48 protein-coding genes, 6 pseudogenes and 1 riboswitch (1 of these 55 running past the window's edge) are annotated in these 57,671 nt (G+C 45.5%); of the genes and pseudogenes, 25 read left to right on the plus strand and 29 right to left on the minus strand.

The features are described from left to right. Positions 1–417, plus strand: a pseudogene (locus ACQEXR_RS00005) (hypothetical protein); the annotation flags it as partial. Further along, complete coding sequence (locus ACQEXR_RS00010) at positions 414–797, plus strand: hypothetical protein (RefSeq protein ID WP_171052139.1); 384 nt, start codon at positions 414–416, stop codon at positions 795–797. The pseudogene ACQEXR_RS00005 and the gene ACQEXR_RS00010, both read left to right, overlap by 4 nt. Before the next feature lie 147 nt (positions 798–944). On the opposite strand, the pseudogene ACQEXR_RS00015 reads toward ACQEXR_RS00010, so the two are convergent. After that, a pseudogene (locus tag ACQEXR_RS00015) lies at positions 945–1,228 on the minus strand (IS5/IS1182 family transposase); the annotation flags it as partial. A gap of 57 nt (positions 1,229–1,285) precedes the next feature. Between ACQEXR_RS00015 and ACQEXR_RS00020 the strand changes: the two are divergent. Then, positions 1,286–1,642 (plus strand): AraC family transcriptional regulator, encoded by a 357-nt coding sequence (locus ACQEXR_RS00020; RefSeq protein WP_240800879.1) that lies wholly within the window; start codon positions 1,286–1,288, stop codon positions 1,640–1,642. Positions 1,643–1,715: 73 nt separating this feature from the next. Here the strand turns inward: ACQEXR_RS00020 and speB are convergent, their stop codons facing one another. Both speB and speA read right to left on the minus strand, forming a co-directional pair. Beyond that, complete coding sequence (gene speB, locus ACQEXR_RS00025) at positions 1,716–2,642, minus strand: agmatinase (RefSeq protein WP_426953193.1); 927 nt, start codon at positions 2,640–2,642, stop codon at positions 1,716–1,718. Next, entirely contained in the window at positions 2,643–4,610 is a 1,968-nt protein-coding gene (gene speA / locus ACQEXR_RS00030) for an arginine decarboxylase (RefSeq protein WP_331418257.1), read from the minus strand. Between the two features lie 229 nt (positions 4,611–4,839). Between speA and ACQEXR_RS00035 the strand changes: the two genes are divergently transcribed. Further along, positions 4,840–5,361, plus strand: coding sequence for a DUF2058 domain-containing protein (locus ACQEXR_RS00035; protein WP_138971152.1), 522 nt, complete (start codon positions 4,840–4,842; stop codon positions 5,359–5,361). Between the two features lie 84 nt (positions 5,362–5,445). Here the strand turns inward: ACQEXR_RS00035 and cspE are convergent, their stop codons facing one another. Further along, positions 5,446–5,658, minus strand: a complete 213-nt coding sequence (gene cspE, locus ACQEXR_RS00040) for a transcription antiterminator/RNA stability regulator CspE (protein WP_138971153.1) — start codon at positions 5,656–5,658, stop codon at positions 5,446–5,448. Between the two features lie 323 nt (positions 5,659–5,981). After that, positions 5,982–6,491, minus strand: a pseudogene (locus ACQEXR_RS00045) (beta-ketoacyl-ACP synthase); the annotation flags it as partial. Here ACQEXR_RS00045 and ACQEXR_RS00050 point away from each other — a divergent pair. After that, positions 6,489–7,385: pseudogene (locus ACQEXR_RS00050) on the plus strand (NAD(P)/FAD-dependent oxidoreductase); the annotation flags it as partial. The pseudogenes ACQEXR_RS00045 and ACQEXR_RS00050 sit on opposite strands and share 3 nt — an antisense overlap. 82 nt (positions 7,386–7,467) lie before the next feature. Continuing rightward, on the plus strand, positions 7,468–7,719 hold the full coding sequence (locus ACQEXR_RS00055) for a DUF3081 domain-containing protein (RefSeq protein WP_138971154.1): 252 nt from the start codon (positions 7,468–7,470) through the stop codon (positions 7,717–7,719). A gap of 44 nt (positions 7,720–7,763) precedes the next feature. On the opposite strand, the gene ACQEXR_RS00060 is transcribed toward ACQEXR_RS00055, so the two are convergent. Next, positions 7,764–8,123: a DUF413 domain-containing protein gene (locus tag ACQEXR_RS00060; RefSeq protein WP_138971155.1), complete on the minus strand. Its 360-nt coding sequence runs from the start codon at positions 8,121–8,123 to the stop codon at positions 7,764–7,766. Between the two features lie 197 nt (positions 8,124–8,320). Between ACQEXR_RS00060 and ACQEXR_RS00065 the strand changes: the two genes are divergently transcribed. After that, positions 8,321–9,214: a LysR family transcriptional regulator gene (locus tag ACQEXR_RS00065; RefSeq protein WP_138971156.1), complete on the plus strand. Its 894-nt coding sequence runs from the start codon at positions 8,321–8,323 to the stop codon at positions 9,212–9,214. A 91-nt stretch (positions 9,215–9,305) separates the two neighbouring features. Here the strand turns inward: ACQEXR_RS00065 and ACQEXR_RS00070 are convergent, their stop codons facing one another. Beyond that, the gene (locus ACQEXR_RS00070) at positions 9,306–9,509 is read right to left on the minus strand and encodes a hypothetical protein (RefSeq protein WP_138971157.1); all 204 of its coding nucleotides are present in this window, start codon (positions 9,507–9,509) and stop codon (positions 9,306–9,308) included. 147 nt (positions 9,510–9,656) lie between these two features. Here ACQEXR_RS00070 and ACQEXR_RS00075 point away from each other — a divergent pair, with 147 nt between their 5' ends. From ACQEXR_RS00075 to ACQEXR_RS00085, 3 genes are read left to right on the plus strand one after another with little or no spacing between them, the layout of a single operon-like run. After that, entirely contained in the window at positions 9,657–11,024 is a 1,368-nt protein-coding gene (locus ACQEXR_RS00075; protein WP_427019602.1) for a DNA-3-methyladenine glycosylase 2 family protein, read from the plus strand. Further along, positions 11,021–11,497, plus strand: coding sequence for a methylated-DNA--[protein]-cysteine S-methyltransferase (locus tag ACQEXR_RS00080; protein ID WP_427019557.1), 477 nt, complete (start codon positions 11,021–11,023; stop codon positions 11,495–11,497). The genes ACQEXR_RS00075 and ACQEXR_RS00080 overlap by 4 nt, the downstream gene beginning before the upstream one ends. A 4-nt stretch (positions 11,498–11,501) precedes the next feature. Beyond that, a complete protein-coding gene (locus ACQEXR_RS00085) occupies positions 11,502–11,906 on the plus strand; it encodes a hypothetical protein (RefSeq protein ID WP_427019558.1) in 405 nt (134 codons plus the stop codon). Here the strand turns inward: ACQEXR_RS00085 and nhaD are convergent. The 3 genes from nhaD to ACQEXR_RS00100 all read right to left on the minus strand — a co-directional run bounded on the left by nhaD (position 11,899) and on the right by ACQEXR_RS00100 (position 16,711). Then, positions 11,899–13,335 (minus strand): sodium:proton antiporter NhaD, encoded by a 1,437-nt coding sequence (gene nhaD, locus ACQEXR_RS00090; protein WP_331427393.1) that lies wholly within the window; start codon positions 13,333–13,335, stop codon positions 11,899–11,901. The genes ACQEXR_RS00085 and nhaD overlap by 8 nt on opposite strands. A 239-nt stretch (positions 13,336–13,574) precedes the next feature. Further along, positions 13,575–15,365: a leukocidin family pore-forming toxin gene (locus tag ACQEXR_RS00095; protein WP_427019559.1), complete on the minus strand. Its 1,791-nt coding sequence runs from the start codon at positions 15,363–15,365 to the stop codon at positions 13,575–13,577. A 443-nt stretch (positions 15,366–15,808) separates the two neighbouring features. Continuing rightward, positions 15,809–16,711, minus strand: a complete 903-nt coding sequence (locus ACQEXR_RS00100; protein WP_138970841.1) for a LysR family transcriptional regulator — start codon at positions 16,709–16,711, stop codon at positions 15,809–15,811. Between the two features lie 121 nt (positions 16,712–16,832). On the opposite strand from ACQEXR_RS00100, the gene ACQEXR_RS00105 reads away from it, so the two are divergent. Further along, positions 16,833–18,851 (plus strand): alkyl/aryl-sulfatase, encoded by a 2,019-nt coding sequence (locus tag ACQEXR_RS00105; protein ID WP_427019560.1) that lies wholly within the window; start codon positions 16,833–16,835, stop codon positions 18,849–18,851. 73 nt (positions 18,852–18,924) lie between these two features. Here ACQEXR_RS00105 and ACQEXR_RS00110 read toward each other — a convergent pair whose 3' ends face one another. Further along, positions 18,925–20,229 carry a dicarboxylate/amino acid:cation symporter gene (locus ACQEXR_RS00110; protein ID WP_426953176.1) on the minus strand — a complete coding sequence of 435 codons (1,305 nt, stop codon included), beginning with the start codon at positions 20,227–20,229 and terminating at the stop codon, positions 18,925–18,927. A 447-nt stretch (positions 20,230–20,676) separates the two neighbouring features. On the opposite strand from ACQEXR_RS00110, the gene ACQEXR_RS00115 reads away from it, so the two are divergent. From ACQEXR_RS00115 to ACQEXR_RS00130, 4 genes are all read left to right on the plus strand, one after another. Further along, a complete protein-coding gene (locus ACQEXR_RS00115) occupies positions 20,677–21,297 on the plus strand; it encodes a LysE family translocator (protein ID WP_138970842.1) in 621 nt (206 codons plus the stop codon). 290 nt (positions 21,298–21,587) lie between these two features. Then, complete coding sequence (locus ACQEXR_RS00120; protein WP_331417223.1) at positions 21,588–22,046, plus strand: YaiI/YqxD family protein; 459 nt, start codon at positions 21,588–21,590, stop codon at positions 22,044–22,046. Positions 22,047–22,055: 9 nt separating this feature from the next. Next, positions 22,056–23,009, plus strand: coding sequence for a LysR family transcriptional regulator (locus ACQEXR_RS00125; RefSeq protein WP_426953175.1), 954 nt, complete (start codon positions 22,056–22,058; stop codon positions 23,007–23,009). 111 nt (positions 23,010–23,120) lie between these two features. Continuing rightward, positions 23,121–23,360 carry a YdcH family protein gene (locus tag ACQEXR_RS00130; RefSeq protein WP_138970845.1) on the plus strand — a complete coding sequence of 80 codons (240 nt, stop codon included), beginning with the start codon at positions 23,121–23,123 and terminating at the stop codon, positions 23,358–23,360. Between the two features lie 146 nt (positions 23,361–23,506). Here the strand turns inward: ACQEXR_RS00130 and ACQEXR_RS00135 are convergent, their stop codons facing one another. Continuing rightward, entirely contained in the window at positions 23,507–24,394 is an 888-nt protein-coding gene (locus tag ACQEXR_RS00135) for an AraC family transcriptional regulator (RefSeq protein ID WP_138970846.1), read from the minus strand. A gap of 177 nt (positions 24,395–24,571) precedes the next feature. On the opposite strand from ACQEXR_RS00135, the gene ACQEXR_RS00140 reads away from it, so the two are divergent. Continuing rightward, entirely contained in the window at positions 24,572–25,783 is a 1,212-nt protein-coding gene (locus ACQEXR_RS00140) for a sugar efflux transporter (RefSeq protein ID WP_427019561.1), read from the plus strand. Here ACQEXR_RS00140 and ACQEXR_RS00145 read toward each other — a convergent pair. From ACQEXR_RS00145 to ribB, 4 genes are all read right to left on the minus strand, one after another. After that, complete coding sequence (locus ACQEXR_RS00145; protein WP_426950795.1) at positions 25,773–25,916, minus strand: nucleotidyltransferase family protein; 144 nt, start codon at positions 25,914–25,916, stop codon at positions 25,773–25,775. The two genes, ACQEXR_RS00140 and ACQEXR_RS00145, sit on opposite strands and share 11 nt — an antisense overlap. A gap of 84 nt (positions 25,917–26,000) precedes the next feature. Further along, a complete protein-coding gene (locus tag ACQEXR_RS00150; protein ID WP_427019562.1) occupies positions 26,001–28,211 on the minus strand; it encodes an ATP-binding protein in 2,211 nt (736 codons plus the stop codon). Between the two features lie 11 nt (positions 28,212–28,222). After that, positions 28,223–30,439 carry a GGDEF/EAL domain-containing response regulator gene (locus tag ACQEXR_RS00155; RefSeq protein WP_427019563.1) on the minus strand — a complete coding sequence of 739 codons (2,217 nt, stop codon included), beginning with the start codon at positions 30,437–30,439 and terminating at the stop codon, positions 28,223–28,225. Positions 30,440–30,597: 158 nt separating this feature from the next. Continuing rightward, the gene (gene ribB / locus ACQEXR_RS00160; protein ID WP_427019564.1) at positions 30,598–31,254 is read right to left on the minus strand and encodes a 3,4-dihydroxy-2-butanone-4-phosphate synthase; all 657 of its coding nucleotides are present in this window, start codon (positions 31,252–31,254) and stop codon (positions 30,598–30,600) included. A 108-nt stretch (positions 31,255–31,362) separates the two neighbouring features. Then, a riboswitch (FMN riboswitch) is annotated at positions 31,363–31,518 on the minus strand. A gap of 295 nt (positions 31,519–31,813) precedes the next feature. Here ribB and ACQEXR_RS00165 point away from each other — a divergent pair. After that, positions 31,814–32,548 (plus strand): beta-ketoacyl-ACP reductase, encoded by a 735-nt coding sequence (locus tag ACQEXR_RS00165; protein WP_427019565.1) that lies wholly within the window; start codon positions 31,814–31,816, stop codon positions 32,546–32,548. A gap of 223 nt (positions 32,549–32,771) precedes the next feature. Here ACQEXR_RS00165 and fdhF read toward each other — a convergent pair whose 3' ends face one another. Beyond that, entirely contained in the window at positions 32,772–36,980 is a 4,209-nt protein-coding gene (gene fdhF / locus ACQEXR_RS00170) for a formate dehydrogenase subunit alpha (protein ID WP_427019566.1), read from the minus strand. 317 nt (positions 36,981–37,297) lie between these two features. Between fdhF and napG the strand changes: the two genes are divergently transcribed. The 3 genes and pseudogenes from napG to ACQEXR_RS00185 all read left to right on the plus strand — a co-directional run. Further along, complete coding sequence (gene napG / locus ACQEXR_RS00175; RefSeq protein WP_427019567.1) at positions 37,298–38,059, plus strand: ferredoxin-type protein NapG; 762 nt, start codon at positions 37,298–37,300, stop codon at positions 38,057–38,059. Then, positions 38,059–38,913 carry a quinol dehydrogenase ferredoxin subunit NapH gene (gene napH, locus ACQEXR_RS00180; protein ID WP_427019568.1) on the plus strand — a complete coding sequence of 285 codons (855 nt, stop codon included), beginning with the start codon at positions 38,059–38,061 and terminating at the stop codon, positions 38,911–38,913. Before napG ends, napH begins: the two co-directional genes overlap by 1 nt. A 23-nt stretch (positions 38,914–38,936) precedes the next feature. Continuing rightward, positions 38,937–39,137 (plus strand): annotated as a pseudogene (locus tag ACQEXR_RS00185) (AAA family ATPase); the annotation flags it as partial. Here the strand turns inward: ACQEXR_RS00185 and ACQEXR_RS00190 are convergent. Both ACQEXR_RS00190 and ACQEXR_RS00195 read right to left on the minus strand, forming a co-directional pair. Next, a complete protein-coding gene (locus ACQEXR_RS00190) occupies positions 39,134–40,084 on the minus strand; it encodes an endonuclease/exonuclease/phosphatase family protein (RefSeq protein WP_331427384.1) in 951 nt (316 codons plus the stop codon). The pseudogene ACQEXR_RS00185 and the gene ACQEXR_RS00190 sit on opposite strands and share 4 nt — an antisense overlap. A 4-nt stretch (positions 40,085–40,088) precedes the next feature. After that, complete coding sequence (locus ACQEXR_RS00195; protein WP_427019569.1) at positions 40,089–41,999, minus strand: tetratricopeptide repeat-containing diguanylate cyclase; 1,911 nt, start codon at positions 41,997–41,999, stop codon at positions 40,089–40,091. A gap of 291 nt (positions 42,000–42,290) precedes the next feature. On the opposite strand from ACQEXR_RS00195, the gene gloA2 reads away from it, so the two are divergent. Beyond that, positions 42,291–42,704 carry an SMU1112c/YaeR family gloxylase I-like metalloprotein gene (gloA2, locus tag ACQEXR_RS00200; protein ID WP_138970856.1) on the plus strand — a complete coding sequence of 138 codons (414 nt, stop codon included), beginning with the start codon at positions 42,291–42,293 and terminating at the stop codon, positions 42,702–42,704. Here the strand turns inward: gloA2 and ACQEXR_RS00205 are convergent. Further along, positions 42,679–43,479: a Cof-type HAD-IIB family hydrolase gene (locus ACQEXR_RS00205; protein WP_427019570.1), complete on the minus strand. Its 801-nt coding sequence runs from the start codon at positions 43,477–43,479 to the stop codon at positions 42,679–42,681. The two genes, gloA2 and ACQEXR_RS00205, sit on opposite strands and share 26 nt — an antisense overlap. 127 nt (positions 43,480–43,606) lie before the next feature. Continuing rightward, positions 43,607–45,358 (minus strand): SgrR family transcriptional regulator, encoded by a 1,752-nt coding sequence (locus ACQEXR_RS00210; RefSeq protein ID WP_331417191.1) that lies wholly within the window; start codon positions 45,356–45,358, stop codon positions 43,607–43,609. A 496-nt stretch (positions 45,359–45,854) separates the two neighbouring features. On the opposite strand from ACQEXR_RS00210, the gene ACQEXR_RS00215 reads away from it, so the two are divergent. Beyond that, on the plus strand, positions 45,855–47,291 hold the full coding sequence (locus tag ACQEXR_RS00215; RefSeq protein WP_427019571.1) for a coniferyl aldehyde dehydrogenase: 1,437 nt from the start codon (positions 45,855–45,857) through the stop codon (positions 47,289–47,291). A 185-nt stretch (positions 47,292–47,476) separates the two neighbouring features. On the opposite strand, the gene nagB is transcribed toward ACQEXR_RS00215, so the two are convergent. Next, positions 47,477–48,277 (minus strand): glucosamine-6-phosphate deaminase, encoded by an 801-nt coding sequence (gene nagB, locus ACQEXR_RS00220; RefSeq protein ID WP_269375152.1) that lies wholly within the window; start codon positions 48,275–48,277, stop codon positions 47,477–47,479. 385 nt (positions 48,278–48,662) lie between these two features. On the opposite strand from nagB, the gene ACQEXR_RS00225 reads away from it, so the two are divergent. Continuing rightward, positions 48,663–49,808 (plus strand): tetratricopeptide repeat protein, encoded by a 1,146-nt coding sequence (locus ACQEXR_RS00225; protein WP_427019572.1) that lies wholly within the window; start codon positions 48,663–48,665, stop codon positions 49,806–49,808. A 49-nt stretch (positions 49,809–49,857) separates the two neighbouring features. Here ACQEXR_RS00225 and sstT read toward each other — a convergent pair whose 3' ends face one another. The 6 genes from sstT to ACQEXR_RS00255 form a co-directional block, all read right to left on the minus strand. Beyond that, positions 49,858–51,078 (minus strand): serine/threonine transporter SstT, encoded by a 1,221-nt coding sequence (gene sstT, locus ACQEXR_RS00230; RefSeq protein WP_427019573.1) that lies wholly within the window; start codon positions 51,076–51,078, stop codon positions 49,858–49,860. Between the two features lie 212 nt (positions 51,079–51,290). Continuing rightward, complete coding sequence (gene rsgA, locus ACQEXR_RS00235) at positions 51,291–52,355, minus strand: ribosome small subunit-dependent GTPase A (protein ID WP_331427764.1); 1,065 nt, start codon at positions 52,353–52,355, stop codon at positions 51,291–51,293. Positions 52,356–52,594: 239 nt separating this feature from the next. After that, complete coding sequence (locus ACQEXR_RS00240; RefSeq protein ID WP_138970864.1) at positions 52,595–53,041, minus strand: copper chaperone PCu(A)C; 447 nt, start codon at positions 53,039–53,041, stop codon at positions 52,595–52,597. Between the two features lie 4 nt (positions 53,042–53,045). Beyond that, positions 53,046–53,639: an SCO family protein gene (locus tag ACQEXR_RS00245; RefSeq protein WP_331427765.1), complete on the minus strand. Its 594-nt coding sequence runs from the start codon at positions 53,637–53,639 to the stop codon at positions 53,046–53,048. Continuing rightward, a complete protein-coding gene (locus ACQEXR_RS00250; RefSeq protein WP_331427766.1) occupies positions 53,636–54,064 on the minus strand; it encodes a hypothetical protein in 429 nt (142 codons plus the stop codon). Before ACQEXR_RS00250 ends, ACQEXR_RS00245 begins: the two co-directional genes overlap by 4 nt. A 94-nt stretch (positions 54,065–54,158) precedes the next feature. Beyond that, positions 54,159–54,698, minus strand: a complete 540-nt coding sequence (locus tag ACQEXR_RS00255) for a GNAT family N-acetyltransferase (protein ID WP_331418180.1) — start codon at positions 54,696–54,698, stop codon at positions 54,159–54,161. A 62-nt stretch (positions 54,699–54,760) separates the two neighbouring features. Between ACQEXR_RS00255 and ACQEXR_RS00260 the strand changes: the two are divergent. Further along, positions 54,761–55,336 (plus strand): annotated as a pseudogene (locus ACQEXR_RS00260) (HD-GYP domain-containing protein); the annotation flags it as partial. A gap of 18 nt (positions 55,337–55,354) precedes the next feature. On the opposite strand, the gene ACQEXR_RS00265 reads toward ACQEXR_RS00260, so the two are convergent. Then, entirely contained in the window at positions 55,355–55,999 is a 645-nt protein-coding gene (locus ACQEXR_RS00265) for a DUF2057 family protein (RefSeq protein WP_331418179.1), read from the minus strand. Between the two features lie 424 nt (positions 56,000–56,423). Between ACQEXR_RS00265 and ACQEXR_RS00270 the strand changes: the two genes are divergently transcribed. Next, positions 56,424–57,671 carry the 5' portion of a tryptophanase gene (locus tag ACQEXR_RS00270; RefSeq protein WP_427019574.1) on the plus strand. The gene runs 150 nt beyond the window's last position, so the window shows 1,248 of its 1,398 coding nt (coding positions 1–1,248); it begins with the start codon at positions 56,424–56,426; the stop codon falls past the right edge of the window.

The following is a 57,671-nucleotide window of genomic DNA, read 5'->3' on the forward strand; positions in this document are numbered from 1 at the left end:
GGCTTTGTAAAAGAATTAGGGAAGCGGATTGGTAATATTGCTCTTGGAATTTCTGCCGCCAGAGGTGTGGGTTATGTTGGTTTACTTGTGGGGGCCGTTAGCGGTGTCGATAACATTTTCGAAGCGTGCAAGGTGGATGGTACTGGCGAGTGTGGCAAGACAACAACTCGTGAAGTCGTTGGGTTTATTGGTGGCTGGTATGGAGGCCTAAAGGGCGGAACAGTTGGTGTTAGTCTATTTGTGCTTGCTGTTGGTGTAACGGCCTCAACTCCGATACTTGCTCTTGCTGCCATCGGTGGAGCGGTTGTTGGTGGGGCCGTTGGCGGTGTCGTTGGAGCAACAACTGGCAAAGCGATTGGAGATATCATGTATGAAAAGACAATCGAACTTTATGAATGGGGTGAGGATTTTCTGTGATTGAGGTTCTTAAAGATCTTGAAACTATTGTTGTTGGTTTGCTTTCTGCTTATGCCATTGTTTGGTCTGTGCCAGCTGTCTTTATGAGTGCAGTTGTTAGCTTAGGTAGTTTAAAACATATAATTTTTATTGATCAGCAGTTAGCGAAAGATCTTGATAAGTATTATGACCACAATGGTTATATGCGTCCTAAATATCAATTGTCTTGGGAGATTGGTAGCCGTTGCTTTGATTATTGGGTTAAATACCCATTCATACGTAAGCGTTCAACAACCAAATCAACGAAATTTAAAGTGTTTATGTGGGTTAATGCTTTAGGTATGTGGAGCTATATAGGAATTATATTTTCAACTTTTATTGAAAAATTGCTTGGTATTTAACTTTGATACAAGCACTTGTCATGTTTTCGACTCGGTCTTCGAGCTATTGGATGTTCCGCTCTGAGGAATCCCCTGATGATTTAGATAAAAATCGGCTTTGTTTCCTAATTCGATTTCAGTTAAAAACACGCCTAACATGACTAAATGTTAGGCGATCACCATCGTTTCGGGCATACTAGTCCTGTGAGCTTGTTTAACGCTTTTATCATGGCGTAAGTTTCACCAACCTGAGCATTGTAGTTTGTCAGACTTAATCGCCCACCGAACAACTGCTTAACTCGATACATTGCTGTCTCTGATAGTGAGCGTTTATGATAGCCGTACTGCTTTTTCCACTTATTGTTGGAGCCGTAGAGCTTTTGGCAACCTACCGCTAAATTCCTAGGGTGGCCACTCTCCCAGAAGGCAGCCCCTTCTCTAGGAGGGATGAGTACTTCCTTAGCTCTATAGCCTTTCTGTTCTTGGGGCTAACGGGACGCGAGCTTAATGTGACAGCGATTCACCTCCCTTACGCTGCTCCTGAATATCACCGCCAGTATCAGCAGCGCTTTGCTTGTCAGGTGAAGTTCAATCAGGATGAGTTAGTACTGCGGTTTGATGCCGAGCGGCTTGCGGTTCAGTTCGGATGTTCTGAGAGAACGTTGAGACGGCACTTGGAACAGTGCTGCACGAGTTATCAGCAGCTTTTGAATGAAGTGCGTGCCGATCTGGCTAAAGAGTATCTGGTTGGGACGCGTTTAACGGTAGAAGAGATTGCGTTTCGCCTTGGCTACAGTGATAGCGCTAATTTTCGTCGAGCATTTAAACGCTGGACAGGAACAACTCCCCAACACTTCAGAGCATAAATCTAGCGGCACAGATAGAACAAATGCCAGCAAAAATGCTGGCATTTGGTCGATAAATGGATGAGCTTTAAGATTATTCGCTTTCGCGATTAGAAGCCCATACGTACATCAGTTCAAGAGCAATGGTTGCTCCTGCAAGCGCTGTAAGGTCACTCTGGTCATAAGGTGGAGAGACTTCCACTACGTCCATGCCAACAACGTTGATGCCAGCTAAACCACGTAGAATCTTCAACACTTTATCTGAGTTCAGACCGCCACAAACGGGTGTTCCTGTACCTGGAGCGAAGGCTGGATCGAGACAGTCGATATCAAACGTTACATACACTGGCTTATCACCAATGATGTCACGAACACGTGCTACGATGTCCTCTGTGCTCAGATCGTTCGCTTCCATCGCATTGATAACGTTGAAGCCGTGACCATCTTGTTTGTATTCAGTACGGATACCGATCTGAACCGAATGCTTCGGTGAAATCAGCCCTTCGTTTGGCGCATGATAGAACATGGTGCCGTGATCATAGCTGCTGCCGTTAGCATAAGTATCGGTATGTGCGTCAAAGTGGATCAGAGCCATCTCTCCGTGATGTTTCGCGTAAGCGCGTAAAATCGGCAAAGTGATGAAGTGATCGCCACCCAAAGCTAACATGGTCTTGCCGCTTTTTAGGATTTCACTGGTTGCCGCTTCTAAACGGTAAGTGAAGTCTTCAGCATCGCCACAATCAAACACTAAGTCGCCCGCATCGATAACTTTCGCACGGTCGAAGACGTTGAAGTTCCATGGGAACTTTTTGCCTTCCCAAGCCAGATTGACTGACGCGCGACGAATCGCATCCGGCCCCATACGTGCACCTGGTCTACCTGATGTCGCCATATCTAGCGGCACACCGAATACCACCAAATCGGCGTCGGCTGAAACAGGGTTGCGCAGGTACGGCTTGCGCATAAAACTCATCGAGTTTGAGTAGAGTGAATAATCAGTCTTAGTGAACAAATCATTCATTTAAAAATCCTCTAAATAGGTGTAACCCGCTAGGCCACCTTCTAATTCTTCTAGAACGGTTTTCTGCTCGCTCGCTTCTACGCGCTCGGCAACCAGTTCACGATAGTGGTGACGAATCTTATCGACGTCGATATGAACGTAACGCATCATGTCCTCAACGGTATCACCCACGTCTATACGCTCAATGACCGTGTTGCCCGTGTCGTCAACCGTGACAACCGCGCTGTGAGTATCACCAAATAGGTTGTGCATATCACCAAGGATCTCTTGGTACGCGCCAACGAGGAAAAAGCCCATTAAGTATGGTTTGTCTTTGTTCCAAGCGGGCACTGGCAAGGTAGTTTCGATGCCTTGACCTTCAACGTACTGTTCAATTGCACCATCTGAGTCACAGGTGATGTCCAACATGACCGCGCGACGGTCTTCCACATTTTCCAAACCTGATAGAGGCAGAATAGGGAAGACTTGATCGATACCCCAAGCATCCGGTAGAGACTGGAACAGCGAGAAGTTGACAAAGAACTTATCCGCTAGTCGTTCGTTCAGCTCGTCCAGAATTGGGCGATGGAAGCGGTTTTTATTGCTCATTTGGCGGCTTAGTTCGAAGTAAATTCGAAGCGAAAGCTGCTCTGCCCATGCACGTTGCTGAAGATTCAGTACACCAGTCGCAAACTGAGAATGCACTTCTGCTAAGTCACTTTGAGTATCGTTATAGATCTCGATCAGAGCTCGTGCATCGCTGCCATCTTGGAGGTTTTCCCAGCTACGCCACATATTTTGTAGCAAAGTTGGGTCTTCTGCATCGGGTGCAACCACATGCTCTGGATGATACGCTTCCGTACCAATAACGTTCGTGATCAATACCGCATGATGAGCAGTTAAAGAACGACCTGACTCTGAAATAATAACAGGAACTGGCTGTTCATACTGCTGACATACGTCGCCCACAGTGCTCACGATGTTGCGAGCATACTCGATCAGACCGTAGTTCATCGAGTTTGACGATTGGCTGCGAGTGCCATCGTAATCAATCGCTAGACCACCACCAATGTCGAAGTATTTGATGCTAGCCCCCATAGCACGCAGTTCGCAGTAAAAGCGAGCAGACTCATTAACGCCATTGCGGATATCGCGAATGTTAGCCATTTGCGAGCCAAGGTGGAAGTGTACCAGTTGCATTGCATCTAGCTGATCTTCCTGTTTTAGGCGTTCGATAACGGTCAATACTTGAGAAGCGGCTAAGCCGAACTTCGATTTTTCGCCACCGCTTGATTGCCATTTGCCCGCTCCTTGTGAAGCGAGTCGGATGCGGAGACCTAGGCGCGGTTTAACGCCTAAACTTTCAGCTTCTTTTAGTACCAAATCAAGCTCAGAAAGCTTCTCTAGTACGATAAATACTTTGTGACCCAGTTTCTCGCCGATCAGGGCAAGGCGGATGTACTCTCTGTCTTTGTAACCGTTACATACGATCACTGAGCTGGCTTTTTGCGCCAGTGCGAGTACAGCGAGCAATTCAGGCTTACTGCCAGCTTCAAGACCAAGTTGTTTTGTTTCCAACTGAGCCTGACTTTCCAGGATTTCGTCAACAACTTCTTTTTGCTGGTTAACCTTAATTGGATAAACCAACAAATAGTTATTTTGGTATTGGTTTTCTTCAATCGCTTGGTTAAACGCTTGGCAAATACCATGCACGCGTTGGTGCAAAATCTGTGGGAATCGAACTAGTACTGGCAGGTTGAGTTGCTTTTGCTCTAGCTGCGAAACGATGTTACTCAATGGAATTTGGTGCGCGTTATCGCTGCGAGGTGATACATACACCTCACCCTGATTGTCGATACCATAGAAGCCTTGGCTCCAGTAGTGAACATTGTAATCAGCGCGAACACGGTCAAGTTTGGAAATGTTTTCCACATCAAATCTCACAAAGACAGAGATAAAAAAACATGATTCAGAATGGCCTGAAATCATACCTGATACGGGGCTGGATAGGGTTAAAAGCCGTCGTGTCGAGCGCATTAACGGATAAATATTAGCTTGAGTCCAACAAAACAATTTTGTCGCCACGATTGAATATGAACTCTGTGAGTTATATTAGAGCCTTTATCTGGACTTAGTGAAATTCAATCACAAGACTAACCTTTATTTGGCTAGGTTGAACCGCTAAAATGGGCACAAATTGAATAGTGTTGGATGAAACATGGCAAAATTAACACTCCAAGAGCAAATGCTAAAAGCGGGCTTGGTGAACGAGAAAAAGCTTAAAAAAGCGAAGAAAGGTTCTAAAAAATCGCGTGTTCAAGCACGTGAAGTCAAAGCTGCAGTTGAAGAGAATAAACGTCAGCAACAAGAACGTGATAAAGCGCTGAGCAATGAACAGAAAGAGCAACGCTTGAGCAAAGAAATTCAGGCGCAAATTAAACAGTTGATCGAGATGAATAAAATCGATCTTAAAGACGGTGACATCAAGTACAACTTTACCGATGGCACGTTAGTAAAATCTGTTTATGTTGAGTCTTTAGTTCGTGATCAACTGGCAAAAGGGATCTTGTCTATTGCGCGTAGTGAAGAGTCTTACGTTGTGATTCCTAGCAGTGTCGCCAAGAAAATTGCATTGCGTGATGAGAGTGCGATCATTGAGCAGAATGCGCCAGCTGAAGACCTTCCAGCAGAAGATGATCCATACGCTGATTTTGTCGTGCCAGATGATTTGATGTGGTAGAGCAAAATACCGACAAATAAAAAACCAGCCACTAGGGCTGGTTTTTTTTAATCTTAAATAGATGACGCTAAGGTCAATCTAAAATTAAGCAGCTACAACGTTAGCAGCTTGTGGGCCTTTTTGACCTTGTTCAACTTCGAAAGATACGTGTTGACCTTCTTTCAGAGTTTTGAAACCTTCAGAAGCGATTGCACGGAAGTGTACGAATACGTCAGCGCCGCCGTTTTCAGGAGTGATGAAACCGAAGCCTTTCTCTTCGTTGAACCATTTAACGATACCAGTAGTTTTGTTAGACATAATCTGTCCCTTATATAAATTGAATTAATCTTCGTTTATGCGCTGAAAATTTGAACTATTTAATGTAACAATGAAGCTAAGGGAAACACAGAGGATAACGCCGGTAACGCAGGAATTCTAAGGATTTACTTTTGACTTGCAGTTTCACTAATAACTCTGAATTGCAGAGCGAATAAATCTTACCTTATTCCACACGGTTGTAAAGAGATATTTTGCTAAAGTTGGTTATTTTTTGCTCACATTGACATTAAAGCCCTCATTGAGGGCTTTAATTGAGTAGAACGACAACCTAAGAAAAAATCTTTTTATCACGGAGAGTTAACTTAGATCTTCTTAAAGATGATCGAAGTGTTGATGCCACCAAAGGCGAAGTTGTTACTCATCAGATATTCGACCTCTAACTCTCGACCATTGCCAGTGATGTAATCAAGGTTGCCACACTGCTCGTCAAGAGAGTCTAAGTTCAATGTTGGGCTGAACCAACCAGTGTGCATCATCTCTAGGCTTAACCACGCCTCAATCGCACCACAGGCCCCAAGAGTATGACCAAAATAACTCTTTAGAGAACTGATGGGTACCTTGCCTAGTGCGTTGGCTGTTGCGTTACTCTCTGCGATATCACCACGATCAGTGGCGGTTCCGTGTGCCGAGACATAGTCGATCTGCTCCGCTTTGATGCCTGCATTTTCTAATGCCATCTCCATACAGATTTGCATGGTTTCCATCTGTGGTTGGGTGACATGGGCTGCATCACAGTTGCTGGCAAAGCCAATGATTTCAGCGTAGATTTTAGCGCCGCGAGCCTTAGCATGTTCATACTCTTCTAGAATCAACAAGGTGTCGAAATTCGTTACAAACATGAACTGACGGCACTCGAGTTCATTGACCAGCGCTCGCTGCTTACGGTCACGGATCATCAAGGTAATCCCTATCAGATAGAAGCCGATTATGTGCTCGATGCCAGTGGCTTTGGACGTGTTCTACCAAGAATGCTCGATCTTGAAGAGCCATCGTGTCTTCCACCACGTAAAGCGATTTTCACTCATATCGTTGACAACATTGACGTTGAAGATATGGAGTATGACCGCAATAAGATTCTGATCTCTGTCCATCCTGATAATCATGATGTTTGGTACTGGCTAATTCCTTTTTCCAATGGCGTGTGCTCATTTGGTATTGTTGGTGAGCCTGAGTTCTTCGACAAGTACCCACAAGACAAGATAGAGGCAATTGAACAGCTGGCTAGTGAGGAGCCGGGTTTGGCTCGCTTGTTGGCGAATGCTGAGTATCCTAACCCTGCTGGCGAACTCGGTGGTTATTCAGCCAACGTTAAACATCTTGCGACATCGCACTACGCTTTGCTTGGTAACGCGGGCGAATTTCTTGACCCAGTGTTCTCTTCTGGCGTGACTATTGCGATGAAATCGGCACACTTTGCGGCAGATTGTATTGTTCGTCAGCTCAGTGGACAGGCCGTGGATTGGCAAAAAGAGTATGCTGAGCCTTTGATGGTTGGCGTTAACACCTTCAGAACCTACGTAGAAGGTTGGTATAACGGCACACTACAAGATGTGATCTTCTATCAGCGCCCAAACCCGCGTATTAAAGAGATGATTAGCTCAATCTTGGCTGGATATGCTTGGGATACTGATAACCCATATGTCAAAAATAGCCAGCAACGATTAGCGACCTTGGCGGAATTGGTTAGAGAAGACAAAAACGTCTAGATTTTGATACGGCTCAAGGTTCGGATTGGCTAAATAGGCCATTTCTGCTCATACTTTCAGTGTGAAATAAAGGAGGTTGGGGATGAAAAACGAACTTGATCCGAGCAAAATTCTTATGGCATATGAAACCGTTATGGCGAATGGAACGCCAACTGAGCACGGTAAAATATATGAAGGGGTGGAGGCATTCTCCGACTATGATGGCTATAACGTCTATATGCGGGGGAATGGCGTCGAGTTAAAAGTTGGTTTTCACAACACCTACCACCTCGACTATGACCAAGAACATCTGCGTGACAGCTTTCTTAAGAAAGTGGCGATGCTCGCTAAATAGACAAAGCCCTGAACGTATTGCGCTCAGGGCTTTTAATTTGGTGCTTAATCTTCTTCTACTAAGCTTGCGTCTTCTGAGTAGTCATCAGCGCCTGCTTCAGGTTTATTGCGGCCATTTAGAGTATGGAAACGCTTGCGGCCACGAGCTAACTGAACATATTTAAGCCATACACGCTCAAGTTTTGATTTCGCTTTGCCTGGATGGACTAATACTTTGACAAAATGTTTCTCTTCGGCGTTTTCAGGCGTTAAATCACCAGACTCTAAGCCAAGCATAGTGTCGCCATAAAGCGTTAGAATTTCTTCCTCAGCAAGCGTAAAATCGCCAGACTTAGCGAATCCTCGTGGGAACTTAGTATTGTCGTAAAAACGTTTTTTGCCATGACGAAATTCGGTGTCAGACATTTTGTTAGCCTCTAATTGATCCTAAATGGGTGACCTAGAGCGAAAGTTAGGCGTAAAATTAACAAAAGAAAAACAAAACCTTTTTATCATTACTATTGAATAGTTTTATTAAATTTAGATAACACTTTAGTGACCTGAAGATTATAAGAATTCATCGAACTTGCTAACATTGCAAGATTGTCGGTAGAGGAAAACCAATGGACGTAAAAGTCTTTAGAACGTTTTTAGAACTGGCTCAAGTCAGACATTTTGGCAAAGCGGCAGAGAATCTGTACATCACCCAAGCGGCTGTTAGTGCCCGCATTAAACAACTTGAAAGCTACTTTGATACCCAGCTATTTATTCGAGACCGAAACAACATCAAGTTGACCTCTTCTGGTGAACGACTCATCGGTTATGCCGAAGTCATGGTGAGTACTTTACAACAGGCTAAACTGGAACTTTCGTTGGAAAGTGGCAAAGCCCTGCAATTAACTTTAGGTGGTACTGCCAATGTGTGGGATGCCTATCTTCAGAACTGTCTCAGCCTAGTGACCGATGAATTTGAAGGTTATGGCTTTATGGCTGAGATCTTGGGCCGCGAAGCATTAACTCGTCAATTGCAAGAACGCACCCTCGATATGGCTTTCGCCTTTGATCAAATTAAAGCAGATGAACTTCACTGTAAAAAAGTCGCCGATGTCGTGCTTGTGCTGGTCTCGACTAAGCAAGATGCGTTAGATACGGTATTTGAAGATAAGTATGTCTATGTTGACTGGGGGACGAAGTTTGCCTCTGAGCACGCGGAGCGTCACGCTAGAATCGCAGCGCCTTACTTACGTACATCTACAGCCAGAATTGCTTTGGAATTCATCCTTGAAAAAGGTGGAAGTGCTTACTTACCAATCTCCCTCGTCGAGCCCTTCTTAGCAAGTGGACAGCTGTTCAAAGTTCAGGGAGTTGAGGATTGGTATCGTCCTATCTACCTCAGCTATCGTAAAGCGAGCAGTTCGGTAGATGCGATTAAGCAAGTGGAAGAGTTGGTGAAAACGATTGACCCAGTCACTGCATATAGCTTGCAGCAGATGGCAGATTTTTCCGTCGCTGAATAACTCGCTTTAAATCAAAGCCTCGCTAATGCGAGGCTTTATTGTATCTATGTTGGACAAGATAGCTGCTAACGCTACCTTGCGACTACTGCTTTTAAAGGCTCATTAAGCTCTCAATTGACTCCTCAATCGTTAATTCATGATAGCGACGTATCGACTGACCATCGAAGGCATCAATTAAAATTTTGTCGATATTGATGGGGCCGTGTTGGTCAATAATGCCTAAGATTTGTTCAACATTATCGCATGTCATAGTGAGATCGCTTTTAAGCACAACAGTGCAAGAGTGTAGATGCATAGCCAACTTCCTTATTATTTTTTAAGGTTTCATCTATAACTTTAGATGAGGAAAATGGCTTCGCAATCTCATTGAGTGCCGAAAATGGCTAGTATTTATTGTTATCCGATTTAGAATTTAAATAACAGTTTGAAGCGTATCGGAAAAATGATGGCTCAGGGAATGACATTTTTGACAAAAAAAGATTGCCATAACGCGAGAATGGCAAGAGACAGCCGTTTTGATGGGTGTTTTTACGTGGCAGTGAAAACCACAGGAATCTTTTGTCGACCGATTTGCCCAGCAAATCTACCCAAGGAAGAAAACGTCGAGTACTTTTTTGATAAGGCCCTCGCATTGCAGGCGGGTTATCGACCTTGTTTACGCTGCCGCCCAGATAGTGCGCCAAGTTCTTGGGCATGGAAAGGCGTCGAGGCGACATTTCAGCGTGCGGTTAAGTTAATTGAACAAGGCGCTTTGCAACACGCTTCTTTAGTCGAACTCTCTGAGCGACTCGGGATCTCAGACCGCTATCTACGTAAGTTGTTCAGCCACTATATTGGCATGTCCCCCAAGCAATACGCGCTGTGTTATCAATTGATGTTCGCGAAGCAGTTGCTGCATACCAGCCGTCTCTCCGTGACAGAGGTTGCTTTGGCGAGTGGATTCAATAGTCTTCGTCGTTTTAATGATGCGTTCAAGCAGCAGCTGAAATTGACACCGTCCCAGATAAAGAAGGATTTGGTGGCTTGTGCAGAGACGAATCATATCGATCTTGCTTACCGAGGCCCCTTTGATTGGCAGCACATGCTCGATTTCTATCGTTTGAGAGCGATCGACGGATTGGAACGGGTGGGGGCAGACGACTATCAACGTTGCTTCGAGTTGGAAGGGCAAGCCGGTTGGTTTTGTGTATCAAACCCCAAAACGGGCATTGTAAGATTGCAGTTTAAACTCGATGATATTTCGTGCCTGAGGTCGTTGGTTAATCAGGTTCGGCGTATGTTCGATCTCGACAGTGACTTGTTACTGATCGAGAAACATTTACATGACATCGAGCCAAAGCTAATCAAGCAATCGGGTATTCGTATCCCTGGGGTTTGGAGTCCTTGGGAAGCGGGGGTCAGGGCAATTCTTGGTCAACAGGTCTCTATCAAAGCCGCCATTGGGCAATTGAACTTGCTGGCAACCACTTTGCAGCCAGATGGCGTCACGCATTTCCCCACTCCGAGTGAAGTGAACGGTGCAGATTTATCATTCTTGCGGATGCCTCAAAGCCGCAAGGATACGCTGGCAAGATTTGCTGCCTACATGACCTGTCACCCTGATGCGCCACCGGAGTCCTGGCTTGAATTAAAGGGAATCGGACCATGGACGATGAACTATGCGCGTTTACGAGGCGCTTCAGAACCTAACTGTTTTTTGGAGAGTGACCTAGTGGTGAAAAAAGCACTCAAGGCTTTCCCCAACCTCACTACGAATGCAGTTTCTCCTTGGGGAAGCTACGCAACCTTTCATTGTTGGAGTCACGCATGACAAACTACTACACCACATTTCAATCACCATTAGGTGTCATGATGCTGCAAGCGAACCAAGAGGGGCTAGTCGGTGCTTGGTTTGAAACTCAAACGACTCAGCCAGACAGTTTGGGGATCTACACGGAAGACAACCCCATTCTTTGCCAAGCGGTTGTCCAATTGACTGAGTATTTCTCTGGCTCTCGTACCAATTTTGATCTTCCTGTTGCAGCCAAAGGCACCGTATTTCAGACTCAAGTTTGGAAGGCGCTAGCCACTATTCCATATGGAGAAACCTGGAGCTATCAGGATCTTGCTAATGCGATTGGTAACCCCAAGGCTGTTAGAGCCGTAGGGTTAGCGAATGGTAAAAATCCTGTTTCTGTGATTGTACCGTGTCACAGGGTGATTGGAAAAAGTGGTAAGCTAACAGGGTACGCAGGAGGCGTAGAACGCAAAGCGCAGCTTTTGCAGTTAGAGCAATCGGAGTGATGGAATGGTAACACGGATAAAAAGTACTGCGTTGTTGGTGTGTGGTTTATTGCCAGCCGCCCTAATGGGGTGTTCAGAAGAGAAGACTGAACGTATTCTCAACAAGCAAACGTATTCGTTTGAAGGGGTCTTCGAAAACCAGTACAACAGTGATCTGCTGGAATTTAAAGACGCTCAAGTGACTTTTATCAAGGAGAACCATCTGGATGTGATAAAAACGTTTGAAGTGAAAGATAACTATCTGACCATCCAGATGCGCAATAGCTCGAAGGAGAAGCGTGAAGACATCGTAATGCGAATTCACGGCGATAACGAGTTACTGACGTGCAACGTGTGTGCGAAATACCAGTTGGCCAGTACGTGGCAAAAGAGAGATTTCTCTCCTTTGCCCGCTGAAGTGATTAAGTAAAGAGAGCACCATTTAGCAATAGATGGGCAGCAATACTAGCCACGTAGCCCATCGCGATGACTGGCAGCCATTTCAAGTGACCAAAGAAGGTGTATTTTCCATGCGCCGCTCCCATCAATGCTACACCTGCTGCTGAGCCTATCGACAATAAGCTTCCTCCCACACCAGCAGTAAGAGTGACCAATAACCAGTTGCCCATACTCATGACTGGCTCCATGGTCAATACCGCAAACATCACTGGGATATTATCGACAATGGCAGAAAGTATTCCGACCATCACGTTCGCTAGCACCGGATCCCATTGGGTATACATGACTTCAGAGATCATACCTAAATAGCCTAGAAGGTTCAGGCCGCCAACGCACATCACGACGCCATAGAAAAATAACAACGTGTCCCATTCTGCATGAGAGACGCGTCGGAACACGTCAAAAGGCACCACTGAGCCTAAACGTTTTAACGCATGATCATCTCGATTTTCTATTGCCCGCGCTGCTTTTTTATGTAGAGAAGCTTTAAGGGTTTTGCGCAAGAAGAATCCGAAAAATTGCAGATAGGCGAGCCCCATCATCATACCGACCACGGGCGGAAAGTGCAGGACAGCATGAAAAGCAACCGCTGTTGCTATGGTAAGAACAAACAAAAAGACGATGCGCCTAGCTCCTCGTTTTAGCTCGACATGTTGGTGGACGACATCTGGGCGAGTCTTAGGAATGAAGAACGACATAATAAACGCTGGCACAAGGTAGTTGATGACGGAGGGTACAAACAAGGGCATGAACTCTCCAAACGAGACGTGCCCTGCCTGCCAAACCATTAGAGTGGTGATATCACCAAATGGACTGAAGGCACCTCCGGCATTGGCCGCGATAACGATGTTGATACAGGCTAGATTAATGAATTTGGTATTATCGCCTGCAACTTTCATCACGACTGCGCACATTAGCAGTGCGGTGGTCAGGTTATCGGCGATCGGTGAAATAAAGAAGGCGAGAATACCGGTTAGCCAAAAGAGTGATTTAAAGTTAAATCCTTTGCCGACCATCCAAGCCTGAAGTGCATCGAACAGCCGCCTCTCTTCCATTGCGCTGATGTAGGTCATCGCAACTAACAAAAACAGCAATAACTCCGCATACTCAAGCAGGTTATGTTCCAACGCAGCCTTAGCAACTTCAACCTGATCGTATTGGGAATAGACGTAACCAATCATTGCCCAGATTAAGCCTGCGGCAAGTAATACAGGTTTTGATTTCCTTAGCTGCAGGTACTCCTCTAGCATCACCAAGGTATAGGCGATAGCGAAGATGATGAGCGATGCATAACCAATGGTGGATTGGGTTAATGGTAAAACTTGTGTGTTCGAGGAAGCAGCAAATGTTGAAAAAGGTAGCAAAAAGAGGGTGACAAAAAGGGACCACTGCAATTTCATACTTTCACTCCTTGGAAAGCTGATTGTTGTTATCGTAAAACTATTCTAGAGAGGATTTAGCTGTGGTTATGTGAGATAAGTTGGATCCGATTGTATTCATTAAACATTTGTGATCTAAATGTTTGTTTTTTTTGTGGCGATAACAAGTAGAGTTATTGCTTATAGAGGAAAAGATCCCCCCCTGACATTAGAGTCAGGGGGGATCTTTTTGTCTGTAGTGTAACTTATATGGCGAAATATTAGTTAAAGAGGTTGGTAAAAGAAGTCATCGTCCTTACACTGACTTGTGAGTCGTCATAGTCATATAAACCGAGATTACCTGTGGTTTTATCGTGTCCAAGCTTTTGGTCAAAAAAGACATTGTTCAGGTTGTCACTGTTTTCTAACCACTCCCAGCGCTGGCTTAATTTCATCGCACAGGGCTGCAATCTACCCAGTGACTCTCCGTCGAGACATTTCTTGTTGGTTGTGCTCACGTAGCGACCAAACTGATCATAGATAAATGATTGTTGAGCACTATTAGAAAGACAATTGCGCGTGCTTAGCGTACCGTTGCTACTCGTTTGAATACATCGGTTATTAAAACTCGCAAGTTGTAGATTGACAGGTCGACCTCCCGTAAATACAGGGTGTGTCCAATCGACGGTGAAGCTGGTGTTAACACCAACTCTTCGGCGTGGAGTGTCTTCAAAACTATGGTAGGAAAAGTGATTGCCAAAGAAGTAATAGTGGTAATAACGCCCGTGATAGAATGGACGCATGTTGACCGAAGACTCAATTGTAAAGCGTGTGGTTCCTGTCTCGTTTGCATTGGCTTTATAGATAACATCCATTTTTGGGACAAAACCTGAGTACGAAATCGGGCTTATACGGTTGAGATCAACAGGATATCTATCCCATACAAACACTGTATCGGTTCGTTTGTTCATCAAAGAGGCTGCGGTCCGAAATTGCTCTCGGTTCCACTTGAAAGTTATGTTTCTTGGCCCATTGGTGTTACGTTCAACACGATAATCGGACGTGTTAAAGGTTAGCCAACGGCTCTGATTATAACTCGCTTTAGCTTCTAGTTTTCTCTTAGCGTTTTCTAAGTTGCCGGATATCCCCAGTTCGAAACCAGATACTTCTCTTACTTCATATTGTGAGTTGATGTTGGATCTGGGGAATGTTTTTAATACCTGCGCTTTGCTATTCGAAGCATTAAATGTGAATCGATAATCTTCAGCGATAGCGTCAGTTACCCATTCTGTGTCGTAAGCATTTGACGTAGCTGACGTCCGATTATATGTCCTATGAGTATCGAGTTTATTGTTTAGGTTAATTCCAGCGCCGGACGATTCGTCATCTAAGCTAATACGAACGATTTTTGCGTCGGGAGTTGCTGAACCTGTTGTACCATATTGCAATGAACGTGCGAGACTAACTCGATAAATCAAAGATATATTAGGATAACTACAAAGGTACTTTTTAGAGTTGGGTGAACCAAAAAGTCGGGATTTTTGAAATCGACATTCATCGAATGTTATCCGTCGATTGACGTTTAAATAAAATGCTACGTGTGGAAGAGCCGCAGTGTTTTCCGACCGAGCGAATGAAGACGTATCGGTCTCAGTACTCAGTTCCAAATTACTCACGTTAGGATCATCTTCACTATCGACAGGAGAGAACATTAACTTCCCTTTGTATCTACTGACTATGAGAAAGTCACTGTCAAAAGTTAAGCCAATTTGTTGCCTCAACATTGATTTCGCTTGTTGTTTTTGCTCCTCGTCTTCAATCATGCTGAAATCGACAAGATAGCGATGATTTTGATTTAAAATGTCATCATTAACTGTCTTCATGGATGGGATATTGTTCTCATTGGTGAGCCAATAATCCGCATTAAAATATCTCACTTGGCTGCTATCTTGAAGGCTACTAAGCATCTGGACAGCTCTGCCTTGCGGTTCGTTAATGTTCGCTTGCGCAGTGTTAATAAAAGCTAAGCTTGCAAGGATAGCTATAGCATTGAGTGTTTTATTTCTCGGCATCACAAAAACACCTCTATGTAATCATTGTGCTAATTAATTCTGTTTTTTCCTACAATTGTGTTTTCTATCTCAATTAATAAAATAAATGATAGTGCCCAGTGATAAGGAAAATAAACAGAAGGCTATTAAGTCGTTATTAGATAACCACGTAGGCAGTATTGATACATGGCTAGCTAATATTGATAACCTAATTGTTAATTATGTTGGCTCAGTATCTAAGTTAAATATTTGTTAAATTTCAGTCGTTTCATTGCTTATCCCTTCTTGGGATGATGAATGTATACAGTTAAATGTGGTGATATTTGAACGAGTGTTGTAAAAAAACCTTCATTTAATTTAAATAAAGACAATTACTAAGTTAGTGAAGTATAAATTAGTTAAACCTCTATTTTTATGGGTCGGTTCCATTATTATTGTCAGGATATTCCTTGTGTAAGAAATATTTACCCGCTAATGAAGTAGGATTTGAGTTTATTACGTAGCCATTGGTTGGCTGGATTGAATTTCATTCGATTGTGGGCCATTAAGCGATATTTGACAGGGATACTGGTGAAAGGTGCATCCATAACTTGTAAATCGAGTCTATCTGCAAACTGGTTGGCAAGGCTTTTAACCACAGCGGCGAGGCAGTCACTGTTGGAAATCATGGTCATCTGCGACACTAGCGAGTCGCACTCCGCAGCAACTCGTCTCTCACCAATTGACTCTTCGGTGAAATAGTCGGCGAGGTAAGCCTGTTCCCTTCTCATCTTTAGTGTAACGTGCTTCTCTTCGTAAAATTGTCGGAGATCGACTGACTTATTAATCCTTGGATGTCCCCGGCGGGCAATGATGCAGATTTGATCGTCAAACAAGAACTCAGAAAAGAATGAAGGGGCAGAGTAGTTGGCAAAATCAATCGCGAGATCGGCTTGTTGTCGATTGAGGTTGTTGATCAGTTTCTCTTCACTCGACAAGGTTGGATGTAGTTCGATTTCAACGTTCCCCAGTTCCTTATCCGCATCGATTTTCGGCAGTAAGGTAAGCATGATGGGCTCTGTTGTGTAGACCACAAAACGACGTGAATGCTCGGTAGAAAATGCTTCAATACCTTGTATCGCGTTATGAATCTGACTCAGCGCAGGTTCAATTTGGCGCACTAACTCTTGTGCCTGATGGGTAGGCGCAATTCCGCGACCAGCTCGAACAAACAGTTGAACGCCGAGTTGTTTCTGCAAACGTTTCAAGACACCACTAACACCTGGCTGGGTTAATCCCAATACCTCAGCGGCAAGAGTAATCGAACGCTGTTGATAAACGGTAATGAATATTTTCAGCAAATTGAGGTCAATGTTGTCATTGCTCATTCTGGTTCCTTCAATACATAACAAAATGCGATGTTTCAAATAAAGTTACATGCATGTATTTAGATGTGTCAATTGAATAAAGTACATTTGTACCCAATAACGAGACACTATGAGGCTCCCTATGACTCGACGTTTTTTACCCTCAGCGATTTCATTGGCACTTATCGTTTCACACTCTGCTCTGGCTGACTATGCCAGTTTAGAAACGTACCAAGGCAACCCTGCGACTGAGCATACTAAGAGTGCAAACCAAGAACTTGCTAAACAACTGCCTTGGCAAGATGTATCAGCATTTGAGCGCACCAAGAAAGGTCTTATTGCGGAATTTGGTAGTCATCAGGCTGGCGAGTTAAAAAAGCGCTTTGATTACATGGCGGAGATGAATCTTGAACAACTGCCAGCAACGGTAAACCCGTCTATTTGGCGTCAGGGGATGCTCAACTATGCGGCTGGTGGTCTGTATCAAGTGACGGATGGTGTCTACCAAGTCCGAGGCGCGGATCTGTCCAACATGACTATCTACCGCACTGATAATGGCTATGTTATTCATGATCCTTTGTTATCCAAGCAAGCCGCCGCTGCCTCATGGGAATTTGCCAAAATGCATCTGCCAAAGGTCAATGGTGAACACAAGATTACCGGTATGATCTATTCGCATATGCACGCTGACCATTTTGGCGGCTCTCGAGGCATCATAGAGTCTGGTGATTTCATTGAAGGTGCGCCGATCTATGCACCAAACGACTTTATTAAAGAGCTGGCAGATGAAAATGTGATAGCGGGTACCGCGATGAGTCGCCGTGCTAACTACCAATACGGTACCACTTTAGATAACAACCCTCAGGGTATTGTTGATAATGCTCTTGGCTTGGGCACTTCGCGCGGAGAAGTGACTTTGGTTGCACCAACCCAAGAAATCTCAGAACGTGAGAAAGTCATTACTATTGATGGCCTTGAACTTCACGCGATCAATATGCCCGGTGCGGAAGCACCAGCTGAAATTGTGCTTTACGTTCCCAAATATCGTTCCCTAAACACAGCAGAACTCACTTATGACGGTATGCACAATATCTACACATTCCGAGGGGCTAAAGTTCGTGATGCCTTAGTATGGACTAAATATCTTACTGAGCTAAAACTGCGTTATGTTGATAGCGGATTGGTCGATAATATTCATGCGGCACACTCAGCGCCAGTGTGGAATGAAGCGAATACGGAGAACAATGAGATCTCGGACTACATGACGCTTCAGCGTGACAATTATGGCTTTATCCATAATCAGGCGATGCGTTTGGCAAACCATGGTGTGACGATTCATGACGTAGGGCGTGAAATAGAAAAGATCATTCCAGAGTCCCAGTTACAAACTTGGCACACCAATGGTTACCACGGTTCATACAGTCACAACGCTCGTGCTGTGGTGAATTTGTATCTTGGCTATCACGACATGAACCCAGTGAACACCAATCCGTTGCAAACTAAGGATAAGTCTTGTGTTTATGTAGCCGCCGCAGGCGCTGACACGTTGTACAAAGCAGGTCAGGCACACTACAGCAAAGGTGAATACCAGCAAGCGTCACAATTGTTTAATGACTTGGTGCAGTGTCAGCCGGATAACATTAATTACCGTTTTGCGCTTGCAGATAGCTTTGAACAACAAGGCTATCAATCAGAGACAATGGCATGGCGCAACTCGTATCTGCAAGGTGCTGTAGAGTTAAGAACCGGTAAAGTACAACCTTCGATTAAACTGGCCTCAGCAGATGTGATTGCCAATACACCAACCGGTATGTTCCTCGACTTTTTAGCGGTGCGACTGAATGCAGAAAAAGCAGAGCAGGCAGGGTTGGACTTTAGCTTTGGTATCCACCATCCAGACATCAATGAGCGTTATTTTGGCGAAGTATCGAATTCCAATATGGCGAACATCGCCGTTGAGACGATGCCAAACACGGATGTAGAGTTAGTGATCAATAAGACTGACATGACAGAAATGGTGTTGGGGAAAGCATCTCTCGATCAATTGTTGAAGTCTGGCAAAGTGACAATCAATGGTAATGCGGACCTGATTAATCAACTGACGGCTTCCTTAGATGACTTTGACGGCATGTTTGAAATTCTGCCAATGCCAACCAAGTAATGTAGGTCGATAAATAAAAAACGCCTCGATAGTGATATCGAGGCGTTTTAGTTTGTCTGACGCGGGTTAGCGATTAAGCTTCAGAGCGTTTTAAGTGAACTTCTTCTTCAGCCGCACCTGCCATTGGGTCGTTGAAGCGAGATTCATCAAGCGCACCTTCAGATTTAGCAACAATGATGGTGACTGCGCTGTCACCTGTGATGTTAACAGCAGTACGAATCATATCGAGTAGACGGTCAACCCCCATGATCAGTGCGATACCTTCCAGCGGTAGACCTACTTGGTTTAGTACCATTGCTAGCATAACTAGACCAACGCCTGGAACACCTGCCGTGCCGATAGAGGCTAGGGTTGCTGTGAGGATAACCATCAGGTAATCACCCATCGTCAGGTCAATGTTGAACGCCTGTGCGATAAATGCAGTCGCAACACCTTGCATGATTGCAGTACCGTCCATGTTCACCGTTGCACCTAATGGTACGGTAAACGATGACACACGGTTCTCAACACCCATGCGGTTCTTAGCCGTTTCCATTGTCACAGGAATCGTTGCATTTGAAGACGCCGTCGAGAAAGCGAACATAATTGCGTCTTCCATCTTCTTAAGGAAGGTGATTGGGCTAAGACCAGTAAAGCCTTTCAGCATCAGGCTGTAAGTCACCAAACCATGCAAAAGTAGCGTGCCAGCCAGTACGAGGAAGTACTCTGCCAAGTTAACAATTGCACTTAAGCCCAGACCTGTAAACAGCTTCGCCATCAGGAAGAATACACCGTATGGTGCCAGATTCATCAGAATCGCAACCAGCTTCATGATCACGTCATTCAAATCAGAGAAAAATGAAGCGATGCGTTCGCCTGGTTTACCTGCTGCACTGATCGCAATACCGAATAGCACGGCAAACACGATGACCTGAAGGGTTTTACCTTCAGCCATTGCGCTAATTGGGTTAGTCGGGAACATATCAATGATCACCTGACCAAGCGACGGAGCTTCAGCAGATTTGAATGAGCTTGCCGCTGTTAGGTCAGCGCCTGCACCCGGTTGGAATAGGTTACCCATAGTCAGTGCTAATGTGATAGCAACTGCCGTGGTAGCGATATAGAAAGCAAGGGTTTTGCCTCCCATACGACCCAAAGTAGAAAGGTCTTTTAATGAGCTAGTACCGCAAACCAGTGAAACAAACACCAGTGGTACAACAAGCATTTTTAAGCTGGCGACAAAGATCTGTCCACCGACTTCAAATAATCCATTAACAATATATGCATCGACAAATCCGTTGTCAGCAAATAGGCTGCGAATCGCAAATCCTGTCAAGATACCCGCTACCATACCGAGAATAACACGGCTGGTTAACGACATTGGCTTCTTGGTATTCATAGAGAACACTCCTTATAGTTATGCACCCTGAGTTCATTTCAAGGCGAGCAGGAGGTTAGCAGGCGAATGAAAAAATAAGAAAGCAAAATAGTGCAGGGGATGTGTAGATGTGACCGCTGTCACTGCTTTTTTGTGGTATTTAACGGCGTGTTAACTAAATTGTGCAAAGTTATTATCTATAAAATCGCAAAATTAACACTGAAAATCCTAGCTGTTAAAATAGAAGCCTTTCTCATTACGTGAGAATCCAAATGCATATAGTCATAGGGTTGGTCGAAAAGTGCATATATAGTCAGGAGTTATTCAGTTAGAGTCGTAATTTTCGATACGTCGCTTCTCGTACTGATAGGGACATTCTGTGCCTCTATTGCTTATGTCGGTGTATGGTGTTTGGCTGTACATTGCATTATGTTAGATCGCATTACTACTACTCACGATCTAGGTTCTATGAATACTGCTTTGCTGGGAATGTTTATTCCGACTTTTTTCTTTGTCTCCATTACTCCGGGGATGTGCATGACGCTTGCTCTAACATTAGGTATGAGTATCGGTTACCGACGAGCCTTGTGGATGATGGCGGGTGAACTGGTGGGCGTTGGATTAGTGGCGATAGCGGCGGTGGTCGGTATTGCTGCGGTTATGCTCAACTATCCTTGGTTGTTCGTTGCACTGAAATTTATTGGTGGTGGGTATCTACTTTATCTTGGCATCCAGATGTGGCGTTCAAGAGGCAAACTCGCGATCAATCTGGAACAGCAGGCTGCGGTACCACAAAGTGATTGGGACTTGGTGATTCAAGGATTTGTCACTGCTATTGCGAATCCCAAAGGTTGGGCTTTTATGATCTCTCTTCTACCACCATTTATCGATCAAAAAGCCGATCTCATGCCACAACTTGTGGTACTCGTCTCGATTATCTTAGTGTTTGAATTTATCTGCATGACGCTATATGCCACGGGTGGAAAAGGATTGAAACGCTTACTGGGTCACTCTCAAAATGTCCGTTTAATGAACAGAATTGCCGGAACATTGATGATGGGAGTTGGCGTGTGGTTGTTTGTCAGTTAACGATGCGTCTTTCCCACTTAGGTGAATGCGAGTGAACCTATTACCAGCCCCTGAGTAGCTCCCTCTCTCAGGGGCTTTTTACTTTGAGCGTATTGGCGTGTTTGTGGGTCAACTCGCGCGAAACGCAATGGGGTTGTTTGCCTGTCGGGCTTTCTAGTCAAAAAGATTTGCAGGGAGTAAGGTTAGTTTCGATACTGGAACTGCTGTACGCTTTAAATAACGCTATTATGCTTCAACAAATTGCGGTCTAATGATTGCGTTAATTAGAGAAGATTAAGGAATCGAGTTTGATGAAGATTTGGGTAGATGCAGATGCGTGTCCGGTCGTGGTTCGTGATGTTTTATTTCGAGCCTCTCAGAGGACTGGTGTCGAGGTGACTTTAGTTGCTAACCAATTTATCCGCACCCCAGCGTCGCCGAAAGTGACTATGTTGCAAGTACAACCTGGTTTTGATGTCGCAGACAACGAAATTGTTAAGCGCTGCCAAGTCGGTGACTTAGTGATCACCAGCGATATTCCTCTCGCAGACGAGATTATTACCAAAGGTGGTCATGCATTGAGTTCTCGCGGTGAAATGTTTACCAAAGAGAACATAAAGTCACGCCTTAATATTCGCGACTTTATGGAAACCATGCGTAGCAGTGGTATTCAGACGGGAGGCCCTGCGCCGCTTAGTCAGGCTGATCGCCAGCAGTTCGCTAACCATTTGGACAAGTGGTTAGTGCAATGGCAACGTTCGCAAAAGTAAGGCGCTAAGATGGCACTGGTTAATCAACTCTCTCTGTTTATTGATGTCGTGCAGCAGGGCTCGTTTGCTAAGGCTGCGGCGTTGAATGATATGGATAACTCATCACTATCCAAACAAATCAAGAAACTAGAGATAGAACTGGGTGTGCAGTTGCTCAATCGTTCGACACGCTCTTTCTCACTGACTCCTGCGGGTGAAGAGATCTTAGAGCAAGCACGGAATTTGGTTGGCACGTTGCATCACGTACAGTCGATAGCGGATTCTTACCATGCACAACCAAAGGGACGCATTCGCGTAACGGCTCCTCTCCATATTGGACAGAATCATCTTCAACCTGTGATTACCCAGTTTCTTAAAAATTATCCTGATGTCGAGATTGAGCTGCTGCTTGATGATAAGCGTTCCGACATTATTTCTGACCACTTTGATGTCGCATTTCGTTTAGGAAGATTGGATGACTCGAGCCTGATTGCGAGGAAAATTGCTGATATCAGAGCGGTTATCTTAGCATCAGATACGTTTATTGAACGTTATGGGCAGCCGAAAACTCCGGATGAATTGGTTAAGCTACCTTCTGTTGTTTACAGTAATCGTTCATTGATCGTTGATACGATGAGACTCAGTGAACAGCCGGGTGGGGAAACATTTCTCAACTACAAGATGAAGGGAAACTGTAAGGTAAATGACGTGGCAACTCTCATAGCGGCGGTACAGGATGGATTAGGGTATGCGACCATATCGTCTTCCAACCTCAATCGGTCGATTGTCGAGATGAAGCTACGCCCTCTCCTCACACAGTATACGCTGTGCAATGGAGATCTCGCTTTGTATGCCCTCTATCCTCACCGTAAACAAACGGCACTGGTCAAAGCATTTATCTCGGCAGTTGAAGCCCATATAGGAAAACCGCCAATATGGGAGCAGTATATTCCTAACTTTGCTCACTTTTATCAAAAGCAATGAGGTTCCATTTTTCCTGCTACTCAGTGCGGGAGATCGCATAAATCAATTCCATTAACTGCTATGGTTAAAAAACAACCAGTTGTTTTATTCTCGAAAAAGGAGGTGTTATCTATGCTCGGTGAAGATCACTCACTACTTAAGGAATTTCCACAACATAAGCAAACAATACAAGCATTAGCAAAAGAGAGTCTGGAGTTCGCAGAATTGATGAGAGAATACAATGCTCTCGACAAAGATATTCGAAAGCTGGAGATGCGTGACTCGCCCATTAGTGATGAAGAGATGCATCTCATGAAGCACAACCGAGCTGAGATGAAAGATCGCCTTCATCAATACCTAATAAATCAGTGACATAATGAATGCTTATAACAAAGGCCCTTATCGGGCCTTTGTGGTTATTGAATTCTGTTATGTTTCAATGGAGTCGCCTTGACGAATTATTCGTTGTGCATGCAATTCATCTATGTTTATTTGTGGCGAGAAGAGAGGGGATAGAATTAGTTAAAACGCGCTCTGAACTGCGATGGAGTCATCTGTTTTACCATGCGAAATTGGCGATTGAAGTTCGATAGGTTTTGAAATCCTGTCTTCTCTGCGACTAAGGCAATTGGGGTGGAAGAGCTGGCGAGGAGTTCACATGCTTTACCAACGCGATACTGTTTTAGGTGGTCAGAAAAACTCACTCCATAGTGCTTCTCAAACAAACGATAGGCTGAACTTTCACTAATATGCAGTTCCTTACAGAGGTCGGAAATACGTACTGCGTGTTGATAGTTGCGTTCAATAAACTGTGTCGCCATAGCGACTCGTTTGTGTGCGTCGTTATCGCCAGATAACTCTTTGAGTCGATAAGGGGTTACAGACAGTTTTTCGGACTGTTTGTCATCAGCGAGATGGATCAATACCTCCATCACTTTAAGCGCTTGTAGGTGCCTTTCACTGCTTTCAATTCCACTTAATAGTGCAGACACTTTTTCGGCCGTTTGCGCACTGAATTTTAGACCAAAGGCGGCATTTTCCAGCAAGCGTTTGATATTGCGAGCCTCAGGGATCGCCGCTTGAAGTTTCTCTATCCAATGATGTTTAAGCCAGACGATAATCGAGCTGTGTGGCTTCTCGTCACTGCCTGCCAGCTGTCCGGTAATCATATGGGGTAGCCCAGGCCCATAGAGTAGGAGAGTGTTGTGATTCACTTGCCCGATGGCATCGCCAGCAAAGTAGTTACCGTTAAACACATGCTGAGGGTCGAGATAAAGAACCAGTTCATATTCGGCGTGGTAATGCCATGAGCAGGCGAATTGCTCATTTTTAACACGACAGTGATACTCCCTTACCAGCCAGTCATAACTGGGCGAGTTAAGGACATTTTCTATAAACGGCTTCATCTGACATCCTCCAATAACGGCAGTTAGAGTAATCGATGTGTTGTTTTTCTGTCAAAGATATAACTGTTGTTGAAGGATTTGTATTAGATGTGGCTCGAATACCATCATTGAATCTCGATAACTTTGTATAGACTAACGCCATTCAATATGAGTGGTTGGCTATAGGAGCGTTTGGGTATGTATCGAGACAAAACGGCAATATTGTTTATTTTTACAGCGTTCGTTTCAGGCTTGTGCGGTGCGTTCTTTTATCCGCTATCAAGCTTGTTTATCGTTGAGCAGTTAGGCGCATCCCCAATGATGCTGAGCATGTACATGGTGCTTGCGGTAGTAAGCTCTGTGATTGTCTCACAGTTAATTGCGACTCAGTCGGATAAAAACTGGCAGCGTAAAACGATTCTTATCGTCGCGTTATCTTGCTATCTGATCACTGTGCTGAGCTTTGTTTTTGTTCGTGATTATTGGCTGGCAGTCACTATAGCAACGGTGTTTGGTAGTGTTAGCGGTGCCTCATTTGGTCAGCTGTTTGCGATGGGAAGAGAGTATGCGGACAAGAATGTCGAAGATAGTACGACGTTTCTGTCAACGATGCGTGCTGGTATCGCCATCGCTTGGGTATTTGGCCCTCCTGCTGCCTTTATGCTCAAAGCGAGCTTCGGTTTCAGCGCGGCGTTTATGGTCTCAGCATCGATCGTTTCCATTGCCATTCTGGTGATCACAACCTCATTGCCATCTTGTGAAGTTACTGCGCCTTCTGGTGAATCATCGCAAGATAAGCCATCCAGCCGAGGTGTTAACCAACTGGTTGCGCTCTATTGTGTTGCGATGGTATTCGCCTTTGCGGCGAACAACCTCTATATCACGAGTATGCCGCTATATCTTTCTCAGGAGCTGAAAGTCGATGGAAACTGGCTTGGTTTTCTATTTGGTGCGGCGGCATTGTGTGAGATCCCAGTGATGCTATGGGCGGGACGTTTGGCGCAAAAGGTCGGTACGATTAAGTTGATGATGCTGGGTGTGGCGACGGGAATTGTGTTCTATATGGTGATGTTAACAAGCCAAACCTTTGTCACTATGCTGGCGGCGCAAATTTTAAATGGCTTCTTTATCGGCGTATGTGCGACGCTCGGAATGGTTGTATTGCAGGATATGATGCGTGATCGTTTGGGAACTGCTTCGACCTTGTTCTCAAGCATGTTGAGTATCAGTATGCTGCTGGCCAGTCTCTCTGTCGGCGTTGTGGGTGAGTTGTATAACTACTATTCGACCTTATATGTCTCATTTGCAGGTGTGATTGTCGCTGTGATTCTGTTGTGGTTGTTTACCTACAAAGTCCGTCAGCAACAAACCGTCTTACCAACAACGGTTCCATCGATTTCTAGTCACTAACCACGGTCAGTTTTGGCCAGCGATTCAACCAACCTTTTCTTGATACTCGCTGGTCAAATACGGTTTTACATCGCTTGGGATTGTGAGTGAGTTTGAGCTCAAACAGCGACTGATAACCAAATGCCGCGCACACCGTAACGCTTCAACCCTGATAGGATCTTGCGTAATTAACTCAACAATTCTCTTCATAAGTGTAAGGCACAATGGGTGATTGAACTTAGGACTCGAGAGTATCACTTTTTGGTGCATTGAGCGGTAGCGTCAGTGTAAAACAACTGCCTTTTCCTGGTTCACTGCTCACTTGAATATTGCCGTTAAGTAGTCCGGTCACAAGGTTGTAGACGATATTTAGCCCCAGACCTGACCCACCTTGACCCAAACGGGTAGTAAAGAAAGGGTCAAAGATTTTGCTTTGATGCTCAATCGCTATGCCATGGCCATTGTCGGTAACTGTGATAATGGCATTGTGACCTTCAGAATGGCAGCGAATGGTTATCATCCTATGCTCTTGATCTGAGAATGCATGAACCAAAGCGTTTGAGAGTAGGTTCATCAGAACCTGTGTCAGAGGACCGGGATAGCTGTCCATTTTAATTGATTCTTCACATTCGGTTTCGAGCTGTATTTGTTGACGTGAAAGGCTTGGCAGCATAGTAACTTTTAGTTCATGAGCGATCTCTTGCAAATCAAACACGCGTCTTTGATAACTCGATTGGTCAACTGCCACTTGCTTGAAACTGGAAATCAGTTCAGAAGCTCTGCGCAAGTTGCGCTCAATACTTTCGGATGACTCGGTACTTTTGCTGATATAGCTATCGAGTGCTGAACGTCTTAATCCCTGCTGAATGGATTCGACAAACTGTTGATTAAAATCTTTTAGGCTGCTGGCGACGATCATCGCATTGCCAATAGGAGTATTGAGTTCATGGGCGACACCAGCGACCAGAGAACCAAGCCCTGAGAGTTTTTCTGAACGGACCAACTCTTCTTGAGTCGCCTTCAAGGTTTCCAGCGTATGCTCCAGTTCTATGGTTCGTTCATTCACTCGACGTTCGAGATCTTGTGTTTGTTGCTCGATGGTTTCTAAGTAGCGGCGTCGATCCTGTTCCCTGTTTGCGGCGCGTTTAAACCAATTTTGCCAGCGAGAAGGTACATCTGGAATAACAGGGGTCTCTTGACTGGGCAAATCTTCAACGAATTGCGCTAAGCGCAGTGCTGGCTGACTAAAGTTCCAATGCTGGTAGAGTACGACGAACAACAAGAGCGCAGTAAAGGTTGAGGCGAGCATTAAGTTGGGTAACAGACTATCGAAGACATATTGGTTTATTTCGCTGTTGGTCAGTTCTAAAACGAGTCGCCAAGGAGTGTCGGGTAGTATGAAAGAGACCCAATAACCATCGGAGACGTTTTGCAACTCGCTATGGATCACACGATGGGCTTCGCCAATGGACATCAACGTCAGAATTCCGTGTTGAGACTGACTCTCTGTTTTGTCTGTCAAGGCTCCATCACTGTCGCCAATCACTAAGCCTTTGTCATCGACAATCACTAAACGACCGAGGTCGAGTGGTCGTTTAGTGAGAATTTTATCTAGGACGGAAAGAGTGATATCCGTACCGACAGCACCAATAAAGTCCTCTTTGTGATAAACAGGAGCCAGCAGTGAAACCATCATGCCTTTTCCCCCCGCATCCATATAGGGCGTTGTCCAAACTTTCTGCTTCGTCGGGTTTGATCTAGGGTTAATGAGTTTAAGTGGAAAGGTTCCTCCGGCCTGAAAGATGATATCCAGGGTGTCGTCCATATTGTCGGTTTCTGTCGCTGCCATAAGATCACGGTAGCTTAACCAAGGATAGAGGTAAGTCAGTACTTCATTGGCATCGTAATAATAGCTCCACTGAAAATCACTGTATTGCTGATGGGTTGAAACGACTTCGCTGGTCATTGTGAGCAATGCACTGACGTCGAAGGTGTAATCTCTAGGATTTGAGCGAACATAAAGTTGCCCCAATTTAAGTCTCACGTCTGGGGGCAAGTTTTCCCACGGCGCGTTTTGAGGCGAGTCTTGAGTTATCTGCTTGAGGTACTCAAGAGCGCCATCTCGGGGGATAAGCTCGGGATACAAATAGGCGGTTTCCAGTGTTCCACGCATGCGGTCGATATGGTTAAGAGAAACAGAGAGTGTCTTGTTGAGAGACAACATTGACTCCATTCCTTTTTGCGTTTGTTGTGTGAGGAGCTGTGATTTGAGCTGGTTACTAAGATAAAACGTGTTGCCTAGAGTGAGCAGTACAATCAGAATCAGGCCACCGTAAATCATAGCGCGATAACGACGAATCAAGGCTGCGGATCGAGTGTGAACTCTGGCAATAGCATTGTCAGTTGATTGACCAGAGTTGGATGCTGGTGGGATGTCCGGATTATTCATCGCTGGCTCACTTATTGTTTGTCGTCCGGTTGAGAGACGAAGGTTATCAACTGTTCCATTTCCATCGCTTTGGCAAACAACCATCCTTGCCCTTCTTCACAGTGAAATGCTTTCAGTTTGTCGTGTTGAAAAGAGGTCTCAATCCCTTCCGCTGTGATCTGCAAACCTAACGTTTGACCGAGGTTGACGATCATCTTCGCGATGCTGCAATCTTCTTCCATCGCATCGACAAATGAACGATCTATTTTCAGACGCGTTGCAGGTAATTTATGCAGAATACTGAGTGAAGAGAAACCTGTGCCAAAATCGTCTATTGCGATCTTACAACCCAACTCACGCACTTGATTAAGCACGTCGCACAATGCAGATAGGTTTTTAGCAGCAATGGTTTCCGTGATTTCTAACTCAATTTGCTGCGGTGCAATGGCATGCTGTTTGAGACTGGATTCGAGTAGATGGACGAACTCTGGCTCATCAAGTTGGGTTGGAGATATGTTGATCGCCATGGTTATCTGAGTGCCGACACTATTGAGCAGTTGGTTAAACTGTTGACAGGCTCGTTCGATAACAAACGCGCCAATATTCACCATCATCCCAGACTGTTCTGCGAGGGGAATAAACTGATCCGGTGGAACAAGATCACCATGTTTATTGCGCCAGCGAAGCAAGGCCTCGATGCCAGTTAACTCGAGTGTGTTGAGGTTGTACTTTGGCTGATACATCAGAAAAAGGGCATTCTCTTCCAGTGCCTGTTTAAGTTCGATAAGAAGTTGCATCCTGTCGCGAGCATTTTGCCCCATGTTCTGTGAAAAGGTCATGGCAGCACCGCGATGATGCATTTTGGCCTGTTTCAGCGCGACTTGGGCATCTTTGTAACGTTCGGAGAGTTGTTCGCCTTGGCAGAGTTCAACCAGCCCGATGCTTGCCATTACCTTGAAAGGTTGGTCATCAACCGTGAAGTTACATTGGAAAACGTTGCTGATGGTCAAGTCGGTGACCTCTTTTTGCGAACCAATGATGGCGAATACATCACTGCCAACTCTTGATAGAAAACAGTTTGGAAAAGCGTGGCTAAGTCGTTCGGAAACTGCGATGAGTAGATCATCTCCTAGTTTGTGACCGAAACTGTCGTTGAAAACGGAAAAGTCATCAATGTCAATCAGAGCCATGACTTGTGAATGCTCCGATTGAGAGGAGGAAAGTTGATACTGCAATAGGCTGTTTAGGTTGGGTATGTTGAGCAGAGGATCGGTGAATGCTTGCTGCTCAAGACGGTTATAAAGCAAGACATTGTCAAAACCAACCGACAGATTCGCGCACAACACTTCGAGAAGATGCTGATCCACACTTTCTAAAGGGCGATTCACATCCACATAAGCGGCCAATTTTCTGCCATGTTCTGTGGAAAAATAGAGAGTTAGCCCATCTTCAAGTTGATTTTCACGTTTTTCAAGGCAAGTTAGGATTCGGTCGCGGATGTTGTGTGAGTCCAGTTGCTCTATTGGAGACTGAACATACGGTTGGTAGCGGCCAGCTGCTGCGATGATCTGCGCGGAAGATGAAGCGCAATCCGATAGACTTTCCTGAACGCAAATTAAGCCATCGGGTTCTATCTGAATGATGGCACTGATCTGTTTTACTGCCCCCTCTGCAAACATACGCATGCCATGATAGTGGGCGAGTTCAGTGCTCGCTTTGACCACCTTCTCTAAGCCTTGGCGCATGGTATGTTGATTACAAATCTGTTGATAGGCTCTGATGGCGCTGGTCAGAATGGTAAAGAGGCGGATTCGAGTCAGTTCAGGCTTGGTGCGATAGTCGTTGATGTCATAACGCTGAATGGTCTCCATTTCAGGAGCATAGCCTGGCTGACCTGTACGAAGAATGATCCTTAACGCGCTTAAATGCAGTTTTTCTCTAATGGTTTCGACCAACTCAAGCCCTGCGCGGTCGGTTTCCATGACGACATCAAGCAGTATCACACCGATATCCGTTTCATGACTCAGTACCTGTTCTGCTTCCGCAGCGGAATAGGCGTGAAGGAACTCGATTGGGCGGTTTTCGATGATGATGTCTTTTAGGGATAACGTCGTCGCATGATGGAGATCAGGATCATCGTCAACGATCAGTACTCGCCAAGTTAGTTTCGGAGACGTTGTGTCAAGCGTAACTGGCTCATCTTCAATAATGACCAGCAAATCATCGTTTGAGTTTTGTTCCTCGTCCATTCGACCCTCTATCCTTTGAGATATCACTAAGATAAAAGTTTAGTCCTAGAAGTATAGAGATGCGAAATATGACTGATTTTAGAAAAGATAGCGGCTGAGGGTTTTGGCGATAAGACTTTTGTAAGCCAAGCCCAAACGATGGGCTTGGCAATCAGATTTTATGCAAGCTTTAGGTCGAACTGTTGGCGGTACATCACCATATCTTCGATGGTCAGAACAGGCATATTATGCAGTTTACCAAAGGCAACGATCTCGGCTGTTTTGGCCATTGTTCCATCAGGATTGGTGACTTCGCAAAGCACACCAGCAGGCTGGAGCCCTGCCATTTGCATCAAGTCAATAGTACCTTCTGTGTGTCCACGACGGACCAAAACGCCACCTTTGCGTGCACGCAGAGGGAACACATGGCCTGGACGTGCCAAATCCGATGGTTTTGCCTGAGGGTTTGCAGCCGTTTTAATCGTCGTTACGCGATCTTGAGCAGAAACGCCAGTGGTGACACCGACTTTTGCTTCGATTGAAACCGTGAAGGCGGTTTGGTTGGCACTGTTGTTATTGCTGACCATTGGGGTTAGCTCTAAACGATCCGCTTGATCTTCTGGCAGGCAAAGACAGACAATCCCGCTACACTCGCGAATCATCAATGCCATTTGTGCAGTGGTAAGCGATTCGACGGAATAGATAATATCGCCTTCATTTTCACGGTCTTCATCGTCAAGCAGCAGTACACCTCGGCCTTGTTTGAGGGCAATGAGTGCTTGTTCAACGCGTGTGATTGGGTCGCCGAATTCGGCTAGTAGTGATGACTGATTCATGGTTAACTCCTAAATATCACCAGAATCAGGGCATGCATGAGTACTGCGACATGAAAAGTCACAGCCAAAACGAAATGCACCACAGCAGCAAGGGCTAGCGTGGTGTGTTTTCATTCTCTCTCATCCGGACTATAACCGTCGGCTCTGGGTTTTCACCAGATCTGCTGACCTCGACGTATCGAGCGCTCGCGGGCTCACCCCAATGTCAAAATTGGCTAGGGGAATACCGCCGGTGGGGAATTTCGCCCCGCCCTGAGAATAAATTAAACGTTTGCTAATATAGCGAGGGGATTGTATCGGTTCTGATAGGAAAATCAATACAGTAGCTCAAGGGGCAAGAATAATTAAGCCAACGAGGATTCTTTTAGGTTTGGTTCGTGGCTCATATTATTCATAGGCGACACTGGGAAACCAGAAAACCCATAGTGAGTCCGTCATTAAAACTTATGCATAACGCCATCTTTCGAACACAATTTGAGTTCATAATAAGCAGTAAGGCGAACTAGCCGTCAGTTCAGCTTCGTCAGTTAATGTTTCGTTGTATACAAAGGATAAGGACATGTTTGACAACAAAATTTGCATCGTAACGGGTGCCGCCCAAGGCATAGGTCGGGCTATCACTGAACGTTTTTCTCAAAATGGAGCCAAGTGCGTGTACGCGCTGGATATGAATGCGCAAGGGTTATCTGAAGCGTTTAACCATTGTGACAATGTAGAGCCTGTCGTGCTCAATATCTGTGATCGTCAGGCGATTGCAGCCTTTATCGCTCAGGTGAAAGAACGTCATTCAAGAGTGGATGTCTTGATTAATAATGCGGGCGTGACGCGTGATGCGCTGATCGAGAAAATGACCGAGCAAGAGTGGGATTTTGTAATCGATGTCAATTTAAAAGGCGTGTTCAACCTAACTCAAGCGGTTGCGCCACTGATGATTGAAAATAACTATGGATCGATTGTCACCATGTCTTCGGTTGTCGGCACCGATGGCAATATTGGTCAAACCAACTACGCAGCGTCAAAAGGTGGCGTAATTGCAATGACAAAAAGTTGGGCCAAAGAGTTTGCTCGCAAAGGGGCTCAGGTTAGAGCTAATTGTGTGGCTCCAGGCTTTATTCAGACACCAATGACGGAAAATCTGCCAGACAAGGTACTCGATTTAATGAAGCAGAAAACGCCTCTTGGCCGAATGGGAACCACCGAAGACATTACCAATGGTGTCGAGTTTCTTGCCAGTGACAAGTCAAGTTTTATCACAGGGCAAGTGTTGAAAATTGATGGTGGGTTGGTGCTATAAGATGAACAATAAAGTCTATATCGTCGCAGCAAAACGTACTCCAATTGGCAATTTCCTTGGCAGCTTAAGCTCGGTTTGATGATAAAACCAATGTGGATGGAAGTGCGATGGCGTTAGGCCATCCGATTGGGCACGTATCGGCACTGCGGTCCTCTTGCACCAAGTCGCTTAATCATAATGAAAGCCAACTCAAGTGAGTTGGCTTTATTCTCTTTATCAACCTTTAAACGGCGGCCTCAAAAGGCAGGGGTTCCACTTTCACTGCCGCGACTTTGAATTCTGGTATCTTGGCGTGGGGGTCGGTTGCTGTGGTCGTAAGTCTATTGACTGGCGACTCAACAAAATGGAAAGGAATAAAGATAACGCCTTTTTGGATACGTTTTGTCACGAATGCATCTATCTCAATCTCTCCTCGACGGGTCGAGACTTTAAGTCGCTGACCGTTAGAAATACCTAATGCTTCTGCATCCTGAACACTGATCATAGCACGTGGCCCCGCGAGATTATCTAACCCTTTGGTTTTACGCGTCATGGTACCGGTATGGAACTGTTCTAGAACACGTCCCGTGGTAAGCACCAATGGAAACTCCTCGTCAGGCAATTCTGCCGCATAGCGGAATGGTACGCCCACCATCTGACCTTTGCCGCGAGTGAACTGTGTCTGATGCATAATGCGAGTACCATTCGGATTGTTTTTGTTGCTCGGCCATTGAACGCCTTCAGGGGTAATCGCATCCCAGCGCAGTCCGGCATATTGAGGGGTAACACGTGCAATCTCGGCGGTAATGTCAGAGACGTGTTGATAGTGCCAGTCACTTCCCATCGCGTTAGCAATTTGTTGGATGATCCACCAATCCTCTTTGGCTTCTCCTGGTGCTTTGACGGCAGCATTGATACGCTGTACGCGACGTTCAGTGTTGGTAAAGTGGCCTGATTTTTCCGCAAATGAGCATGAAGGTAGAACCACATCCGCGTAGTGAGCGGTTTCTGTTAAGAAGATGTCTTGAACTACCAAGAAATCCAGCGCCTCCAAACCTTCGATAACATGCGCTTGATTTGGGTCACTAAGGACAGGGTTTTCCCCCATGATATAGAGACCTCGAACCGTACGCTGGCATGCACCATCAATGATTTCAGTGAGAGTTAACCCCGGTTCAGAAGGTAGATGAGTTGCATTCCATTCGATCGAGAATTTCTGACGAATCATTGGGTTGTAGACTTTCTGATACCCTGGGTAGCTGTTGGGCAGCGCGCCCATGTCACAGGCTCCTTGTACGTTAGACTGACCACGGAGTGGGTTAATACCGCCGCCTTCAATACCGATGTTGCCGCACAGTAGCTGCAAGTTGGCGATAGAGCGAACGTTGTCATGGCCTGTGGTGTGTTGTGTAATCCCCATCGAGTAGTAAACAGCGGTTCGTTTGGCTGTTCCTATCATTCTCGCCATAGCAAAAATGTCTTCACCGCTGACGCCTGTCACTAGCTCAACTTTATCCAGAGCATAAGCAGGTGACATCACTTCTTGAAGCAAGGTATCAAAGCCATCAACACGCTCTTCTATATACTCTTGGTCGTACCAACCATTTTTGATGATTTGCTGCATGATGCCGTTAAGCAGCATGACATCTGTCCCTGGGCGATGCGCGAGATAGAGCTGAGCATGATCGGCCATATCGATACGTTTGGGATCGGCAACGATCAGACGAGCACCGTGGTGGCGGATAGCTTGCTTGATATGGGAAGCGATAATCGGATGAGCAGAGGTGGTGTCTGAACCGATAATAAAAATAACATCCGAGTGTTTGATACTTGGAATGTCGTTGGTCATCGCGCCACTACCGAGGGAGGCTTCTAGTCCGGTGACACTCGACGCATGGCAGAGACGAGCACAGTGATCAACGTTGTTTGTCCCTAGTTCGCGACGAATAAATTTCTGGAAGGCATAGTTGTCTTCGTTGGTGGTTTTGGCTGATGAGAATCCTGCCAGTGCATTGCCACCAAAATCTTGCTTGAGAGCGGTAAATTTACTGGCAATCAGAGTAATAGCTTCATCCCAACTTGCGGGTTGTAACCATCCGTCTTTACGGATAAGCGGCGTCGTTAAGCGAGCTTGATCACCGATGAAATCGAAACCAAAACGTCCTTTGACACAGAGCATGCCTTGGTTCACTGGAGAATTGGCACCGGTTATGCGGCGAATTCGGTTGGCTTTCTCGTCAACATGCATGGTTAACTTGCATCCCACACCACAGTAGGTACAAATGGTGTCGACATGTTTGAGCGACTCTTCGCGACCCTGTGAGCGATCTCGACTGTCAACCATAGCGCCCGTCGGACAGGCCTGAATACAAGCACCACATTGAACGCAGTTCGAGTCCCCCATCAAGATTCGACCATGGCGGCTGGAACCGAAGTGCGGTCTGTCATCTGGTCTCAGTGCGGGACGACCATTTTGGTCGTGAACAAAGTTGAGAATGCCATGCACCGCTTGTTCACTGCATGCCTGAATACATTGACCACAACTGATACATCGGTTGGCATCAAACTCGATAAACTCTGAACTACGATCAACTGTAAACTTATGTCGTGTGTCTTTGTGATGGAGATTGAGCCAGTCTTGGTGTGTTTTTACTTCAACTGGCAACGAAAAGTTCTGTTGCGCACCATATTCGGTTGAGTAATCCCGCAAATCACAACTGGTATTGGCTTGGCAGCCGCACTCTAGGCAACGAGCCGCCTCTTTCATTGCTTCATCATTGTCAAAACCGAGTTCGACCTCATCAAAGCTTTGCTCACGTTGAGCGGGTGTCAGCTCGGGCATAATGCTGCGCCCGACTTTCTGCAAGTTTTCAAAGTGGAGAGGATCGACCTGAGCGAGCTTTTCTTCTTTGCGTGAGTTAAAGGCAGGTTTTGGCATGTCAGCCATATCACCATTGAGAAATAGGTCGATGGCTTTAGCTGCTATTCGACCGTCACCAACCGCTTCAACCGCGGTTGCAGGCCCACGCCGAAAATCACCTATGCTAAAGATATTGCCCGTGCCAGTGTGCATGGTTTGGTCGTCAGACTGAGAAGTATTCCAGCGCGTTAGTGGGATTGAAAGTGAATCGTCGTCGAGGAAACTTAAGTCTGGTTTTTGCGATACAGCGGCGATTACGGTGTCAAATTCTTGGGTGAAAAACTCTCCTGTCGCCTCTGGTCTCCGGCGGCCAGACGAATCGGGCTCACCTAATGCCATACGTTCCAACTGGACTTTTTCTACTCGTCCATCTGAGCCCGCAATATTTTGAGCTGGATTCGTTAAGAACAGAAATTGTACGCCTTCGTGTTCAGCCTCTTCGATTTCATACTCTTCAGCAGGCATTTCTTCACGAGTTCGGCGGTAGATAATCGTGGTTTCAGCCCCCGTTCTGCGAGCGGTTCGCGCACAGTCAATCGCGGTGTTACCCCCACCGATGACCGCGACCTTATTCCCGGTAGTGTAGTGTTGTTCTGTGACATAATCTTTCAGGTAGTCGACGCCGAGATAACAGCCTGCTAAGTCACTGCCCGGATAGTTCATCTCAACCGCCAATGACGCACCAACAGCCAAACAGACTGCATCATACTCGTCGCTTAGCTGAGATAAGGTAAAATCGACGCCGAGTTTTTTACGGGTTTGAATCTGCATGCCGTTGCGGCACATGAGTTCGATCTCTTTATCTAAGATCGCTTTTGGCAATCGGTATTCTGGGATCCCGTAGCGCAACCATCCGCCCGCCTTTGGCATCGACTCAAACACCGTCACATCATAGCCTTCATTGGAGAGATAGTAGCCAGCAGTCAAACCGCCAGGGCCACTGCCCACCACAGCAATAGAGAGTCCTTTAGCTAGTTTTTTCTCCGGTACATAGGATTCTTGCGCAGCAAGGTCTGCATCTGCGGCATGTCGTTTTAGTTGGCGGATTGCAATCGAGTCGTCGACCAAAGAGCGGCGACATTCACTCTCACAGAAAGCAGGACACACACGGCCAATAGAGAGTGGCATTGGCAGGGTGCGTTTGATGACCTCAATCGCTTTTTGATGGTCGTTCTGGGCAATGAAGTAGAGATAAGATTGAATATCGACACCAGCAGGACAAGCGGTTTTGCATGGCGCTTCGCAGTCAGCGTAGTGGTCTTGCATTATGGTGTTAAGCGCTTTACGCCGGTGAGCACTGAGCTGCTCTGATTGGGTTTTTACGTTGAGACCGCGATAAACTTTGAGTTCGCACGCCCGTTGAGTGCCGCCACTTTCCACTTCGACGACACACAGGTCGCAAGGCACCTTGGCCTTGGATTTGTTTAATCCACACAATGAAGGTATGTCGACGCCACACACTTTTGCTGCTTCCAGAAGAGTAGAACCCTCTTCCACAATCCGGAACTTTCCGTCAATTACGATTTCTATCATAAGACCCTCACAGCGTAATTTTTAAAGCCTTACATTTTATAAGGATAACACCTGGCAAGGAAACAACGTGTGACAAAAAACGCATTGTGTGGCGTTTTTTTGAACAAAAGTCATCATTGTGCTTCCGTGCTAATTGATCAATATGCGCTGTCGCTCTCCTCAGTTAGTTGATTCTTATCAATAGATGTTTGATACACCCCTTTAGGGTTATATATAACCCTACGAACTGTGTTGAAAATGCAGCTATTATCTTCAGGATTGCTATGGTTACGAAGAGAGTTGAGCCTAGCTAAACCGCTGGTGTGAGGAAGTGAATCATGTGTGGGTTTAAATCAAAAACATCAGAGAGCCGACGTCGGTTTTTGCGTGATGCTGTTCGGACAGCAGCCGGTGTTGGAGCTGCGGCAAGTGTATTGGGGTTGCAGTCAATGCAAAGTCAGGCAAGAGATGGCACAGGTGTTCCGATTCGTCCGCCAGGTGCTTTGCCAAAGGGTGAGTTTGAAAAAGCGTGTGTTCGCTGTGGATTGTGTGTTCAGGCTTGCCCTTATGAGACATTGAAACTGGCCACTCTGTTATCTCCTGTAGAGTCAGGAACACCCTATTTTACCGCTCGTAGCATTCCATGTGAGATGTGTGAAGACATTCCTTGTGTGCCGGTTTGTCCGACGGGTGCCCTCGATCCTAATTTGACCAACATCGATGATGCAAGAATGGGTACCGCGGTACTCATTGACCACGAAAGTTGCCTCAACTGGCAAGGTTTACGTTGCGATGTCTGCTATCGAGTTTGCCCGCTTGTTGATGAGGCGATAACGCTTGAACACGTGCGCAATGAACGTACCGGTTATCATGCCAAGTTGATTCCAACCGTTCATTCAGACAAATGTACAGGCTGCGGAAAATGCGAAGAAGCTTGCGTCACTGAGATTGCTGCAATCAAGATCATTCCCACTGAACTGGCAAAAGGCAAGATGGGAGCTCACTACCAATTGGGATGGGAAGAGATCAACAAAACACTTGAAAACAGTGCGCCCGAGGTGCCAAACGAAGCCCTCGAAACCTTGGGGGGTAAGTTGTAATGGCTAAGAACCTAGCAAAGAACGCCGGTAAAGAAGCTGTGCGAAAACTTGGCTGGTGGCAAGCTCACCGCTTTTTAATTCTGCGTCGATGTTGCCAACTGCTTATTGTGGCTCTGTTTATGGCGGGGCCTACTCTAGGAGTGCTCAAAGGAAACCTGTCATCCAGCATTTTATTTGACGTGGTGCCAATGAGTGATCCACTCATCATGATGCAGACGATAGCTGCCGGTCATTTACCTGAGGCAACCGCCTTAATCGGCGTTTTGGTTGTGGTCGCTTTTTATGCGGCTTTGAGTCCACGTGCATTTTGTGGCTGGGTCTGCCCTTTGAACATGGTGACCGACTTCGCCGCTTTTTTGCGCCGTAAGCTGAATCTTAAATCCAGCTTTCGCTGGTCATCGACCATTCGTTACTGGTTGATCCCAGTATTACTTATTGGCAGTGCACTTTCGGGCAGCGTACTTTGGGCCTGGATTGACCCTGTCGCCGCTTTGCATCGTGGTTTGGTGTTCGGTTTTGGTGCGGGTTGGGTCTTGATTGGCTTGGTTTTCGTACTCGATCTTCTGTTAGTTGAACATGGTTGGTGTGGTCATCTTTGCCCGCTTGGTGCAACTTATGGTTCGATTGGCCGAAAAAGCTTATTGCGTGTCGTGGCGGTCAAGCGAGAACAGTGTACCAAGTGTATGGATTGTTATTACGTTTGCCCTGAACCAGATGTATTACGTCAGCCATTAAAAGAAGGGGATCGCCGAGTGATGGATCAAAACTGTATCAGTTGTGGCCGTTGCATCGATGTTTGCGCAGAGAAGGTCTTTGAGTTTAAAAATCGCATTTCTATCAAGCAACTCGATTGAAAGTAACGGCGACCCAGTTAACGGTGCTCGCCAGTCACCAGCCACAATCGCCAATATTGTTACTTGATGAACCAGATAACCATCTCGATTTAGACTCAAAACAGTTGCTGGCTGAGGCGTTACGAAGCTATCAGGGCGCTTTCATTCTGGTTAGTCACGATGATGATTTTGTTAATGAGAGCGGTGTTACGCAGCGATATACGCTCGTAGGAGAGGTGGGCTAAAGGATAAACCTGACCGTTGTGGCGACAAAGGCGTGATCGCTGGCTTGCTTATCAAGCTCGAAGTGTGGGTTGGTTAGATGCTTGTCTAGGACCAAATAGTCCGTTACGTCTGCGAGAGAGTAGGGACTGTGAGGTTGAAACTCCTGTGACAAAAGAATGTAGTCGAGTACATTGCCGTTGGCAAAGTGGTAGTGCGTGGCTTTTCGTTCTGCATTGGGACGGGTTAAGTTGAACAGTTGCCAGCTATCTTCAAGTGTCAGAGCGCTGTCTGGTTGCTCAACTTGCTCTGTGAGCAGCCCAGTAATATCACTGGATATGGCTTGATTAAAGTCACCTAACAACACCGTTGGTCGAGGGCTGTGCTGATACTCGCGTTGCATAAACAAGCGAAGCATCAGCGCTTCCCAACCTCGCTGCTGACTGGAAAGCCAGCGACCGACTAAGGGCAGATCTCGTTCAGGAGAGCGGCTTTCCGTCGCACGCTGCGATTTTAGATGGCAGACGTAGACTGCGATGTCTCCAATCTCCGGCACGTGGATAATGGTTTGAACCGGCTGACGGCTAAAACTCGGAATCTGGGTCTGATAATCCAATGCAATTTCGCTGATAGGACTGACTGGATTAACCTGAGTGATGGGGTATTTTGACGCAATAGCGACAACGGGTTTGGAATAGATATAGTCTTGTTCAACTGTAGGGGTTTCCACCGTCGCAAAATAGGAGTAGCCGAGCTGTTCCATCATCTGTTGCGCCGCAGCGATACTAAATATTTCTTGTAGCCCGACTATGTCAGCATTGAGTTGAGTTAACTGATGCTGCGTCCAGCGTTTTTTCTCACGCCACGCTTGGTGCTCATAGATGTTTTCAAAATCATAAAATGCGTTCGGGGGCTCAACAAAGTTGAACAAGTTGGCGGTGGCGAAGGTGATTTTTTTGTCTGCAAACAATGCGTTATCCAACCGATGTGTATTCAGGGTCGATGGAGTATTGGTTGCGTCCACCATTTTTAGCGCGATAGAGCGCCGAGTCAGCTTTGGCGAAGATCGATTCCCAGTCAGACTGGATGTTTTCTGCATCGCTAATAGACGCGCCCAAAGAGATTGTCACTTTAAACGTGTGTTGCTGGTACAGAAACTCGTGTTGTTCGATGGTCGTTCTCAGGCGCTCTAAAGTATCATTGACCATATTGGTACTCTCTAGTGGCATGATGAGGATAAACTCTTCTCCTCCCCAGCGAACCAGTAAGTCGTCTTTTCTGAGTTTAGCCTGTAACACGCGCACCGTTTCGCGCAATACCGAGTCCCCAACCTCATGGCCGAATTGATCATTGAAGTTTTTGAAATGGTCGATATCGATAATGCTGACGAGATATTGAGTTTTGCTTTTCAGTGCTGACTGTTGTTCAAGCCACTCATCAAGAAAACGTCGGTTGAAAGCGCCAGTGAGAGAGTCGGTGGTATTCTGGCTCTTTAGCACTGCGTTTGCTTTTCTGAGACGAAGGATGCCACGTAGAGAAAAGTAAGCCAAAATGCCAAACAGAGTAAGGTAAAGGATCTCTCGCGCACGTTGCTCTTTTAACGTGATGTCTTGCAATTCATTCTGTGCTTCTAACAGTTCCACTTCACGGCTATTGAGTTGGCGTTCTAGCGCACTTTTTTCACTCAATATCTCTTCGCTGTAGGTCTCACGATAGAAAATTTGTCGCACCAAGGATTCGCGCTTCATATAATTGAGCGCTTGTTGGTAGTCCCCCTGAGCTTCGTATGCTTGAACGAGCTTACCTAGAATGTCCATCTCCCACACGACTTCATCGCTTTCTGAGTCACTCAGTATATCCAGTACCTTTTGTGCATAGTGGATGGCTTGAGAGTAGTTCTTCTCGGCCAAAAACGCAGTCGCAAACGCTTCATAGCAGTTAGCTAACATGTGGTCAGTGTTGCCGGATTCTTGAGATACATCGACACAACGCTGCGCCATGTCTAACGCTTCGGTCGTCTGACCAACCTTTGCATACTGCATGGAAATATCAGCAAGAGTAGAAAGTTTTATGCGACTTGAGCCCGTCTGATCGGCGTCGGTAAGCGCCATTTCCATATAGGTTGTCGCTTTGGAATGTTCACCGAGCGCGAAGTAAGTCGTGCTCGAATTGGCGTAAAGAATCGCTTCAAACAAACTGTTGTCGTAATGGTTGATTTTGTAGAGATCGAGTGCCCGTTTAAGGTAGTTATGCGCTTTGTGCCACTGGCCCGCCATCATATAGACGGTGGCGATATTGTTAAGCGTCATCGTTGTCTGGAAATTGTCACCAATTTCTGTGATCAACTCGAACGCCATTTTGTAGTACTTTAAGCTCGCTTTTACATCCGATTGCTGCACATTAACGTTGCCCAGCCAGCGATAAGTTCGCGCAAGTAGGCGTTTATAGCCGATATCTGCCGCTACAGGGACAATTTCATGAAGCAGCGATTCACCCTCAATAAGTAAATCGGAGTCAATCAGTTTGATGGCTTTGATTAGCTTGGCTTCTGCGCTAATCCATTCAATCTTTGATTCGATACCAAGCGCTAACATATCCGGACCATTAGGCACGGCGATGCCTTCGTATCTACTTAGATTATGCAGGCCAAAGTAGTACAACGCTTGGGCCTGAGGCGAAGCGTTATCAGGCAAGGAAATATCTTTGAGATCAACGAGCCCCGGCTGACACAAGGAGGAATAGTAAAATGTCAGCATCGAACGCTCCTTAACGGAGATATTCGAATGGAGAAAATCATGCTCTGACTCTATGTTACAAGCCGCTTGTGCGTGAGCAACACTGCCGATAGCGAATAGAATGGTTAAAAGAGACCAAAGATGCTTCATTAAAACTTATACAGCTCACTAAAAAGACAATTAGACTTAAAGTTTACCATTTTATCAATATCCTGCACTTTATTGCGGTAAATAAAAGTTACCTGTTGACCTGCTTGACGAACAATCGACAAAGGGTTAGCGCGCACGCGATTTCAGTGCGTTCTGAAACGGCTCTTGTGAGATTGCAATAGCACTAGAAAAGTGCACTATGTAAGTCGCTTACGGTGACTGCTGGCAATTCAATCCAGATGGTTCACTCGTGATTGACTGAAGGTTTAGATACAAATAAGGATGCCTACATTGCAATTAAAAGGTATACACCATGTCGCCATCATCTGCTCTGATTACCAAAGATCTAAACAGTTTTATGTCGATGTACTCAAATTGGCCGTGATTGCGGAAAACTATCGCGCAGAACGAAACTCTTATAAGCTTGATCTTGCTTTGCCAGACGGTAGTCAAATTGAGTTATTTTCATTTCCAAATCCACCGTCAAGGCCTTCGAGACCAGAAGCTCAGGGACTCAGACATTTGGCGTTTCGGGTCGAATCGGTAGAGGGTTACGTCGATTACCTAGCGGCACAGGGTGTTGAATGTGAACCGATCCGGATAGATGAATTTACTGGTAAATCATTTACCTTCTTCAACGATCCGGATGGCTTACCACTGGAGCTTTACCAAGACTCGCTTAGTCAAGCAGCTCACGTTGTATAACCGTTAATACACCAGCCTCACGGTTAGATGGTGCAGCAAAGCGGGCAATTTGTTTGATTCTAGGATGCGCGTTGTCCATTGCGTAAGAATGGTAGCTGGCTTCTAGCATCTCTAGGTCATTGAGGTAATCACCAAAACTCATGGTTTGCTGGTGAGTAAAGCCTAGGGTTTGCTGTAAGTGTTCAATCGCAGCCCCTTTCGATGCTTGTGCATTCATTACATCCAGCCAGATTTTTGCACTGACAACGACTTGGTGGCTGTTGCCGAATGCTTGGTCGAAGGTTGGAAATACCAACTCTTCCGTTCCGTCGAAATGACAAATTGCCACTTTGATAAAGTCGTCATCAACAAGCAGTAGATCGGGAACATACTGGCAGCGGTGATAGTATTTTGCGAACTCTTCTAGTGCGCGGGGATCGTTGGTTTCAATATAGGCCGATTGCTTCCCACACAGCACGATGTGCGCTCCTGAAATAGCTCGAGCTTGCTTAATGATGGCGGCTATAGATGGTTTGTCTATCTCACAGCTGTAAAGCTCCTGACCTTGATGCATGACCAAAGTGCCGTTTTCAGCGATGAACATCATACGATCTTTGATTGGAGCGAAGGTTTCTATCAGGCTGTAATACTGACGGCCTGATGCTGCGGCAAAGATGATCTCTTTATCTTCAAGCTGTTGGTATATATCGTAAAATGTTGGGTTTAGTTGGCTATTTTCATCAAGGAGTGTGCCATCCATATCGGCGGCAACAAATCTAATGTTTGGCTTTTGCATAATTAAGGTTTGTAGTGTGTGCTCTTAGGCAAGACAGAACCGTTAACTTACATCAGTTTGTCTACTAGACAAGTGATTTTAGTCAATCGGCAGAGATTCTTTTGTATTGTGATCCGGCGATTTCGGATTAGTCTGCGGACCAAACATTTTTTATATCTGGCCAGCCCCAGTTTGTTAGCGCCACATCTTTCAAAACCCCCTGAAAACGTAATGTTTGGCGATGGTGGAAGAGCGGTGATAGCCAGTATTGGTTGATGAGGGCTGATGCGATAGGTTCGAGTGCGTTTAGGTACTCATCTAACGCCGTTTGACAACGAAGTTCGTTCAGGCTTTCGACTAACCAACGTTTTGATTGTTCTCCAATGCAACGCTGAATAATGGGGTTATGGTACAAGCTGTTAAAGGCTGACGCATGTCGGTTGTCGTCAAGGTTAATGTTGGTCACTATGATGGATTCAGAAAGTTGACCTGACGTAGAAAGTGCCGTTAGTTGGCGGTAACTATAGGTGTTAATAGTGACCTCAATACCTTTTAGTTTGAGTAAGTGTTGAATGGCCAAGGCACAATTTTTCAATGAGCTGTAATCATAGATAGCGATGGTGAGTTTATCTGGTAAAGCCACTTCAGCCGTCGCTGGGCGAGTGATTTTGTGCCACATAGGCAGTAAGTTATGTGCGATTTCGCAGCCGAATAAACGCTCGCTTTGCTTGAGATAGTCGTGCACTTTATCTGGCGTTAGATAGCTAGAAAGGAAGCGACGCTGGCTATCGTTAAGCACTGTATCAGCACATTGGTTGAAGAGAATAAACATGCATCCGTCTTCTGTACGGCTCTGTTTTACATCCCTTTCTACGGTTTGGCTCACTGCATGGGATACGTAGTAGTTACAATGCTGATCAGATTGCGCTCCGGGCTGATTGGTTTGTATCTGTTTATTGGACAGTTCGCTCTCATCCAGATGCCATATCGTGACATTATCTGTAAGTGCACGGCATGCGTAGTAGCGCTCGAATGCTTGTAAACTTAGACGAGCATCAGAGTGTTCGATCACTTCAAAAGGGCCGGAACCGATAATCATTTTATTGGTAGCGTTATTGACCTGTTCGCTCGGTTGGATAGAGTATTTTACACCGGAAACTAAACCACCGAATCCCTGATCTGGAGTGGTCAGCTTAAACACGATTTTGTTGTTTCCAGCACAGGACACACTCTCTAAATGGCTCAACTCGCTACGGTAGTCTTCAAGTTGTCTGAGTTTATTAAACAGCTCAACGACGGTTTTTCCATCAATCGGCGTTCCGTTGTGGAAAGTGAGGCTAGGTCTGAGATAAAAAGACCATTCCAGTGTCTGCTCGTTGTATTGCCAGTGATGAGCCAGTTGCGGTTCTAGTACCCCGTCAGCGGTACTCGCGACTAAACAACAGTATATTTGTCGCAATAAGTAACGTTCACTTGAGCGTTGTAACTGATGAGGAACCAATCGTTCAAATGGACGTTTATAGGTGAGCTGGATATGTAACTGCCCTTGACGAAACGATGCTCCAGAGGTGCTTTGTAGCAGTCGACCGAAGGCGGTTTGATCGTCATCTAGTATTGCCAGAGCCTTCTCATATTTTCCTGCCAATATTCTTTTTATCGCCAACTGATTTTTGAGTTCGTCTACTGAGAGATTAAGAATCAATGTCGAACGTTGATTTCGACCAACTTTAGGTGCCCAAGTTAACCAAGTTAGCTGCTGCATATTATTCAGGAGATTTCGTGCATGCCGAGGACTGGTGTATAGAGCCTCTGCTATCGCAGGCAAAGCGGTTTTGATTTCGACGCCGACGCCAAGGGGCGTCAGACGCTGGTAGTAGCGAAGTAGGTTCAGATCGGACACAAGTGGCTCTCAAACAAGATAACAAGCAATTTGTATGGTTATTTTGTTCCCTATTTAGTCTGTAATCCACAGATATTTGATTTTATTTGCTGTTCTTGAGTCTTAATGGGAAAAAAGAAACTAAATATAAGCTCTTTTTGTTTTCCCTATTAAGCAGCAAACTTAATGGGTCAACCGAGAGGGATATCTATGAACCATCAATCAGAGGCTGGACCTCTATTGGCGTTTTATCAGCAGCGATTGAACCGTTGCTCTAGGACGATAGAGAGACTTGCGCTGTTATCGCTACTCGCTCTAATGAGTGGTAGTTAGTTAAGTTTAAGCAGCATTACGATGAACATGCTCCTGACCCCCACGAAGAGTTCCGTGATGCTGCTTGTTTTCTCGCCAATGACTCAATGTTGATAAGGCAAAAAAGTGCTTCAGTACGGGACATTATGGTCAAAACTGACTAATATTAAGCCAGAAATCATGATAATACCTGTTGGCTACTAATATGGAAAAAGTCGTAGACCTTAATCGTTGGCATAAGGAACATGTCAAAACGGAGCAGGAACTGCAGCACCTGTTTGCGGAAGTTCAAGCGCATTACTCTACCAACCCTTATCCAGAACTTGAGCAAAGGCTGGACATTCTAAAGAGTATCAAGTCAGAGTTACTCAACAACAAGCGAGCTCTGGTTGATGCCTTACATCAAGATTATGGCTATCGCAGTGATTTTGATTCGTTAATTTGTGACCTGTTACCTGCAGTTGGACACATTAACTATACGATTCGGCATCTTAAAAAATGGCTTAAACCAAGTAAACGTCATTCAGGCTTGCTGCTAATGCCTTCAAAAGTGCGTGTCGAATACCAGCCTCTTGGTGTTGTTGGTGTAATAGTGCCGTGGAATTTTCCTATCGTGCTTAGTATCGCACCAATTATCACTGCTTTGGCGGCAGGTAACCGAGTGTTAGTTAAGCTAAGTGAACACACGCCGCATACCAATCAAGTATTAAGTGAGATTTTTGCTCAGTTTGGTGAATATGTTCGACCAGTAGAAGGTGGCGCTGATATTGCTCAGTACTTTTCGTCTCTGCCGTTTGATCACCTTATTTTTACTGGCTCAACCAAGGTCGGTAAATTGGTTGCAGCTTCAGCCGCTCGTAATTTGACACCGGTGACATTAGAACTGGGAGGAAAATCTCCCGCAATAATTGCCGATGATGCAGATATGAGCAAAGCGGTCGATGCTGTCATTTTAGGTAAATCGATTAACGCTGGGCAAATCTGTGTCGCTCCAGACTATGTAATGGTGCCTCAAGGGAAAGAACTCTCGTTTATCGAGTGCTATCTGGAGAGATATTCTCAGCTCTATGTCCGCAAAGGTCGATTGGATTCGGCAACACAAATCATCAATGAGACGCAATGGTTACGTTTACAAAGCTATGTTCAAGATGCAAAAAATTTAGGGGCATCCGTACACTCGATTGATGGTGTTGAGTTAGAGAAGCATCAGATGTTGCCTCAATTGGTCACCGGTGTGACACCAGAGATGCTGGTGATGCAGGAGGAAATTTTTGGTCCCATACTGCCTGTGATCGGTTATCGCCATTTAAGCGAAGTGTTTGCCTTTATCAATGCAAGACCTCGCCCCCTCGCTCTCTATCTGATGTCTAACGATAAGGTGCTTCAACAGCAAGTTATCGAGCAGACACATAGCGGTGGAGTGGCAATTAACGATACGCTACTTCATGTTGCGGCTGATGATGCACCCTTTGGTGGCATTGGTGAGTCAGGTATTGGCCAATATCATGGGGAGGAAGGCTTCAGGACTTTCTCCAAGGCGAAAACCGTACTCACATCGCCAACATGGTTACCCCGTAATCTGATTATATTGAAGTATCGAGGACTGGCTGTAAAAGTGTTGTCACGGCTTTTTCTCCGCTAAACAACCCCAGAAGCAAAACGGGCAATTCGATAGACTTGTGTGATGAAACCTTTGACCCAAATGAGCATTGGACCGCAAGTGCCGATCTAGGTGCGAAAGGTGAGTTTCCCGAGAGCTAATCAACACGAATAAAAAATCCGAGCTATGCTCGGATTTTTTGTGTTAGTCACAGCATGAAAAATGCGTTAGAAACCTTTAATGTTTTCAGCTTCTAGTTCAGTGAAGTATTTCACTGTTTTCACTTTTAGTTCTTGAGTTGCTGGCTCGTCACAAACAATCACCGATTTAGGGTGTAGCTGTAGAGCAGATACTGTCCATAGGTGGTTAACACAACCTTCAACTGCTGCTTCAAGTGCTAGTGCTTTGTTGTGGCCAGTAACAAGAATCATGATCTCTTCTGAATCTAGCAGTGTACCTACACCGATAGTAAGTGCGTACTTAGGTACTTGGTTGATATCGCCATCAAAGAAGCGCGAGTTTGCAATACGGGTATCTTCAGTTAGCGTTTTAATACGTGTGCGTGAAGAGAGAGAAGATGCAGGTTCGTTAAAGGCAATGTGACCATCGTTACCCACGCCACCCATGAATAGGTTGATACGGCCGTAAGACTTGATCTTGTCTTCGTAGCGCTTGCACTCTGCTTCGTTATCCGCAGCGTTGCCATCAAGCAGGTTGATGTTTTCGTCTTGGATATCGATGTGGTTAAAGAAGTTGTTGTACATGAAAGAGCGGTAAGACTCTGGGTGATCGGCAGGGATACCAATGTACTCATCCATATTAAATGTAACAACGTGCTTAAAGCTTACTTCACCAGCGTTGTAAAGTTCGATAAGTGCTTTATATGTCGCAAGAGGAGTGCCACCAGTTGGTAGGCCTAATACGAATGGACGCTCAGCTGTTGGTTTGAAATCGTTGATGCGTTTCACGATGTGTGCTGCTGCCCACTTACCGACTTGTGCTGCTTTGTTTAACGGGATAAGTCTCATTTTGTGCCCCTAATATTGGAATTTATGATGCCCTGAAACATTAATTCGCATTATAAAATAAGTTTCTACCTTCTGCTATTGTTTTTGGTCAATTTTTCTCGAATTGGTCAGTTTAGGTGTAGAGATCTTAGCTTGTATTCGTTTGCTTAGTATAAAAAAACACCAAAAAGGAGGTTCAACGAATGAAAATTTCAAGGCTAAAACTAAGGTAGTAGCAACTGGGTTAATAGCGACACGTATCACGTTGTGATGCAAATGAAATGCTTTACGCCAAGGTACTTTATGCGAGTATTTAGTTATTCAGGTATGATGGTAAAGTTCAAATAATTGAGCTCACTGCCGATACAGTGTTTATTATAAATATAAAGACAACAAAGAAGACTAAATGAATATTATTGGGATCGCGATTGGTGCGACCGGGCTTTTGTTACTAGGCATGTTTATGTGGATGCTCGCTTTGTCCATCCGCAAGAAACGCTTAGAACAAGAGCGCAGAGAACGCGAAGTTGCTCATCGTAAAGCGATGGATAAGCATCGAAAGCAGGAACACGAAGAGCGGATAATGAGGGCTGAGGGAGGACATATCCCTACGATTCTTTATTTGGCGAAAGAGGCTGAACGGACTCGGACGAAAGAAGCGATCTACTGGTACACCAAAGCCGCGAAACTGGACAGCGTAACAGGCATGTACGGCGTTGTGCGCATTAGCAATAAAATGAAGCAAGACGTGATTCTTCGTGAGCAGTCTAAATTTTGGCAAATTTGTATCGCCGCGAGTGAAGGTAGCTTAGAGCATAAATATGAAATGGCTCAGTCGCTGTTTTATGGGCGAGGTACCGAAGAGAATCGACCAAAAGCGGTAGACATATTGGAATCCGCTGCACAGCAAAACCATATTGGTTCCATGTTGTTTCTCGGTGATTGGTGCCTTGCTGACAGTAACCCACAAAAGAGTCGATCTCGTTCAACGGGCTACTATCGTCGAGCGGCTGAATTGAAAAGCAATGAAGGCCGTATGAAGTTGGGAATGAACTACATACGAGGTTACGGTGTTGCAAGTAACTTCAATTTAGGCGTTTATTGGTTGGAACGCGCGGCAGAAAAAGGTCACTTGGAAGCCATGTATAAGGCTGGCGAGACATGGATGGATCAACGTCCCAATGGAAATGCGATTGCTTATATTTGGCTGTTTCTTGCGGGTCAATTAGGCCACGACTCGGCGCGTGTACTACGTGATCAAGTGGCACTTAATATTGGTGTGGATACTGTCGTCGGGTTGCAGAGCCTTGCCAAGCCGATGATTAAGAAGATTCGTGATAACAAAGTGAACAAGCACTCTGTCATCAAGGCTCTTAACAAACTGTATAAGCGTTCGATTCCTATCAGTGAACAAGGTTCACCACCCGTTACAGCCACATTTGATGCAGAGAGTGTCGAGCAAGTTGACGAAACGAACCTCACCGAACAACCAGATGCAGAACCACCACAAGAGCGGTTGGATTACTCACAGTCACCAATGGATAAGAAATAAAAATGGCCTCTTTAATGAGGCCATTTTTTTATCGCGAAGAGGCGCTTAGTTATTTAAGTGCTTCTTTTTGTTTTGATTTACAAATCGCTGCGGTAAAGACAACGTCAGTTGAGCTGTTTAGAGCCGTTTCTGCCGAATCCTGAACCACACCAATGATGAAGCCAACCGCGACAACCTGCATAGCAATCTCGTTTGGAATTCCAAACAAACCACAAGCTAGCGGGATCAATAGCAAAGAACCACCTGCTACGCCTGATGCGCCACATGCTGAAATTGCCGCAACAACACTCAATAGCAATGCGGTCATAAGATCCACTTCAATGCCTAAGGTATGAACTGCTGCTAGTGTTAGCGTTGTGATAGTAATCGCGGCACCCGCCATGTTGATGGTAGCGCCAAGAGGAATAGAAACTGAGTAAGTATCTTCATCAAGCTTAAGCTTTTCACATAGTGCCATGTTGACAGGAATGTTTGCTGCACTTGAGCGAGTAAAGAATGCCGTAACACCACTTTCGCGAATACATTGCAGAACAAGTGGGTATGGATTCTCTCCAGTCTTAACCAGCACGATGAGTGGGTTAACAATCAGCGCAATGATCGCCATAGAGCTTAAAAGAACCGCGAGTAGTTGAGCGTAGCCAGCCAAAGCTTCGAAACCGGTTGTCGCCAGTGTGGAAGCGACAAGGCCGAAGATACCAAATGGTGCTAAACGGATAATAAAGCGAACGATCTGTGAAACGCCGTGGCTAAGGTCTTCAAATACTGCTTTAGTGGTGCCAGATGCGTGATGAAGCGCCAAACCAAGACCCACTGCCCATGCAAGGATACCGATGTAGTTCGCGCTCATTAGCGCGTTAACTGGGTTATCGACTAGCTTGAATAGAAGAGTGTTAAGTACTTCAGCAATGCCTTGAGGCGGTGTAGCCCCTTCTGCACCTGATACTAGCGTCAATGTGGTTGGAAAGAGGAAACTCAATGCAACAGCGGTTAACGCTGCTGTAAATGTGCCGAAAAGGTAAAGAACCACGATTGGACGCATGTAGGTATGTTGGTTTTTCTTTTGATTAGCGATCGAAGCCGCGACCAAAATAAACACAAGAATTGGTGCAACCGCTTTAAGTGCACCGACAAACAGGCTTCCGAGTAAACCGACACTTTTCGCGTGCTCTGGAGATACAGTTGCCAGACCAACACCAAGAACGATGCCAGCTAGGATCTGCAGTACCAGATTGCCACGTGCAAAGCGCGCAATGAGTGAGTTGTGTTGCATAGTTATCCCTGCAATGAATAGATTTATGAATTTATAGTCATCTCAGTTATTGCTAACTGAGTCGTTAATACTAGCGACTTGAAATAATGTGTCTAGGATTAATTGAAAAGTAGCATGAAAAATTAAGATAATTCATTTTATGTGAATTATATGTTTTAAATGTGTATTAAATTGGTAAATAACAAAAAGGGGGCGAGTGCCCCCTTTATGTTTTAGTAGTCGCTCACGTGTTTCTGGTTACGGTGAGCATTTTGCACTCTCTTGTAATATTTAGTCTGTTGTTTATATGTGGCTCGTTTTTGCGCAATAGTTGCACTGTTGTGCTGTTGCTCACGGATAAGTTTAAGGTAGTTATTCAGCCTTCTTTGCTCGAGATGACCCGATTCAATCGCTTGACGAATACAGCAACCCGGTTCGTCTTGGTGTTGGCAGTCTGAGAAGCGGCATTGTGCAGCAAGAGATTCTACGTCAGAGAAGGTTTCTGCAACGCCATCGGCACAGTCAACCAACTGGAGTTCGCGCATTCCAGGAGTATCAATGAGCACTGCGCCGCTTGGCATGAAATGCAAAGAACGACTCGTTGTCGTATGGCGCCCTTTACTATCACTCTCCCTGATTCCACCCGTTTGTTGCGCCTGTTGCTGCAATAAACTGTTGACTAAGGTTGACTTGCCGACCCCTGAAGAGCCCATAAACGCGACGGTTTTACCGCTGTTACACCAAGCAAGAAGACGTTGACACTGTTGATAGTCCAATGCATTGACTGACTCTACCATTAGCAGAGGGTCTAGCTTTTGAACTTGTGTTTTTTTCTCATCGAGTTGCTCGGTTAGGTCTGCTTTCGTCAAGACGATAACAGGATCTACCTCTGCTTCATGTGCGATAGCCAAGTATCGTTCGATCCGGCTGAGGTTGAAGTCATCATTCAATGAGCAAACAATAAACAGCGACGTCACATTTGCGGCAATGAGTTGTTCAGAGACTTTACTGCCGGCCGCTTTGCGTTGAAAGAGCGACTGACGCTCTAACAGACGGACGAATCGCGAGTCAACATCGAGCAAAACCCAGTCACCTACCGTCATGGAAGGTAGAGACTTGTGAATTTCTAAGTTGATTTCGCCTGACTCACACAGCAACTTATATCCGCTTCGATGGTGCTCAATGACTCGAGCGGCGATTCGTTGGTGTTCGATATCTTCAAGTGTTAACTGTTGCTGAAAAAGATTGTTCCAGCCAAGTGTCGTTAGTGACATTGCTGGTTGTGCTTTGGTATTCATATATGCCCCAAGCTTACAGAAAATCTGTATCTATTAATTAGATTTGCTAGGGTCTAAGACCCCGGTTTGATATACACCGGGCAATGAGAAGGGAAGGGGAGTTTTAATTAACCAAGCTTCGCCGTTCCTGCCGGGTGGGTTGTTAGTACAATCATCGTATCCTCCTATGGAACTGTTTCAGTTTTGTGCAATTCTAGCAAAAGAGGAGGGCGAATGCCCACCTCTGATCGTCACTATTTTTAGTGCTTGTGTTGCATTCCGCTCATGACTTTTTTCACTGGTGCGGTGAACGTGTATTGTTCACCATTCGCGAACGTGAGTTGGACGTCGATTTCTTGATTTTCCGCTAGTGGCTGTTTGAGATCGAATAACATGATGTGCAAGCTACCCGGTTTTAACTCAACTTTTCCTTTCGCAGGGATGGTAATGCGGTCAATCTGACGCATTTTCATGACTTCACCCTCTTTAATCACATCGTGAAGTTCAACCTTGCCTGCCGCTTCGGTTGTAGCAGAGACAATATAGCGCTCTTGTTCACCTCTGTTCATAAACTCACCGAATACGGCGCTCGTAACGGCTGTTGGTGGCGTCGCGCGCGCATAAGCGTGATGTGCCATGATGTCCATTTTAGCGTGAGCCAGTGGGCTTAGAACCAATGTTGCTAGTAAGAGGGCTTTAAGTTTCATTCAACTATCCTTCTGAGATAACAGTTTTAAAGGTTTCGACCAGCGGAGCTGGTGTCAGTGTGTGTGGCACTTTGGTAATCAATGTACCATCTGGTTTTAGGAAATAGAAATAAGAGCTGTGATCGAGCGTGTATTTCAACTGCGAGTTTTCTAACTCGGTCTTGCGAAAAATAACGCCATATTTATGGGCAAGCGGTGTCGTTACTTCAAGTGGCGCAGATACCCCCTCGATCATCGGGTGGAAATATTGTGCGTACTTGTAAGAATCAGAGGCGGCATCACGCTCCGGATCAAGGGAAATAAATATTGGCCGAAACTGTTTTTTCACCTCGTCATCGACTTGGTTTAACGCACCCGCTAACATGGCAAGCGAAGTTGGACAAACGTCAGGACAGCGAGTGAAGCCAAAGTAAACAACGCGTATACGTGAATCCTGGCTGTCGAACAGGTCAACAGGCTGATTATTTTCTCCAAATAACACCACCTTCGAATCAGATTGTTCTACTGACGCTGATTTAGGTTGTTGATCAAGGTAGCTTTTTAGCCCAAAACCGAGCACAAATGCGACGACTAAAATTAACGACCAATTACGACTCATCGTTCCATCCTTATTGAGATTTTTATTGATTCTTTGCTATCGCTGACCGTACCATACCAAGTCATTGCCCCGGTTGTGCAAACAGGCAGGATTATCTGACCAGAAAAGCCACCTTGTGGGGTTTTATCCAGCTTGAAGACCACGGTTCCCATGTCCATTTCATACCCTTGCAGGGACAAGAGAAGATATTCACTGTCGGATTGCGGCCAAGTAACATCGATTTGGGTTGGGACTAATGGCTGACTGGTATCTTTGTCGACATATATCGCCACTTCGTTATGTTGGCAGCTGTTGGTTGTTAGCAAACAGTATTGATCAAGAGAAATTGATTGTTTAGTCGATTGGAACCAAGAAATTAGGTCACTGGCAAAGAAACCGCCACCAAGAGCGGCAATGATTAGCAGTAACTTTGCAATGGTAGGCATGATGTCCATCTCTAGGATTTATAGCGAGTGCAATGCTAGCACATAACGCCATAAATCTATGAGATAACGAGTAAAAATGTGCTCATTATCAAGCCTAGCGAGCTGGACTGTTCTTGATACCATAGATGGCGTGATCGAGAATACGTGATCCAATTTTCTCCTGATTAGTCAGGATTCCTTCTAACGTCATTCCGACCCTTTCAGCCACCTGCCGACTGGCTTGGTTATCTACTGCAGCAGAAAGTTGTACTTTCTCTAGCTGTAGTTGCTCAAACGCATATGTAATCAGGAATGTGACGACTCGAGTCATGATTCCTTTGCCTTGATGGTGCTGAGATAGCCAATAGCCAACTTCAGCACATAGCGTATCGTAATTGATGCTGTTGAAACTGCAGTTTCCAACCAGTTCTCCCCGATAGAAAATCGCACAAGTCATAGATTTTCCATCTGCATACTCGTGCAACGCTCGTTGAACAAATAGGCAAAAATCTTGCTCACTATTGCAGTGCTGAGGCCATGCCAACCATTGTGACAGATAGTCTATCTGTTCTTGAATCAATGATGTGTACTGTGGTGCGAACGACTCTTGGACAAGGGCGATAGAAATATCGTCATCAATTTTTTGGCTAAACATAGTGTCTCATTTGCATATTTGTTTCGGTCTAAACTAACAGACTTAAAAGATGATTGCTATATGCTCAGTTTGTTGATGCGAAGAGTTCGTTCACCTATCAGCATTCGTTACACGTAGCCCAGCTGACCGAGTTTATCGCTCGAAAATTGGGGTACTCCAACCAAACTAGTCGAACGCTTTATCTCGCTGGTCTGATTCACGATATTGGCAAGCTTAAAACGCCAAGCTCTATCTTGCATAAACCGAGTGCACTGACTGATGAGGAGTATGCGTGTATTAAGCGCCATGCTACGGACTCTAGGCATGCGTTACAAAGTATGTTTACTAACTCGAAAGTGATTCAGTGGGCCTCTAACCACCATGAGAGACTTGATGGGTCAGGTTATCCTCTAGGACTGACAGCCGAAAGCTTAGATGGCCCTAGCCGACTGGTTGCGGTTGCAGACGTTTTTCAAGCGCTCACTCAGTCGAGACCCTATCGAGCAGGTTTGCCGCTGGAGAATGCAATCAGCATTATTGGTGACTTAGTTGATAAAGGAAAGTTAGATAAGCAAGTGTTTGGCTGCTTGGTCGCAAACGCCGCAGAGTGTTACCGAATCTCAATTGGGCAGTCTTACGATGAGCCAGCGGTCACATAGCCGCTGGCACAGATGAAATTACTGCTTGTTGATAAAGGCTTTGAAGCGAGCTTGAGTCTCCGCGTCGGCCTTGCTGTACCAAAAATGGAGCATCTCTTCAGCGGTATTGTCTCCAACTTGAACGTTTTTCTGATCCAGTTTAGCTGGAAGAGTGACGGCAACCACTGCGGTAGTTGAAACTGCCGCAACTCCGCCTCTTCGGTTGTAATCCGCCAGTTCAATTTGATGGTTGCGCCCAATCTGCATACCATCTTTCACCAGTTTGTCTTGCTTCATTTCGATCGCTTGCCCACTGGTATCGATCAATGCCCATTCAAGGTTACGAATTTGCTTCGCGCCGTCGTGCTCGTTGCGATATTTAGGTAAGTCAAACTCGAGCTGAGTATCACTTGCGGTAAAGGTACCAATGATGGGATCGCTTTCTAGAATGATGCGGTCTTTGCCTTGATCGAAATAGGGCTGGTACTTGAACAAAATTTGGTTTTCACCATCGGGTAGGGTCAGGGTCTTGGTGGCCGAAAAAATACTGCCAGAGACATCGGGTTTACTGTCGTTAACCACCAAAACATCAATGGTGTCTGGAATTGCGATTGTGACATCCGCAGCAGCAGTGGCGCTGATACCTAGCGTTACAGCGGCAAGTAGTGTGGTTCTAATTTTCATTTTTGTTTCCTAGTAAACAGGCATTTATTGTTTAAGAGAGTGCCTAGCTCATTCAATGATTTCAATAAACAAATGTGAGAAGTTTGAAAAATTCATCAAAGCGTAATGTCACTTATATGAGTGCGCGTTGCGAGTGATAAATTTGAGCTATGTTTCACGGTAACTGGTGTTTTGTTTCCGCTATACTCAATGAAGTGTTCAATGAATCAGGAGGATGATGCTGTGGCATATACAAATATGTTAGACAACAGACTAGTGTTGTCGTCATGGTATAACATTGACTACACCCTATCTTTACTCAATAAAGAGTCAACGTTTCGTTAATTCCCTCAGGTGCGCTCGCGCCTAATTAAATACATCTTAACTAAACTCATTCGCGACATGACATCGCGAATCGAACAGATCTATCTAAAGGAAATTCACAATGAAACGTATCCCAGAACCTTTCCGTATCAAAATGGTTGAACCGATCAAAATGACGACATATGACGATCGTGTTAAAGTGTTGAACGAAGCAGGATTAAATCCATTTTTGCTTAGAAGTGATGACGTCTATATCGACCTGTTAACCGACTCTGGAACCGGTGCTATGAGTGATAATCAGTGGGCCGGTCTCATGATGGGGGACGAATCGTATGCTGGTAGCCGTAACTACTACAATCTTTGTGCCGCTGTGGAACATTTCTTTGGCTATAAGCTTACCGTTCCTGCCCACCAAGGGCGTGGTGCTGAACAGATTCTATTTCCGGCGCTGATCGAACGTATGAAAGCCGTACGTGGCGGTAAAGATCCGGTTTTTATCTCTAATTATCACTTTGATACAACGGCGGGTCATATTGAGTTGAACGGTGGCAAGGCAATCAACGTGGTTGATAAACATGCCTTTGACACCACTACGCCATATGATTGGAAAGGTAACTTTGATCTCGACAAGCTCCAATCCACTATTGCTGAATATGGCGCTGAAAACATCTGTGCCATCATCACTACGGTTACGTGCAACAGCTCGGGTGGTCAACCTGTCTCGATGGCAAACATGCGTGCTGTCTATGAGATTGCGGCAAAGAATGATATTCCAGTGGTGATCGATTCCGCACGCTACTGTGAGAATGCTTATTTTATAAAGCAACGAGAAGCGGGATATCAAGATAAGTCGATGTTAGAAATCATTCGCGAAATGTACCAGTACGGCGACATGCTGACGATGTCTGCGAAAAAAGATCCCATGGTGAATATCGGTGGTCTGTGTTGTATCCGAGATCATGAAGAGTTGTTTCAGGCCGTGCGTACCCGCTGTGTTCCAATGGAAGGGTTCGTTACTTATGGCGGTATGGCGGGACGTGATATGGAGGCCTTAGCTCGTGGTCTGTATGAAGGTGCTGATGAGGACTATCTTCACTATCGTATCAGTCAAGTCGCCTATTTGGGTGAACGACTAAGAGAGGCAGGTATCCCAATCCAGTATCCAACGGGTGGACATGCAGTCTTTGTCGACGCTGCGAAGATTCTTCCACATATCCCAGCCGATGAGTTTCCTGCTCAGGTACTGTGTAATGCTTTATATCTAGAAGCCGGAATTCGAGCTGTCGAGATTGGTTCATTATTGTTAGGTCGTGATCCTGCTACTGGGGAACAGAAAGCATCGGAGCTCGAGCTAATGCGTTTGACGATT

This window comes from Vibrio sp. TRT 2004 (genome assembly GCF_050113735.1).
GTDB lineage: Bacteria > Pseudomonadota > Gammaproteobacteria > Enterobacterales > Vibrionaceae > Vibrio.

Coding starts and splice junctions, on each gene's coding strand:
- speB (WP_426953193.1), bottom strand. CDS start 2,642: ATGAATGATTTGTTCACTAAGACTGATTATTCACTCTACTCAAACTCG.
- speA (WP_331418257.1), bottom strand. CDS start 4,610: ATGATTTCAGGCCATTCTGAATCATGTTTTTTTATCTCTGTCTTTGTG.
- ACQEXR_RS00035 (WP_138971152.1), top strand. CDS start 4,840: ATGGCAAAATTAACACTCCAAGAGCAAATGCTAAAAGCGGGCTTGGTG.
- cspE (WP_138971153.1), bottom strand. CDS start 5,658: ATGTCTAACAAAACTACTGGTATCGTTAAATGGTTCAACGAAGAGAAA.
- ACQEXR_RS00055 (WP_138971154.1), top strand. CDS start 7,468: ATGAAAAACGAACTTGATCCGAGCAAAATTCTTATGGCATATGAAACC.
- ACQEXR_RS00060 (WP_138971155.1), bottom strand. CDS start 8,123: ATGTCTGACACCGAATTTCGTCATGGCAAAAAACGTTTTTACGACAAT.
- ACQEXR_RS00065 (WP_138971156.1), top strand. CDS start 8,321: ATGGACGTAAAAGTCTTTAGAACGTTTTTAGAACTGGCTCAAGTCAGA.
- ACQEXR_RS00070 (WP_138971157.1), bottom strand. CDS start 9,509: ATGCATCTACACTCTTGCACTGTTGTGCTTAAAAGCGATCTCACTATG.
- ACQEXR_RS00075 (WP_427019602.1), top strand. CDS start 9,657: ATGATGGCTCAGGGAATGACATTTTTGACAAAAAAAGATTGCCATAAC.
- ACQEXR_RS00080 (WP_427019557.1), top strand. CDS start 11,021: ATGACAAACTACTACACCACATTTCAATCACCATTAGGTGTCATGATG.
- ACQEXR_RS00085 (WP_427019558.1), top strand. CDS start 11,502: ATGGTAACACGGATAAAAAGTACTGCGTTGTTGGTGTGTGGTTTATTG.
- nhaD (WP_331427393.1), bottom strand. CDS start 13,335: ATGAAATTGCAGTGGTCCCTTTTTGTCACCCTCTTTTTGCTACCTTTT.
- ACQEXR_RS00095 (WP_427019559.1), bottom strand. CDS start 15,365: ATGCCGAGAAATAAAACACTCAATGCTATAGCTATCCTTGCAAGCTTA.
- ACQEXR_RS00100 (WP_138970841.1), bottom strand. CDS start 16,711: ATGAGCAATGACAACATTGACCTCAATTTGCTGAAAATATTCATTACC.
- ACQEXR_RS00105 (WP_427019560.1), top strand. CDS start 16,833: ATGACTCGACGTTTTTTACCCTCAGCGATTTCATTGGCACTTATCGTT.
- ACQEXR_RS00110 (WP_426953176.1), bottom strand. CDS start 20,229: ATGAATACCAAGAAGCCAATGTCGTTAACCAGCCGTGTTATTCTCGGT.
- ACQEXR_RS00115 (WP_138970842.1), top strand. CDS start 20,677: ATGAATACTGCTTTGCTGGGAATGTTTATTCCGACTTTTTTCTTTGTC.
- ACQEXR_RS00120 (WP_331417223.1), top strand. CDS start 21,588: ATGAAGATTTGGGTAGATGCAGATGCGTGTCCGGTCGTGGTTCGTGAT.
- ACQEXR_RS00125 (WP_426953175.1), top strand. CDS start 22,056: ATGGCACTGGTTAATCAACTCTCTCTGTTTATTGATGTCGTGCAGCAG.
- ACQEXR_RS00130 (WP_138970845.1), top strand. CDS start 23,121: ATGCTCGGTGAAGATCACTCACTACTTAAGGAATTTCCACAACATAAG.
- ACQEXR_RS00135 (WP_138970846.1), bottom strand. CDS start 24,394: ATGAAGCCGTTTATAGAAAATGTCCTTAACTCGCCCAGTTATGACTGG.
- ACQEXR_RS00140 (WP_427019561.1), top strand. CDS start 24,572: ATGTATCGAGACAAAACGGCAATATTGTTTATTTTTACAGCGTTCGTT.
- ACQEXR_RS00150 (WP_427019562.1), bottom strand. CDS start 28,211: ATGAATAATCCGGACATCCCACCAGCATCCAACTCTGGTCAATCAACT.
- ACQEXR_RS00155 (WP_427019563.1), bottom strand. CDS start 30,439: ATGGACGAGGAACAAAACTCAAACGATGATTTGCTGGTCATTATTGAA.
- ribB (WP_427019564.1), bottom strand. CDS start 31,254: ATGAATCAGTCATCACTACTAGCCGAATTCGGCGACCCAATCACACGC.
- ACQEXR_RS00165 (WP_427019565.1), top strand. CDS start 31,814: ATGTTTGACAACAAAATTTGCATCGTAACGGGTGCCGCCCAAGGCATA.
- fdhF (WP_427019566.1), bottom strand. CDS start 36,980: ATGATAGAAATCGTAATTGACGGAAAGTTCCGGATTGTGGAAGAGGGT.
- napG (WP_427019567.1), top strand. CDS start 37,298: ATGTGTGGGTTTAAATCAAAAACATCAGAGAGCCGACGTCGGTTTTTG.
- napH (WP_427019568.1), top strand. CDS start 38,059: ATGGCTAAGAACCTAGCAAAGAACGCCGGTAAAGAAGCTGTGCGAAAA.
- ACQEXR_RS00195 (WP_427019569.1), bottom strand. CDS start 41,999: ATGAAGCATCTTTGGTCTCTTTTAACCATTCTATTCGCTATCGGCAGT.
- ACQEXR_RS00205 (WP_427019570.1), bottom strand. CDS start 43,479: ATGCAAAAGCCAAACATTAGATTTGTTGCCGCCGATATGGATGGCACA.
- ACQEXR_RS00215 (WP_427019571.1), top strand. CDS start 45,855: ATGGAAAAAGTCGTAGACCTTAATCGTTGGCATAAGGAACATGTCAAA.
- nagB (WP_269375152.1), bottom strand. CDS start 48,277: ATGAGACTTATCCCGTTAAACAAAGCAGCACAAGTCGGTAAGTGGGCA.
- ACQEXR_RS00225 (WP_427019572.1), top strand. CDS start 48,663: ATGAATATTATTGGGATCGCGATTGGTGCGACCGGGCTTTTGTTACTA.
- sstT (WP_427019573.1), bottom strand. CDS start 51,078: ATGCAACACAACTCACTCATTGCGCGCTTTGCACGTGGCAATCTGGTA.
- rsgA (WP_331427764.1), bottom strand. CDS start 52,355: ATGAATACCAAAGCACAACCAGCAATGTCACTAACGACACTTGGCTGG.
- ACQEXR_RS00240 (WP_138970864.1), bottom strand. CDS start 53,041: ATGAAACTTAAAGCCCTCTTACTAGCAACATTGGTTCTAAGCCCACTG.
- ACQEXR_RS00245 (WP_331427765.1), bottom strand. CDS start 53,639: ATGAGTCGTAATTGGTCGTTAATTTTAGTCGTCGCATTTGTGCTCGGT.
- ACQEXR_RS00250 (WP_331427766.1), bottom strand. CDS start 54,064: ATGCCTACCATTGCAAAGTTACTGCTAATCATTGCCGCTCTTGGTGGC.
- ACQEXR_RS00255 (WP_331418180.1), bottom strand. CDS start 54,698: ATGTTTAGCCAAAAAATTGATGACGATATTTCTATCGCCCTTGTCCAA.
- ACQEXR_RS00265 (WP_331418179.1), bottom strand. CDS start 55,999: ATGAAAATTAGAACCACACTACTTGCCGCTGTAACGCTAGGTATCAGC.